This window comes from Rhodoferax sp. GW821-FHT07G04 (genome assembly GCF_059418585.1).
In genome coordinates this window covers 624,345-680,758 of sequence record NZ_JBWKQD010000002.1, presented here as the reverse complement: position 1 = coordinate 680,758, position 56,414 = coordinate 624,345, and the positions used below count along the sequence as shown (strand labels likewise).

The 56,414-nt window shown below is 61.3% G+C and carries 52 protein-coding genes (2 of these 52 cut by a window edge); 25 read left to right on the top strand and 27 right to left on the bottom strand.

Annotated features, from left to right (window positions below):
• The 6 genes from AC07OO_RS12310 to AC07OO_RS12285 all read right to left on the bottom strand — a co-directional run.
• On the bottom strand, positions 1-799 hold the 5' portion of the coding sequence (locus AC07OO_RS12310) for a glycosyltransferase (RefSeq protein ID WP_495082397.1). The gene continues 248 nt to the left of window position 1, outside the view; the window shows 799 of its 1,047 coding nt (coding positions 1-799); it begins with the start codon at positions 797-799; its stop codon lies off the left edge, out of view.
• A gap of 29 nt (positions 800-828) precedes the next feature.
• Positions 829-1,701: a FecR family protein gene (locus AC07OO_RS12305; RefSeq protein ID WP_495082396.1), complete on the bottom strand. Its 873-nt coding sequence runs from the start codon at positions 1,699-1,701 to the stop codon at positions 829-831.
• A 19-nt stretch (positions 1,702-1,720) separates the two neighbouring features.
• A complete protein-coding gene (locus AC07OO_RS12300; protein ID WP_495082395.1) occupies positions 1,721-3,106 on the bottom strand; it encodes a tetratricopeptide repeat protein in 1,386 nt (461 codons plus the stop codon).
• 115 nt (positions 3,107-3,221) lie between these two features.
• Positions 3,222-4,121 (bottom strand): SDR family oxidoreductase, encoded by a 900-nt coding sequence (locus tag AC07OO_RS12295; RefSeq protein WP_495082394.1) that lies wholly within the window; start codon positions 4,119-4,121, stop codon positions 3,222-3,224.
• The gene (locus tag AC07OO_RS12290) at positions 4,118-7,216 is read right to left on the bottom strand and encodes a tetratricopeptide repeat protein (protein ID WP_495082393.1); all 3,099 of its coding nucleotides are present in this window, start codon (positions 7,214-7,216) and stop codon (positions 4,118-4,120) included. Before AC07OO_RS12290 ends, AC07OO_RS12295 begins: the two co-directional genes overlap by 4 nt.
• A 40-nt stretch (positions 7,217-7,256) precedes the next feature.
• Entirely contained in the window at positions 7,257-7,739 is a 483-nt protein-coding gene (locus AC07OO_RS12285) for an Lrp/AsnC family transcriptional regulator (protein ID WP_495082392.1), read from the bottom strand.
• 144 nt (positions 7,740-7,883) lie between these two features.
• Here AC07OO_RS12285 and glmS point away from each other — a divergent pair, with 144 nt between their 5' ends.
• From glmS to AC07OO_RS12270, 3 genes are all read left to right on the top strand, one after another.
• On the top strand, positions 7,884-9,794 hold the full coding sequence (gene glmS, locus AC07OO_RS12280) for a glutamine--fructose-6-phosphate transaminase (isomerizing) (RefSeq protein WP_495082391.1): 1,911 nt from the start codon (positions 7,884-7,886) through the stop codon (positions 9,792-9,794).
• Positions 9,795-9,965: 171 nt separating this feature from the next.
• On the top strand, positions 9,966-10,736 hold the full coding sequence (locus tag AC07OO_RS12275) for a hypothetical protein (RefSeq protein ID WP_495082390.1): 771 nt from the start codon (positions 9,966-9,968) through the stop codon (positions 10,734-10,736).
• Between the two features lie 567 nt (positions 10,737-11,303).
• Positions 11,304-11,528: a hypothetical protein gene (locus tag AC07OO_RS12270; protein ID WP_495082389.1), complete on the top strand. Its 225-nt coding sequence runs from the start codon at positions 11,304-11,306 to the stop codon at positions 11,526-11,528.
• A gap of 312 nt (positions 11,529-11,840) precedes the next feature.
• Here the strand turns inward: AC07OO_RS12270 and AC07OO_RS12265 are convergent, their stop codons facing one another.
• Entirely contained in the window at positions 11,841-12,587 is a 747-nt protein-coding gene (locus AC07OO_RS12265) for a substrate-binding periplasmic protein (RefSeq protein WP_495082388.1), read from the bottom strand.
• A gap of 291 nt (positions 12,588-12,878) precedes the next feature.
• Between AC07OO_RS12265 and AC07OO_RS12260 the strand changes: the two genes are divergently transcribed.
• A complete protein-coding gene (locus AC07OO_RS12260) occupies positions 12,879-14,465 on the top strand; it encodes a methyl-accepting chemotaxis protein (RefSeq protein WP_495082387.1) in 1,587 nt (528 codons plus the stop codon).
• Positions 14,466-14,521: 56 nt separating this feature from the next.
• Here AC07OO_RS12260 and AC07OO_RS12255 read toward each other — a convergent pair whose 3' ends face one another.
• From AC07OO_RS12255 to AC07OO_RS12245, 3 genes are read right to left on the bottom strand one after another with little or no spacing between them, the layout of a single operon-like run.
• Entirely contained in the window at positions 14,522-14,830 is a 309-nt protein-coding gene (locus AC07OO_RS12255; protein ID WP_495082386.1) for a putative quinol monooxygenase, read from the bottom strand.
• 55 nt (positions 14,831-14,885) lie between these two features.
• Positions 14,886-16,190 (bottom strand): MFS transporter, encoded by a 1,305-nt coding sequence (locus AC07OO_RS12250; RefSeq protein ID WP_495082385.1) that lies wholly within the window; start codon positions 16,188-16,190, stop codon positions 14,886-14,888.
• 11 nt (positions 16,191-16,201) lie between these two features.
• Entirely contained in the window at positions 16,202-16,969 is a 768-nt protein-coding gene (locus AC07OO_RS12245; protein WP_495082384.1) for a substrate-binding domain-containing protein, read from the bottom strand.
• A gap of 124 nt (positions 16,970-17,093) precedes the next feature.
• Between AC07OO_RS12245 and AC07OO_RS12240 the strand changes: the two genes are divergently transcribed.
• Complete coding sequence (locus AC07OO_RS12240) at positions 17,094-17,993, top strand: LysR family transcriptional regulator (protein ID WP_495082383.1); 900 nt, start codon at positions 17,094-17,096, stop codon at positions 17,991-17,993.
• Between the two features lie 367 nt (positions 17,994-18,360).
• Here AC07OO_RS12240 and AC07OO_RS12235 read toward each other — a convergent pair whose 3' ends face one another.
• Entirely contained in the window at positions 18,361-19,338 is a 978-nt protein-coding gene (locus AC07OO_RS12235; RefSeq protein ID WP_495082382.1) for a zinc-binding dehydrogenase, read from the bottom strand.
• A gap of 87 nt (positions 19,339-19,425) precedes the next feature.
• Positions 19,426-19,593: a hypothetical protein gene (locus AC07OO_RS12230; RefSeq protein WP_495082381.1), complete on the bottom strand. Its 168-nt coding sequence runs from the start codon at positions 19,591-19,593 to the stop codon at positions 19,426-19,428.
• Positions 19,594-19,838: 245 nt separating this feature from the next.
• Between AC07OO_RS12230 and AC07OO_RS12225 the strand changes: the two genes are divergently transcribed.
• From AC07OO_RS12225 to AC07OO_RS12205, 5 genes are all read left to right on the top strand, one after another.
• Positions 19,839-20,411, top strand: a complete 573-nt coding sequence (locus AC07OO_RS12225) for a TetR/AcrR family transcriptional regulator (protein WP_495082380.1) — start codon at positions 19,839-19,841, stop codon at positions 20,409-20,411.
• 40 nt (positions 20,412-20,451) lie between these two features.
• Positions 20,452-21,279 (top strand): SDR family oxidoreductase, encoded by an 828-nt coding sequence (locus tag AC07OO_RS12220; RefSeq protein WP_495082379.1) that lies wholly within the window; start codon positions 20,452-20,454, stop codon positions 21,277-21,279.
• 235 nt (positions 21,280-21,514) lie between these two features.
• A complete protein-coding gene (locus AC07OO_RS12215; protein WP_495082378.1) occupies positions 21,515-22,996 on the top strand; it encodes a PAS domain-containing hybrid sensor histidine kinase/response regulator in 1,482 nt (493 codons plus the stop codon).
• A gap of 67 nt (positions 22,997-23,063) precedes the next feature.
• A complete protein-coding gene (locus tag AC07OO_RS12210) occupies positions 23,064-23,438 on the top strand; it encodes a VOC family protein (RefSeq protein ID WP_495082377.1) in 375 nt (124 codons plus the stop codon).
• Positions 23,439-23,669: 231 nt separating this feature from the next.
• Positions 23,670-26,975, top strand: coding sequence for a response regulator (locus AC07OO_RS12205; RefSeq protein ID WP_495082376.1), 3,306 nt, complete (start codon positions 23,670-23,672; stop codon positions 26,973-26,975).
• Positions 26,976-26,988: 13 nt separating this feature from the next.
• Here the strand turns inward: AC07OO_RS12205 and AC07OO_RS12200 are convergent, their stop codons facing one another.
• The 6 genes from AC07OO_RS12200 to AC07OO_RS12175 all read right to left on the bottom strand — a co-directional run bounded on the left by AC07OO_RS12200 (position 26,989) and on the right by AC07OO_RS12175 (position 32,078).
• Entirely contained in the window at positions 26,989-27,468 is a 480-nt protein-coding gene (locus tag AC07OO_RS12200; RefSeq protein ID WP_495082375.1) for a carboxymuconolactone decarboxylase family protein, read from the bottom strand.
• 57 nt (positions 27,469-27,525) lie between these two features.
• Positions 27,526-28,440, bottom strand: coding sequence for an RNA polymerase sigma-70 factor (locus tag AC07OO_RS12195; RefSeq protein ID WP_495082374.1), 915 nt, complete (start codon positions 28,438-28,440; stop codon positions 27,526-27,528).
• A 170-nt stretch (positions 28,441-28,610) separates the two neighbouring features.
• Positions 28,611-29,618, bottom strand: a complete 1,008-nt coding sequence (locus tag AC07OO_RS12190; protein ID WP_495082373.1) for a TRAP transporter substrate-binding protein — start codon at positions 29,616-29,618, stop codon at positions 28,611-28,613.
• 38 nt (positions 29,619-29,656) lie between these two features.
• Complete coding sequence (locus tag AC07OO_RS12185; protein ID WP_495082372.1) at positions 29,657-30,934, bottom strand: TRAP transporter large permease; 1,278 nt, start codon at positions 30,932-30,934, stop codon at positions 29,657-29,659.
• Positions 30,931-31,473: a TRAP transporter small permease gene (locus AC07OO_RS12180; protein WP_495082371.1), complete on the bottom strand. Its 543-nt coding sequence runs from the start codon at positions 31,471-31,473 to the stop codon at positions 30,931-30,933. The genes AC07OO_RS12185 and AC07OO_RS12180 overlap by 4 nt, the downstream gene beginning before the upstream one ends.
• 29 nt (positions 31,474-31,502) lie before the next feature.
• A complete protein-coding gene (locus tag AC07OO_RS12175) occupies positions 31,503-32,078 on the bottom strand; it encodes a gluconokinase (RefSeq protein WP_495082370.1) in 576 nt (191 codons plus the stop codon).
• 169 nt (positions 32,079-32,247) lie between these two features.
• On the opposite strand from AC07OO_RS12175, the gene gntR reads away from it, so the two are divergent.
• Both gntR and AC07OO_RS12165 read left to right on the top strand, forming a co-directional pair.
• Positions 32,248-33,285 carry an HTH-type transcriptional regulator GntR gene (gntR, locus tag AC07OO_RS12170; protein ID WP_495082369.1) on the top strand — a complete coding sequence of 346 codons (1,038 nt, stop codon included), beginning with the start codon at positions 32,248-32,250 and terminating at the stop codon, positions 33,283-33,285.
• 179 nt (positions 33,286-33,464) lie between these two features.
• Positions 33,465-33,977: a hypothetical protein gene (locus AC07OO_RS12165; protein ID WP_495082368.1), complete on the top strand. Its 513-nt coding sequence runs from the start codon at positions 33,465-33,467 to the stop codon at positions 33,975-33,977.
• Here the strand turns inward: AC07OO_RS12165 and AC07OO_RS12160 are convergent.
• Both AC07OO_RS12160 and AC07OO_RS12155 read right to left on the bottom strand, forming a co-directional pair.
• Positions 33,974-34,552 carry a YqiA/YcfP family alpha/beta fold hydrolase gene (locus tag AC07OO_RS12160; RefSeq protein ID WP_495082367.1) on the bottom strand — a complete coding sequence of 193 codons (579 nt, stop codon included), beginning with the start codon at positions 34,550-34,552 and terminating at the stop codon, positions 33,974-33,976. The two genes, AC07OO_RS12165 and AC07OO_RS12160, sit on opposite strands and share 4 nt — an antisense overlap.
• A gap of 15 nt (positions 34,553-34,567) precedes the next feature.
• The gene (locus AC07OO_RS12155) at positions 34,568-35,266 is read right to left on the bottom strand and encodes an NUDIX hydrolase (protein WP_495082366.1); all 699 of its coding nucleotides are present in this window, start codon (positions 35,264-35,266) and stop codon (positions 34,568-34,570) included.
• A gap of 180 nt (positions 35,267-35,446) precedes the next feature.
• Between AC07OO_RS12155 and AC07OO_RS12150 the strand changes: the two genes are divergently transcribed.
• The 5 genes from AC07OO_RS12150 to AC07OO_RS12130 all read left to right on the top strand — a co-directional run bounded on the left by AC07OO_RS12150 (position 35,447) and on the right by AC07OO_RS12130 (position 40,767).
• Positions 35,447-36,301 (top strand): cysteine hydrolase family protein, encoded by an 855-nt coding sequence (locus AC07OO_RS12150; protein WP_495082365.1) that lies wholly within the window; start codon positions 35,447-35,449, stop codon positions 36,299-36,301.
• Positions 36,302-36,336: 35 nt separating this feature from the next.
• Complete coding sequence (locus AC07OO_RS12145) at positions 36,337-37,065, top strand: vWA domain-containing protein (protein WP_495082364.1); 729 nt, start codon at positions 36,337-36,339, stop codon at positions 37,063-37,065.
• Between the two features lie 134 nt (positions 37,066-37,199).
• Entirely contained in the window at positions 37,200-38,039 is an 840-nt protein-coding gene (locus AC07OO_RS12140; protein ID WP_495082363.1) for a protein phosphatase 2C domain-containing protein, read from the top strand.
• Positions 38,036-39,874, top strand: coding sequence for a hypothetical protein (locus AC07OO_RS12135; RefSeq protein WP_495082362.1), 1,839 nt, complete (start codon positions 38,036-38,038; stop codon positions 39,872-39,874). Before AC07OO_RS12140 ends, AC07OO_RS12135 begins: the two co-directional genes overlap by 4 nt.
• Positions 39,875-40,005: 131 nt before the next feature.
• The gene (locus AC07OO_RS12130; RefSeq protein WP_495082361.1) at positions 40,006-40,767 is read left to right on the top strand and encodes a hypothetical protein; all 762 of its coding nucleotides are present in this window, start codon (positions 40,006-40,008) and stop codon (positions 40,765-40,767) included.
• Between the two features lie 36 nt (positions 40,768-40,803).
• On the opposite strand, the gene AC07OO_RS12125 is transcribed toward AC07OO_RS12130, so the two are convergent.
• A complete protein-coding gene (locus tag AC07OO_RS12125) occupies positions 40,804-41,595 on the bottom strand; it encodes a sterol desaturase family protein (protein ID WP_495082360.1) in 792 nt (263 codons plus the stop codon).
• 43 nt (positions 41,596-41,638) lie between these two features.
• Positions 41,639-42,223, bottom strand: coding sequence for a hypothetical protein (locus AC07OO_RS12120; protein ID WP_495082359.1), 585 nt, complete (start codon positions 42,221-42,223; stop codon positions 41,639-41,641).
• A 121-nt stretch (positions 42,224-42,344) separates the two neighbouring features.
• Between AC07OO_RS12120 and AC07OO_RS12115 the strand changes: the two genes are divergently transcribed.
• From AC07OO_RS12115 to AC07OO_RS12105, 3 genes are all read left to right on the top strand, one after another.
• The gene (locus AC07OO_RS12115; protein ID WP_495082358.1) at positions 42,345-42,998 is read left to right on the top strand and encodes a GDSL-type esterase/lipase family protein; all 654 of its coding nucleotides are present in this window, start codon (positions 42,345-42,347) and stop codon (positions 42,996-42,998) included.
• A 114-nt stretch (positions 42,999-43,112) separates the two neighbouring features.
• A complete protein-coding gene (locus AC07OO_RS12110) occupies positions 43,113-44,030 on the top strand; it encodes an alpha/beta hydrolase (RefSeq protein ID WP_495082357.1) in 918 nt (305 codons plus the stop codon).
• A 10-nt stretch (positions 44,031-44,040) separates the two neighbouring features.
• Positions 44,041-45,090: an alpha/beta fold hydrolase gene (locus AC07OO_RS12105; protein WP_495082356.1), complete on the top strand. Its 1,050-nt coding sequence runs from the start codon at positions 44,041-44,043 to the stop codon at positions 45,088-45,090.
• Positions 45,091-45,180: 90 nt separating this feature from the next.
• On the opposite strand, the gene AC07OO_RS12100 is transcribed toward AC07OO_RS12105, so the two are convergent.
• Positions 45,181-45,777, bottom strand: coding sequence for a hypothetical protein (locus tag AC07OO_RS12100; protein WP_495082355.1), 597 nt, complete (start codon positions 45,775-45,777; stop codon positions 45,181-45,183).
• A 252-nt stretch (positions 45,778-46,029) separates the two neighbouring features.
• Between AC07OO_RS12100 and AC07OO_RS12095 the strand changes: the two genes are divergently transcribed.
• Positions 46,030-46,764: a hypothetical protein gene (locus AC07OO_RS12095; RefSeq protein ID WP_495082354.1), complete on the top strand. Its 735-nt coding sequence runs from the start codon at positions 46,030-46,032 to the stop codon at positions 46,762-46,764.
• Positions 46,765-46,801: 37 nt separating this feature from the next.
• Here AC07OO_RS12095 and AC07OO_RS12090 read toward each other — a convergent pair whose 3' ends face one another.
• The 3 genes from AC07OO_RS12090 to AC07OO_RS12080 are packed head-to-tail and all read right to left on the bottom strand — an operon-like array spanning position 46,802 to position 51,964.
• A complete protein-coding gene (locus AC07OO_RS12090) occupies positions 46,802-48,064 on the bottom strand; it encodes an FAD-dependent oxidoreductase (RefSeq protein ID WP_495082353.1) in 1,263 nt (420 codons plus the stop codon).
• A complete protein-coding gene (locus AC07OO_RS12085; protein ID WP_495082352.1) occupies positions 48,064-50,592 on the bottom strand; it encodes a DUF6493 family protein in 2,529 nt (842 codons plus the stop codon). The genes AC07OO_RS12090 and AC07OO_RS12085 overlap by 1 nt, the downstream gene beginning before the upstream one ends.
• Positions 50,593-50,608: 16 nt before the next feature.
• Complete coding sequence (locus AC07OO_RS12080; protein WP_495082351.1) at positions 50,609-51,964, bottom strand: SWIM zinc finger family protein; 1,356 nt, start codon at positions 51,962-51,964, stop codon at positions 50,609-50,611.
• A gap of 218 nt (positions 51,965-52,182) precedes the next feature.
• Here AC07OO_RS12080 and AC07OO_RS12075 point away from each other — a divergent pair, with 218 nt between their 5' ends.
• The 4 genes from AC07OO_RS12075 (at position 52,183) to cuyB (ending at position 56,069) form a co-directional block, all read left to right on the top strand.
• Complete coding sequence (locus AC07OO_RS12075; protein WP_495082350.1) at positions 52,183-53,160, top strand: OmpA family protein; 978 nt, start codon at positions 52,183-52,185, stop codon at positions 53,158-53,160.
• A gap of 85 nt (positions 53,161-53,245) precedes the next feature.
• Entirely contained in the window at positions 53,246-54,256 is a 1,011-nt protein-coding gene (locus AC07OO_RS12070; protein ID WP_495082349.1) for a 2-dehydropantoate 2-reductase, read from the top strand.
• Positions 54,257-54,290: 34 nt separating this feature from the next.
• Positions 54,291-55,301 (top strand): D-cysteate sulfo-lyase, encoded by a 1,011-nt coding sequence (gene cuyA / locus AC07OO_RS12065; RefSeq protein ID WP_495082348.1) that lies wholly within the window; start codon positions 54,291-54,293, stop codon positions 55,299-55,301.
• 3 nt (positions 55,302-55,304) lie between these two features.
• Positions 55,305-56,069 (top strand): cysteate racemase, encoded by a 765-nt coding sequence (gene cuyB / locus AC07OO_RS12060; RefSeq protein ID WP_495082347.1) that lies wholly within the window; start codon positions 55,305-55,307, stop codon positions 56,067-56,069.
• Here the strand turns inward: cuyB and AC07OO_RS12055 are convergent.
• On the bottom strand, positions 56,034-56,414 hold the 3' portion of the coding sequence (locus AC07OO_RS12055; protein ID WP_495082346.1) for a YidB family protein. 30 nt of this gene lie beyond the right edge of the window; 381 of the gene's 411 nt are visible here — the last part of the coding sequence; its start codon lies beyond the right edge, outside the window — the gene reads right to left on this strand; its stop codon occupies positions 56,034-56,036. The genes cuyB and AC07OO_RS12055 overlap by 36 nt on opposite strands.

Genomic DNA, 56,414 nt, shown 5'->3' with positions numbered 1-56,414 from the left:
TGATCTGGGCTTCCACCACGGTGCGGCCATAGGCCTCTTCCCATAGGCTGGGCATCAGCAGCGTGCGGGAGCGCGCGTACACAGCGCGCATGTCGCTGGTGGGGGCGCACCAATCGATGTTGGGCAGTGTGGCGGCGCGCTGCAGGCAGTAGGCGCGCCACTGCGGGTCCAGCCCCCAGCTCTCTGAGACCAGGAAGGGAATGTCGGGGCAGGCAGCGGCCAGCGCAAACAGGATCTCCACGCCCTTGATCGGTGTGGGGTTGACAAACAGCACCCGGTCGCCGGGGGTATGTTTGTTGGCGACGAAGTAGCGTTCGGGCAGCACCAGCGGCGGCACCACGGTGCTGGTGATGCCGCACAGCGCGTGCCAGCGTTGTGCCGTGAATTCGGAGTTGCTCAGGTACAGCACGGCGGGGTCTGGTACCAGCGTGCCGCCTAATTGGTGGGTCTCCACATTGTGCAAATACACCGCGGTGGGTTTTCCCGTCTCCAGCGCGGCCACCACCATGGGCAACAGCGTGGTGCCGCTTTGTACGACGATGATGGATGGGTTCCAACTGGCGGCTACCAGGGCCAGGTCCTGGATCGGATGGGCCACACGAAACACCGGGTAGCCCAGGTGCTCATCACATTGGGGTCGTGTGGATTGGCCCGGCGCTGCATGCTCGCGCAAACCGCACAGCACAGCGACCTGGGCGCCCATGCCGGCCAGGGCCGTGCACAGGTCGTCGGTGGTGGTTTGCAGCCCGCCTATGACGTCGGGAAGGTGTGGATAGAGCGATGCAAAAAGTACCCGCATGCAGTGGTGGTCGTCGTGGCTGTTTGGCGTCAGGATTGGACCTGGACTGCGTTGTTGCCCAGCATGGTGCGCAAGCCACTGCCAGGATTGTTGGTGTTGGTGTCGGTATTGACCACTTGCGTGCGGTCCGGCGCAAGCGTCGTGCCCGAGGATTTCTCTCCGGTTGGGCGGTCATTGGTGCTGACCAGCGGTGATGTACCGTTACCGTTACCGATGCCAGAGCCTGCGGTGGGGCTGGGGGTGAATACGCCGCCCAGTCCGCTGAAGTGGGAAGGAGGGAAAACGCCGATCAAACCCTGCGAGCTGCTCGCCGCGCCGTAGCCGGGCCGTGTGATGACCTCCATCTTTGGGTCATTGACTGCGGTAAATTGCATGTTCTCACCGAAGAGAAACTGTGCTGAGGTCTTGTCTGGTTCACTCATGACCTGGGTGATGCCGCCGCGTATGCCAATGGTCGCCGTGGGGGTCCGTATGGCTACAGCGTTCTTGCCGGTTGATGTCGTGAATTTGCTGATGAACCCACCCACGGCTCGTAACGAACCCTTGAGCAGGCTGATGGCGATATTGCCGCGTTGAACCTCGGGTTGGAAGACAAATTCGTCAATGACGACTTCCGAGTTGGGGCCCAATGTCATCGATGATCGGTCCATGAACAGGATGTGGACCACCCCCGTGCTGTCGGTGCGGAACCGCTCGCCAAAGGCAATGCCATTGCCCACATAAACAATCCGTTCGTTGCTGACCGACAGCGCGCCGGCCCGTACCCCGGACGCGATACCTACCTGCCCCGCTGGCGCGGCGGCATGGGCTGCGGGTGCCAGCAGGCCGGTTGCGGTGGCTGCAGCGGCAGCCACCCACCAGTCGTTGATATCCAGGGGTGGTGGAGGGGGTGGTGGGGGCATAGCGTTCTCCTGCCGAGTATCAATACTTCCAAACCACACCCACCGTGCCGGCGGTGTTGGTATTGGTGTAGTTGGGAATATTGGAGGGTGTGTTGAGGTAGTCCAACTGCACCTGTATGGATACATCACGCGAGACGGGCATGACCTGAACCACAGACCAGCGCCACTCGGTGTCTTTGCGAACCGTGCGCGCATCCACATTGGGGTCGGCGCCACGGTAGTCCCGCTGCTGCGCGTTGACGGACAGCGTGGTCGTCCATGAAAACTCTTTGGTGGCGGTAGGCGCCGGGTAGATCATCGTGTAAGCCGCCTTGGCCAATGGGCCCTTGTAGGCGGTGTATGGCGCATTGCCATCGAAGTCGACATAACCCAACTCTGCCGAGAAGAAGCGGCCAGCGGCGACTTCTACCGTGGTGAATAGCTTCAGCGCCTGGCGGGAGCCGCCCAGCACCGCGGACGTTGCAATGTCATTGCGAGAGTTAAACGACTGGCGGCTGTTTTCATAGTTGCCGCCCCACAGCACCCTTTCGGAGGCCTGGTAGTTGCCATCGAGGCCCCATCCCCCTGCGTTGTAATAGGAGTTGCCATTGGCGGACGCACTGCCAAAGATCACATGGGGGCGCAGCGTCAAGCCCGGTGTGGTCAGGCGCATGGGTTTGAAACGCAGCCCCGTGCTGCCGGCGATGAGCGCCATGTCAAAGGGCTTGGAGGAGCCCGCTGCCTCGGTGTTGTAGCTTCCGACCGAGCTGTAGTGGTTGGCAAAGGCCACCAGCGATGTGACCAGGGATGCCTCGTTCTGCCGCTCAAAATCCAGCACATGGTTCAGTGTGGCCCAGACGTGCATGTCCGTGTCCGCCTTGGGACCAGCCTCTTTGCCACGTGCCACCAGAGTGCCTTGGTAGTACACCGGGTCATTGTCTGATGCCAGTGTGGGATTGCTCTGCGCGCGCAGGCCCAGCATGACGCTGCCGGACAGCTGTGACACTTGGTTGCGCTTTTGTACATCGCGCAACAAAGATTCTGCATAGCGCTTCTGCTGCGCATCGAGCCGCGGGTCTGCGATGGCAGCGCGCACATAGCCTTCTGACGCGGCGTAGGAACCCAGCCGGTAGTACAAAACGGCCAACTCCAGATTGATGTTGGGCGGCGGATCAGGCGCGATCAACAGGCTCTCCAGTGCCGCGATGCCGCCTTCGAAATTGCCGGACCGTACCAAGAGACTGGCGTATTTGGTATGCACGTCCACAGCACCGGGCTTGGCCAGCACTTCCTGGAAGGCCTGCTCCAACTCTTGCGGAGTGGGTGTCGTGGCATTCTGTGCCAACGCTGGCACCGTGATTGCCGACAGACAAAACGCAATCGGCGCGAAGCGTTTGGCCAAAAGGGATGTCTTTTTGTCAATCATGGTGTGAATTCCGGAAAGAATTGCCGCGGCGCTGGGCGGGAGTGTGCTCCCAGCACGGCGGATTTGTCCAGTGCCGTTGCAATATAGCAGTTCCATCTTTTTGTCCACGGGCAGTTCACACCGCAGGGTAGTAATCTTGCAGGTAGGCTTGAAGTGCGAGTTTCCAGTGCCGCATGCGGTTGAGCTGGCGCAGCGTGAGCTGGGCGTTGACCAGGCACTCGTACGGCGGGCGCACGGCGAAATAGGCCTCGCTGAAATGGCTGGACGGCACTTCGGTGATGGATACGGTATCTGCCAGGCCCCTGAACTCCAATATGGCACGGGCCACTTCGACCCGGCTGGTCGGTCCTTCGCAGGCCATGTTGTAGACGCCCCAGTATTGGCTCTCCAGCAAGGCCTTTACGTTGTGGGCAAAGTCCCGGGTGTAGGTGGGTGAGCCGAACTTGTCATTGACCACCTTCAGTTCGGTGGCGCCGTCCGCCAACTGCTGCATGATTTTTTGCACGAACTTCTTGTCCTTGGCTGGACCGCCGCCCATCATCCAGCCGCCACGGCATACCAGATGCTGGGGCACGTTTTCGCGTACGAACAGTTCGCCTGCGTATTTGGAGCGGGCGTAGCAACTCTGGGGGTTGGGCGTGTCCCAGTCGTCGAATGCTTCCTTGTGTCCGTCGAAGATGCCTGCTGTGCTGATATAGAGCAGCGGGATGCCTAGTGTGTTGGCGATATGGGCCGCATTTTCTGTGCCCACGGCATTGGTTCGCCAGGCGTTGTCGGGGTTGCGCTCGCAATCCTCCATGTCCGTACAGGCGGCCAGGTGGAACAGGTAGTCGGGGCGGAACTCGGCAACGTCTTGGTGGTAGGCCTTTTGGTCGCGCACATCCGCGTAGCTCAGCCAGGGGGCATTGACGTCGATGTCGGTGCCACGCACCACGTGGTCGGGGCTGAAGACATGGTGAAACGCCTCACCCAGCATGCCGCCACAACCCGAAATGTAGATTCGTTTGCCCGTCATGCCGGTTGCTGTCGGTTGGCCAGGACCTCCTGCGCATACCGATGCAGGAAACGGCCCAGTACCGAGTCGCTTGTCTTGGCGTTGGGCAGGTAGTTGGTCAACCGGTCCGGTTGCTTGGGGTTGAAGCGGCTCACGTGCATCAGCTTAACAGGCGATCCACAGAAATGCAGTTGGCCGGAGGGCCCCTCTTCGGTGAAGTCGTGCTCGGAGCGTATCCGCCACGGTCCGACGTTCAGCCCCCAGTCTCGGCTGGTTTGCACGTTCTGGAAGAAGGACGGCGCCAGATCTATCCATTTTTGGTCCGTGAACACGCCATGCTCTGGCGCGTCATAGGCGTAGTGGCTGGCGCGATCGGCCCACCAGTCCAGAAAGCGCAATGCGTCGCCATGGGTGCCCACGCCCACCAGACCGGCGTTGTAGACGCCGACGCGCAGCATGCCCAGTTCTTCGACGGAGCGTCCCCCGTCAAAAGGGTGCAGCAGATGGGGGGTCAGGAATACGGAAAAGTCCGGGTCTACCGGCAGCGCGGGACTGAGCGCGCCCATGAGGTAGGTATCGGCGTCGAGGTAAATGACCGGGCGGCCTGTGGCACGCGCCACGTAGCGCATCAGAAAGGGCTTGAGAGTGCAGCACAGCTCCAGGATGTTGTAGCGATCCACCATGTCCTGCCAAGCTGCGGGGTCGATGACATCGCCAATCCGCACGGGAATGGTGCCGGGCGGGAGCAGCGTGGTGTCGTCCGAATCGATCAGCAGCAGATATACGGCGCCGGAAAAATGCCGGTGTGCTGACGCCGCCAAGGTCCGCAAGATCGGGAGATGGCTTTTGGTGGAAAAGCTGCACAGGGCGTAGTCGTACTGGGCACCGGGGCTTGGAGCGGGTTGGGGCTCGACGTGGGTCACCGGTGCGGTGGCCGGCTGCTGGCTCGGTGGTCGGAAATCCAGCAGATACTCTTTCATCCGCCAATTGATTTGCTCACCCACAATGCGCCTGCGCAGGTAGACCGCTTCGGGCCATTCGCGGCGCAGCTTCAGGGCCTCGCGGATGGCGTGCAAGGCCTCGGTGAAATGCTCGGCGCTGCGCAGGGCCTCGGCCAGCCCGTACCAGGCGGCTGCATCCTGCGCACCATTGCGTGTGGCAGCGGTGAAGGCCTGTATGGCATCGTCCTTGCGGTCATCTGCAATACAGACCCAGCCCAGTTGGCGGTAGGCGCCACCAGTGTTTTCAGGGTCAAGATCCAGCGCTTTCTGCAATGCCGCTCGGGCTTCCTGCAGGCGGTCCTGGCGAGCGCGCACTTGGGCCAGGGCGCGCCAGGCCGCGGCAGATTGCGGGCTGCGGTCAATGGCCTTTTGCGCATGCTCGGCCGCTGCCTGCAAGTCACCACAGCTTTCGCATACGAGCGCGGCCAGAATGTCACTGCTGGCAGCCACGGGTGCCAACTCCAGCACGCGTGCGGCGGCGTTCCTTGCGGTGCGTAGGTCCCCCGTCTCCAGCGCCAGCCAACCGGTCTGTTGCCACACCTCGGGCAGCGCCGGTGCCAGACGTCGCGCCCGGGCCAGTGCGCGCAGGGCCATGCCGGGCTTTTTCTGCTGGTTGAAGACCAATGCCAGCAGATGCCAGTGAGCACCTGATGCGGGTTGCCGCTTGAGTAGGCGATGGCAGGCCGCATGGGCTTCGTCCACGCGGCGCAGATCCAGCAGCAGCAGGACTTGCAGACGCAGCAGATCGACGGTATCGGGCGAGCGCTTCAGGCCGTCTTCCAGTACCTGGAGTGCTTCTGTGTACTGCCTCTGTCTTTGCAAAGCAGTCACCAGCAGGCTGCGCACCTCGGTGTGCTCAGGGTGCAGCGCCAGCGCGTCCTGGAGTTGTGCAACCGCCGCGTCCCGCGAGGTGGGTTCCTGGTCCAAACGGATGCGGGCCTGCAGCAGCTGCGCATCCAGCCAGTCGCTGCGCAACTGCACCGCATGCTGGATGGACGTCAGCGCCGCGCCGAATTGTTCGGCGGCATGCTGCGCCTGGGCCAAGCCGTACCAGGCCGAGGCGTCGTTCGCGTTGGTCTCGATAGCGGCGGTGAAGGCTGTTGCGGCCGCACCGAAGCGGTGTTCGGCGATATGGATCCAGCCCAGCTCTCTCTGCGTGTCGCCGCTGTGGTGTGGATCCAGGTCGAGCACGGTCTGCAGGGCCTGTGCCGCCTCCGTCGTGCGCCCCTGTTTCAGGCGCACCTGTGCAAAGGCCCGCCAAGCCTCGGTCGACTGCGGGGCCAGCGCGATGGCCTTTTCTGCATGACTGTCTGCGGCCGGTAGGTTGCCGTTCTGCGCGTGCACCAAGGCCGCCAAGCTATGGCTGGCTGCGTCGTCGGCTGCCCGCTCCAGCAAGTGCTCCATGGTTTTGCGTGCCGCATCCATGCGGTTCAGTTCGAGCAATAGACGGACCCGCTGTTGCAACAGCGTTGGGGCATGCGGTGACAGTGCCAAACCATCAGACACCAGTGCCAGCGCTTCGTCTTTTCGATTGAGCTGCTGAAGCACGGTCGCCAGATGGCAGCGGGCTTCAGTGTTCTCAGGCTGCAGGGCCAGGGCTTCTGCCAGCGGCACGGCCGCCTCTTGCCACTTCTTTTGCGCCAGCAAGATCCAGCCCAGTTGGGCCAGGCGATTCGGCTGCGTCTTGATAGCCAATGCTTGGCGGGCATAGCGTGCGGCTTCTTCCAGGCGCCCCTGGTCGCTCAGTACCCAGGCCAGCGATACCGCAGCCTCGTCTAGCGTGGGGTCGAACGTGACCGCCGTCAACAGAGCCAAGCTGGCTTGGTCTGTGCGGTGCTCGTGTTGATGGACCAGACCGAGGTACCAATGCAAAGGCGCATATTCAGGGTGGCGCCCAATGGCCGACACCAGCAGAGCCTCCGCGTCGGCAATGGAACCGGCCGACAGCAAAAACCACCCTAGCGCCGCATGGGCGTTGGGATGGCTATGGGAAGCATGCTCGATGATGTGGCGCGTGATCCGTATCGCATCGTCCAGGCGGCCTTGGTCGAAGCAAGTCCAGGCACTTGCGAGGCTGGTGTCTGCTGCTGCATCAAGGGGCTGGGTCGCTGGCATCACAGGCCAGTGTAAATTAACTCAGCTGAGTTGCGCGGGCCTACGCCAGCGGCAACTCCGCGCCAAATTTGCTGCGCTTGATACTGAAGAAAGCCTTGATGTTGCGCACATTGGCGTCACTGGTAAACAGCCGTTGTGTCAGCGTCTGGTAGGCGGGCATATTGGCGGCGTGGACCACCAGCACAAAGTCCGGCCCGGGTGATACGCGGTAGCACTGCTGTACTGCGACGTCCTCGGCCACGCGCATTTCAAATTGCTCCAGCGCCTGGGTGTCTTGCCGGTCCAGCGTGATCTCCACAATGGCGGTCAGGCCGAAACCTATCGTGGCGGCCATTTTTTCCGGGTTCAGGATGGCGATCTGGCGTTCGATCAGCCCCGCATCGTTCAGGCGTTTGATGCGCCGCAGGCAGGTGGGCGGTGAGATACGGGCTTGCTCGGCGAGGGCTTGGTTGCTCTGGCTGGCGTCGCTTTGCAGCAGTGCCAGCAAGTGTTTGTCCACTTCATCTATGGCGATTGATTTCATAATTATATCTATTTTGGAAATAAACTCCATTAAAAGAAAATAATGAAATTATCAATCAATATTAACTGAGTATTGGTTATTTAATTTCTTTTGCTCGGCACTACGATTCGCCATCTTCAAATTTTTACTGGGAGTGATGAGCGTATGTGTGGAATCGTTGGTGCGGTATCAACCCGCAATATTGTTCCGGTCTTGGTCCAGGGGCTGGAGCGCCTGGAGTACCGGGGTTATGACTCCTGCGGCGTGGCCGTCTACGCGCAAGATGCAGAACACGCCGGTCTGCGCCGCGCCCGCAGCACCTCACGCGTCGCGGAGCTAGCGGCACAGGTTGCGGCTGGCGCTAATCAACCGGGTCTGACCGGCAGTCTTGGCATCGCCCACACCCGCTGGGCCACGCACGGTGCGCCCTCGGTCAGCAATGCCCACCCCCACTTCAGCCACGGCGCGGGCGCCGATGCCCACCAGCGCCCCGGCCGCATCGCGCTGGTCCACAACGGCATCATTGAAAACCACGACGAACTGCGCGCGCTGCTCAAGGCCAAGGGTTATGTCTTTGTCAGCCAGACCGACACCGAAGTCATCGCCCACCTGGTGGACAGCCTCTACAACGGCGACCTGTTCGAAGCGGTGCAGGCGGCGGTCAGCCAACTGCACGGCGCCTATGCCATCGCCGTATTCTGCAAAGACGAGCCGCACCGTCTGGTCGGCGCGCGTGCCGGGTCCCCGTTGATCCTGGGTGTGGGCAAGGACGGCCAGGAACACTTTCTGGCCAGCGACGCAATGGCGCTGGCGGGGGTGACCGACCAGATCGTCTACCTGGACGAAGGCGACATGGTGGACGTGCAACTGGGCAAATACTGGCTGGTCGACAAGGCCCGCAAGGCGGTTGCGCCCGCGCAGCGCCCGGTCAAGACCGTACTGGCCCACAGCGGCGCGGCCGAGCTGGGGCCCTACCGCCACTATATGCAGAAGGAAATTTTCGAGCAGCCCCGCGCCATTGCCGACACACTGGAAGGCGTGGAGGGCATAGTGCCCGAGTTGTTTGACCTGCAGATGAACCACAAGCCCGGTGCCAACGCGGCCCGTGTGTTTGCCGAGATCGACTCGGTGCTGATACTGGCCTGTGGCACCAGCTACTACAGCGGCTGCACGGCCAAGTATTGGCTGGAAAGCATCGCCAAGGTGCCGACCCAGGTGGAAGTGGCCAGCGAATACCGCTACCGCGAGTCCGTGCCAAACCCCAAGACGCTGGTGGTCACCATCACGCAAAGCGGCGAGACCGCCGACACACTGGCTGCACTGCGCCATGCCCAAAGCCTGGGCATGAAGCACACGCTGACCGTCTGCAACGTGGCCACCAGCGCCATGGTGCGCGAATGCAGTCTGGCCTACGTGACCCGCGCCGGCGTCGAGATCGGCGTGGCCTCCACCAAGGCCTTCACGACGCAGTTGGCCGGGTTGTTCCTGCTGACGCTGGCCCTGGCCCAGGCCAAGGGCCGCCTGCCCGAGAGCGAAGAGCAGCGCCACCTGAAGGCCATGCGTCACCTGCCCGCCGCGTTGCAGGCCGTGCTGGCGCTGGAGCCGCAGATCATCAGCTGGTCCGAAGACTTTGCGAAGAAGGAAAACGCGCTGTTCCTGGGCCGCGGCCTGCACTACCCGATTGCGATGGAGGGCGCGCTCAAGCTCAAGGAGATCACCTACATCCACGCCGAGGCTTACGCAGCGGGCGAACTCAAGCACGGTCCGCTGGCGCTGGTGACCAGCGAGATGCCGGTGGTCACCGTGGCGCCAAACGACGCGCTGCTGGAAAAGTTGAAGAGCAACCTGCACGAGGTGCGCGCCCGCGGCGGAGTCTTGTATGTGCTGGCCGATGCCGACACCCGCATCGAGAGCGGTGAAGGCATGCACGTGATCCGTATGCCGGAACACTATGGTGAGCTATCACCGCTGCTGCACGTGGTGCCACTGCAATTACTGGCTTACCACGCAGCCTGTGCGCGGGGGACCGACGTCGATAAGCCACGCAACCTGGCCAAATCGGTGACAGTTGAATGAACCTATTTTGGGTTTTTGACTGTTTTCGACTTTATTTGGCATGAATAGCGCCCCAGCATCCATGCCGCCATAGAGTTCTGTATTGGCCAAAGATCGCTAAGGCCAAATAGGGCTCTTTCCAATAGATGGGTTGCGCTGGCGACTTGCTGGCAAGTGGATCGCTGGAGTACCATGCCCCGCATGTCTTTTTGTCGATTTCTCTCACTGACTCTGTGCGGAATTTTGCTTTGTGCGCCGGTTGGCGCCCGCACGTTTTCCGTGTGTGTTCCGTCCAATCCCTTCCCGCCGCTAACATTTCCAGACCACGAAGGTCAGGGGCAGTGGTTGCTGCGCACGGCGCTCGAACGCCAGGGGGACACGGTTCAATTCGAGGCGGTGCCTTGGCCCCGTTGCACCCGGGGTGTACTCCAAGGCAGCTACGACGCAGCCATCCCCGTTGCCACGACTCGCATCGGAAGCATGGCCTTTCCGTTGGATGGGCACGATATCGACGCCAACAAGGCACTGGGTAACACCGTCATGGTGGTGCTGCGCAGGGTCGATTCGCGAGCAGGTTGGGATGGGAAGAATTTCACAAACCTGAGCACGCCGGTCATGTTCAACCGCGGCATCGTTACTGTGAGGGATAAGTTGACCAAGTTGGGGGTGCCTGGAGACGAGGGCGCACAAGCCAATAAGGCGCTGCTCAAAAAACTCCTGCAGAAGCGCAATGAACTGCTGATCATGAACGCGCAGGCTGCGGCAGTGGAACTGGCGAGTGAAGAGTATGCGGGCAAGCTGGAAATCCTCAAGCAACCTTTCCTAACCATGTCTTTGCACCTTGCGTTCAACCTGGACTATTACGAAAACAACCGCGCCGTTGTTGAAGCGATCTGGACGCGGATGGCCGAATTACGCGCCACTCCGGAATGGGCTAAGTTGGCGCCGATTCTGGGCAAGTAACGCATGCTGCAGGCAGACAGTCGCCAGCGTCAGAGTCTTGTCGGGTGTGTTTACGACTTTAGCTCGGCGTGTCGCAAAATCGAAACGGTGCAAGCTTGCATGAATGCGTGAGAGCTGTTTGCGACTTTAATTGGCGTGAACAGTTTTGATATTTTGAATAAAGACAGCCGTGGATTAATGTAGTCAGTCGTCAATGACTTGCTCTGCAATACTTGTATTGATTTCTGCCGAGACCTGACCCACGGTTGCAATTTCGGCGGAAATTGACAATCTGCGATCCCCAAAAAGACCCATTCAAGAGCAGCGAGAGCTTGAGCAGCCTCAAGCCGCCACCGAACACCATGCATAAAGTCGGGCACGCACTACTGCGCTGCATCTATCGCGATGACATACGTGATGAGCTGGGCAGCAAATCATCCGCCTAGGGGTGGTAAGCCAGTGAGGCCGCCCAAATGCCGCCAAGCGGGCCACTGGTCCTCTCATCCTTCTGCGCGATCGGCTCCGTCATCCTGTTTTTGGACATGCTAATCATCCAGATGAAGGCTGGAACTACTTCGGGACTAAGAAGTGTTCAACGCCACATCCGTGCCATCGAATGCAATAGCCACCATGCAGGCTCAGAGCGCGACCATCTTCATCGGTCGGGAATTACGCGTCGCTATCAAGATCGCCCACCTGCAGGTGGATGACCCGTGCACACTCTGGATGCCAGTTGTGTTCGGTGGGAAAGCGCTGGTTGGAAATGGGTTGCAGTTCTCTCGCGATCGAGAGCCGCAACTTGATACGCTGTAGCGCAACTTTGCGAACAGGGCCTGTAGCTGTTCGACCTAATTGACCAGAGTAGCTCCTCTGAGTGCGCCACAAACTCAGTCAACCTAAAAACTTCAAATTCAGCGGTGAATCTGGGGGGATGCCGAGCTGACTCTTTTCGGTTGAAAAGGACTTGTACAGACCTATAGCCGCGGCGGGCGAGCGCGGTTGTCAGAAACGAGTTCAATTTCTCGCTGAGGTGGTGGACGGGATGCCTTGAAATTCAAGTCATAAACGTACACCAGACCCGCAGAGCCAAGCACGAGCTCCTGCAAGTAGATGGCTTGTCCCTTTTCACTCCAGCACGTATTTACTGGCGATCTTCTTCAACTCACCCTTGGCCGCCAACTCTCGCAGCGCAGCCTCTACTTTTTCCACGACCTCGGGCGGAGTCTTCTTGGAGAAGAAAAAATACCTTCCCATGGTGCGAACCGGTGTGGGCAACACGCGAAACCTTCCTGCAAACCTGGGCTGCCGCATCACGTTGGCGCTGATCGCTTCGCCTGCAAACACAAAACGTCCGCGCTTGGACTCCAACTTCTGGAAGTTCGCCTCGGGAGTGGGTGCCGCCATGTCCAATACAAGACCCGTCTGCTCGGACAACCACGTGAACTGCCCGGACCCAGCGTAGCCCAAGATCACGTTATCGCTTGCAAGCTTGCGAACATCGTCCAGTGTGGCGTCCCGAATGGGATCGTCGGCGCGGACTATCAACACATCCCGTACCTCATAGACTGGCACATCGACCATTTTCAATTGCGTGACACGGGCGCGGGTTGGTGTTGCGCACAGTAGCAGGTCATAGCTTCCGTCGCGGGTGCCTATCTCGACACGCTTCAATGGCACTCCACCGGACAGAACAAATCGGATGTCTGGCGCGATTCTTTCAATGGCCTTCAGAACGTCAATGCACAGGCCTTTGATTTCACCGTCGGCCACGAAGAACTTGGGGCGGGACTCATACGTAGGAGTCGCGACGTCCGCCGCGTGGGCAGAAAGAACGGCCGTCAACACAGCCAGGGCTGATAGGCGATTCTTCAAGACGTCTCCCTGAACTTTAAATGTAGGAGCGAAATCACCCCCCCCTTCAGACTAGCATACTCAGACTGCAAGTGCACATCTTCGACACTGTCACATTCAAACACACACGGATGCATCAAGGATATCCAGTGACGCTAAGTACCGCCTTCAACACCCAATCCGGGATGAACCCTGTTGCACTTTAGTAAGTCGATCGCGGGAAGACAAATGCTCGAAGCCGAGCCTCCTTTTTGCGGTTGACGGAATACGCGCCGGGGCCTACGATTTATTTTCAAACTGTGGGACTCGGCGATGCGCATATCATTTCTTGTCAACCTTTCAGTCGCCAAACGTATGGCCCTGGGTTTTGCTTTGCTCTTGGTGTTGTCGCTCATCGCGATCATCATCGGAATATCACGCCTCAGTGCTGTGGCGCAAGCGACCGCATCAATGGTCGCTGTTCCAATCAAGACCGAGCGCATCATCAGTGACTGGTCGCGCAACATCCACGCCGGAGTTCGACGCACTTCCGCGATCGCCAAGAGCAATGACCCTTCTTTGGCCGCCTTTTTTGAGGAGGATCAAGCAGAGTCATCCAAGCGCTCGACTGCCTATCAGAATGCGCTTGGGCCGTTGATGACGACGGATAGCGAAAAGGCGCTCTTCACAGAAATTGCCGATCAACGCAAGATCTATATTGCCGCGCGCGACAAGATTTGGGCTCTCAAAAAGGAAGGCAAGGCAGATGAGGCCGAACAGATTTTGAATCAGCAGTTCGTCCCAGCTGGCAAAACTTACCTTGCAAAGATGGATGCCTTAATGACCAGCCAGCGTCGAGATATCGACAATACCGCCCAACGGATTCAAGAGAATTACGAGGTTAGCCGCAATCTGATGATTGCTCTTGGCATGCTCAGCTTGTTGCTCAGTGCTCTCATCGCGTGGCTTTTGTCGGCTTCCGTGACAAAGCCGCTGGTCGAAGCAGTGGCATTAGCCCAACAGGTGGCCGCAGGCGACCTCAGAGGACACCGCAGCGCCCCGCGCAACGATGAGCTTGGCCAGTTGCTCGCCAGCTTGCAAGACATGAAGACCGGTCTGGCCACGGTGGTTAACAATGTACGACAGGGTTCGCACGGGGTAGCTACGGCAAGCGCCGAAATCGCGCAGGGGAACCACGACTTGAGCGCACGCACTGAACAACAAGCCAGTGCATTGCAAGAAACTGCCGCCTCCATGGAAGAACTAAGCGCTACGGTCAAACAAAATGCCGACAGCGCCAGGCAGGCTGACCAATTGGCTAAGAGTGCCTCCAGCATTGCCATTCAGGGTGGTGAAGTGGTTGGCCAGGTCGTTGAAACCATGAAGGGTATTAACGAATCGTCGCGCAAGATATCCGACATCATCAGCGTGATAGACGGCATCGCTTTCCAGACCAATATCCTGGCGCTCAACGCCGCAGTAGAGGCCGCTCGCGCCGGGGAGCAAGGACGCGGCTTCGCTGTGGTGGCCTCCGAGGTGCGCAGTCTGGCTGGCCGCTCGGCCGAAGCCGCCAAAGAGATCAAATCCTTGATAGGAACCAGTGTAGAGCGGGTGGAACAGGGCACTGCGCTAGTGGACCGTGCCGGTGTCACCATGACCGAAGTAGTCGCCAGCATTCGACGTGTGACAGACATCATGGGTGAGATCAGTGCAGCCAGTTCCGAGCAGAGCACCGGCGTCTCCCAGGTGGGCGAGGCCGTAGCGCAGATGGATCAGACCACCCAGCAAAATGCCGCACTCGTCGAGGAAATGGCTGCCGCGGCCAGCAGCCTCAAGACGCAGGCGCAAGATCTCGTCCAGTCGGTTTCTGTCTTCCAGCTTCAGAACGAGCGCTCTCAGGTTGCCTTCGATGCGCGGTAGCGCTCCAACCCAAGCAGGCCAAATCGCGTAGCGCACCCAGGCGCCGGTCTCTTCCGCTAATGCGAGGACGGAGACCGAACTTTCTCTGCGTGGTAGATCTCCATCTGCGGCGACTGCGCGGCACACTCCGACAAAGCGACCACAAATTGCCGGGAAGCGGGGACTTTGAAGTGTGCCTGGAGCGAAGCTTGGTCCGCCCACTCTTCTAAAAAGACGAGCCTGTTGGGGTTCTCCACGTCTACGTGCACGGCGTGAGAAATGCACCCCGGCTCTGTCCGAGAACGGTGGACATGTTCGAGGCTCAACTTCTCCGCCTGTGCCATTCGGCCTTCCAGAACCAACACGCTACCGACAATGACGATCATGAACACCCCCCAATCAGGTTCTCTGAATCTACAGTGTAAAGACAATCACCGTCTATCACGTTGCTGCCTGCGCGAGGGCGTACTTTCCGGAGAAGCGGCCGCGACCGTATAGCAGGAATACCGAGGCAAGCCCACACACGGCGGCAAAAGTCATCCAGTATCCAGGAGCGGCCTTGTCGCCAGTAACCTCAATCAGCCAAGTCGACAACATGGGAGTAAACCCGCCAAAGATCGCGGTTGCCAGGCTGTAGGCCAGCGAAAAGCCGACTGTACGCACATGGGCGGGCATGACTTCCGTCAGCGCAACCACCGCCGCCCCGTTGTAGCTGGCGTACATGAAGGAAAGCCACAACTCCGTAACGAGCAGGTTCTCAAAACTGATGTTCGACACCAGCCATGACATGATGGGATAGGCGGTCAAGATGGGAAGCGCCGTAAAGGTGATCAAGACCTTGACTCGCCCCACTTTGTCAGACAGAGCACCCATGACGGGAAGCCAAAAGAAGTTCGACATGCCTACGCAGAATGTTGTCAGCAGACTATCGGCTGTACTGAGTTTCAGCACGCTCTTTCCGAACGTGGGTGTGTAGACCGTAATCAAATAGAACGAAACGGTTGTCATCACCACCATCATCATTCCGGCCAGCACGACGCGCCAGTTGGCACCGATGGACTTGAGGATTTCGCGGAACGTCGGATGGCTTTTGCGGGCCAGGAACTCTTCGGTTTCCTGCAAGGACCGGCGGATGACAAAGATCACCGGGACGATCATGCAGCCAATGAAGAAGGGGATTCTCCAACCCCAGGAGCTGATTTGCTCCGGCGACAGCCACTGGCTCAGCAGATACCCGATGATGGCCGACGCCATGATCGCGACCTGTTGGCTCGCGGACTGCCAACTGACATAGAAACCCTTGTTGCCAGGTGTGGCCATCTCCGACAGGTAAACCGATACGCCACCGAGCTCAACACCCGCCGAGAATCCTTGCAGCAGTCTACCGATCAGCACCAAAATAGGCGCGGCAATGCCGATGGCAGCATATCCGGGGACGAAAGCAATCAGGACCGTACCGACTGCCATGATCCCAAGGGTGACTATCAGTCCTTTGCGGCGGCCAATTTGGTCAATGTAGCTACCCAGGATGACCGCCCCCAGCGGCCGCATCAGGAAGCCCGCCCCAAACGTGGCGAACGTCAGGATCAGCGAGGCATACTCGTTGTCGCTCGGGAAGAACGTCTTCGATATATAGGTGGCATAGAACCCATACAAGAAGAAGTCGAACATTTCCAAAAAATTGCCGCTGGTTACCCGCAGGACGGTCGACAACTTGGATGGGGCTGCTTGCGAAGTCTTGTTCATAGGTCAATCTTTCAGAGGCTACCGGGTGTAACGGGGGCTAGGCCGGTTCTTCGTATGGCGGGAACGGCTTCCTTGGACGCCAGGAAATCAATCAGTGATTTCGCAGCCGTCTGCTCTTTAGCGCCAACCACGACGCCAGCGGAAAAGGGAGTGACTTGTTGCGCTTCATCCGGAAGCTCACCAACGAAGTCGATGCCCTGCACCGGGAGCAATTCACTGACCTGCTGGAAACCGAGGTCTGCGTCCCCGCGGGCTACCACTTCGGCCACCGGCTCAGCCGGGACCATGCGACTCTTGCCCTTCAATGTCTCCGCCAGCCCCAGGCGGGGGAACAACACCTTGGATAAGAACTCACCGCTGGCGCTGTCTGAATAGACGATGGACCTGGCATTGGAAAGTGCCTGTTTGAGGCCGTCCATGGTTGATACATCGGGCTTTGCGGCCCCAGACTTCACAGCTGCCCCAATCTTGGAGTTGGCCAAAAGTCTATGGCTTGCGTCTTCCACTTTGCCCTGGGAAATGAGCTTGTCCAAGGCGCTACCCACCATGATCACAACATCTATGGGCTCTCCGCGCTCCAAGCGCTTTGGAATGGCTCCGAACGTCTCTCCCATGGAGGGGCCCCAGACGGCTATGAGCTTGTGGCCTGTGCGTGTTTCAAACTCGGGAGCCAACGCCCGATAGGCGGCGGCGAAGCCTCCAGAGCTTGCTACATGAATTTCACTCGCCACCGCAGCCGTTGCCAATATCGGCGCAATCGCCAGGGCGGCGAGACGCAAGGTGCGTCCAATGACAGATCTACGTTTCACTTCATCTCCTCATGTACTTATGGGTAACCGAGAAGCGATGATGTGACTCAGTCATTGAAAACACAATTGATTAGTTTTGATATATTGATGCACCATGCGTATCAATACAGATATTGGGGAGCTACAGGCATTCATCGCTGTAGCGCAGAAGCTGAGCTTCAGAGCGGCAGCCGAGAGCCTTTTCATCACCCAACCTGCACTGAGCAGGCGCATAGACAAGCTAGAGCGCGACGTGAAGAGCCAGTTGATCGAGAGGACTACGCGACGGGTTTCTCTCACTGCCGCTGGCAGGCAGTTCCTGGAACATGCTAGTGCGGTCATGGATGAGTTGGAACTCGCATACAAAGGACTTGAAGCCAGAGCCACCGCGCGAACAGGGAAAGTCACTGTTGCGTGTGTTCCGTCTGTGGCAAATCACTTGCTTCCATCCGTACTCAAAGACTTTGCTCAAGTCATGCCTGCCGTTCGTGTAAAGGTGATAGACGAGAGTGCGCGAATCGTGCTGGACAGCGTTATCGGAGGCTTTGCCGATTTCGGCCTGAATTTCCTGGGGAGCCAAGAGGCGGAACTGGAATTTACGCCCATTCGGGCAGAGCGGTATGTCGTTGTTGTTCCCGCGGAGCATCCGCTCGCGCGCCGAAGGTCAGTCACATGGCGTGCGCTGGAAAAAGAAACCCTTGTGTCCGTTTCGAGTACGAGTGGAAATCGGTTACTGATAGATAGTGCCTTTGCGAAGGTTTCAAAGAAGCCTGTCGTTCAGTACGAAGTCAACCATGTGACAGGGGCTATCAATTTGATTTCGGCAGGATTAGGGATCGCCATCATTCCAAGCTTGGCTCTTGACGTCTCCCAGCACCCGGGATTGGTCGGAGTGCCTTTAGTGGATCCCGCAATTTCCCGCACATTAGGCCTCATTGTTCGAAAGGGCTACAGGTTGCATAGCGCGGCGCAGTCTCTTGCAGACATGCTGGTAGCTACCGTACGTGCAACTTAGCCGATGTTGACGCGATCAGTGGAGGCAACGATATAACAAATGGTGAGCAACGGCAGAAGATGCCAGTTCAACTTGGAGAACAGTGCGCTGCTGTCGGCATTCGCAGCGCCGTTGCTTGGTTGGGGAGGCTCAATTCGGGGCATCGGTTGTTCTTTGTCAAATAGCTCTCCAATCGCCTATTTGATATCGGGGTAGACGCCCATGAAAGGTGCGAATTGCCCACCCGGTGGGTTAATTTGTGCGCCTGATTCGGCGTCCCAAAGCGGCTGCGGTCGCCCAGGCACTGCTTTGGGCAGTCCCCCGTGTTGAGGGTAAGAAAGTCTTGTCGTGTGGGGACCTAAGCCGCGGTGACGTGGGTGTGAGCGGCTCAAGGCTTTAGCAGAACCTTGCCCTTGCGCCCAGGGTGAAGACTGGCCGCTGCGGCTTTGGCGGCATCGGCCAAGCTGTATGTCGCCTCAACCGGCAATTGCAACTCGCCGGACATGGCGCGCTTGAAGAGTTCGCCGATCAGGCGCTGCTTGTTTTCCACGCTCGTGCCCTGGCTGACCTTGCTGCCCCAGAATCCCTTCACGGTGGCCTGCTTGAAAATCAGGTCACCCGGAGATATCTGCATGGGCTCGGCACTCATGGCACCAAAGGAGACCAGGGTGCCACCTTCACCCAGCAATGCCAGCAGTTCACCGCTGGCTCGGCCTCCGACGGAGTCGACCGCAGCGCTGATCGGCGTGCCGTCCGTGATGGCCTGGACCTTTTTTTGCCAGCCTTCGCTGGCGGTAGAAACGGCATGGGTGATACCAAATTCAGCTAACTCCCCCACACCGGCGTCACGGCGCACCAGGTTGATGGTGTGCACCCCGCGCGCCGAGGCCAGCATGGCCAGCGCCTTGCCCACCGCACCATTGGCGGTGTTTTGAACGATCCACTGCCCAGCTTTAACGTCGAGGAACTCCAGTAGCATCAGCGCGCTTAAGGGCATGGCGATCAGTTGCGCGGCGGTCTCGTCGCTGAGGGCGTCAGGCATGGGGATCAGCAACATGGCGGGCGCGATAAAGAACTCGGCCCAGGTGCCATGCACGCCGGCCACCGCGACCCGCTGGCCGATGGCCAGGCCGGTGACGCCTTCGCCCAGGGCGTCAATAGTGCCTACGGCCTCGCTGCCGCCAATCGCCGGCAGCGTAGGTTTATAGCCATATTGGCCGCGAATGGTCGAGAGGTCGTGGTTGTGGATGGGCGACAGCAGCATACGGATTCTGACCTCGCCGGGGCCGGGTTTGGGTACCGGGCTGTCGCCCAGGGTGAGGACTTCCGACGGTTCGCCGAACGTGGGGTGGAGTGCGCTACGCATAGTGGTTTCCTTTGTGGTGTGGTGGGTGTAATTTCAAAAACCGGTTCTTTCCTGAATGCCCTATGGCATCACCCCGCTTACGCGAAGTCAATGAACTTGCTGAATGGCATCTCGCGGTTCATCGCATGACCCGCCAGGCCCCAGGCCGCCGCATTTGGGGTTGGCAATGTGCAACTCATCCCGCAATACCCATAGCAAAGGCATCTCAGGTTCGACGTTGACCTCGTGGTCACGCCCATTGACGTTCAGCTTCATCAGGAGCTCCTCGCGCTAGCTGAGTGAATGGCGTAAGGGAATATTTATTCCCTTAAAAGCACTATATAGCATCCAACTCCGATACTTTCGACAAAAAACCTTAGACACCTATTCTTGGTGCTCGGCCTATAAAAATAAGCGAGATACATCTGCTTGCGGTGATGAATCACGATGATAGGCCTGTAAGTCTAAAGTGCCAAGCAGACCCTTGTAAGCGAATATTAATTCGTTTATTATTCGATGCTATGAAATTAAAAGACGACAAAAAGCTGGACGCCGTGGTCGCTGCGACCTGCCGCATGGCGGCCGAGCGGGGTCTGCTGGGCCTGACCCTGAGCGAGATTGCCAAGACCGCCGGGATCGGCACGAGCACGCTGTACGTCTACTTCGCCGACAAAGAGGCGCTGTTCAACGAGGTCTACCGCCGGGCCAAGCGCGAGGCGATGGACTTCTACGGCGGAGAGATAGACCCTGCGGCACCCATCAAGAGCCGGGTGCGCAATGTATGGAACCGGATGCTGGACCACAGGCTGCGGCGGCACGACGCGGTCAGCTTCATGGAGCAATTCACCGGCTCCGCATATATGACCGACGAGAGCCGCGACTACACCGCCAAGCTTGGCGAAGGATTGCTGCAAATCGTTGCCGAGGGACAGGAGCAGGAGATCCTGAAGACCATCCCGGTAGCCTATTTGGCTTCTTTCTTCATCGGATCGGTTCGTGAAACCGCGCGGCTGTTCCGTGCCGGTGCGATTACCGACAGCGAAGAGAGTCGTGCGGTCGCGTTCCAGCTGTGCTGGGATGCCATCCGCAGCTGATTTTATTGTTTAACGTTCTTTCCCCGAAAGGTGCAACACCATGTCTACTGAATCGTCCCCTGTCGTCCTCATCACCGGCGCGTCCTCTGGAATTGGATTGGCCGCAGCCAAGCTATTCTCCGAGCGCGGTTGGCGCGTTGCGGCGACGATGCGAAAACCCGCGGATGGCGCCGAACTGGCCAAACTGCCCGGTGTCGCTGTGTTGCCGCTCGACGTTACCGACAGCGATTCGGTTACCACTGCGGTTGCTGCAACCTTGGAACGCTTCGACAGGATTGATGTGCTCCTCAACAATGCAGGCTATGGCCTTCTCGGACCCTTCGAAACAGCGACCGATGAACAGATTCGTCGCCAGTTCGCCACCAACGTCGATGGCGTGTTCTCGATGACACGTGCCGTTCTGCCGACCATGCGGCAGCAAGGCAAAGGCACCATCATCAATGTCGCCTCGCTCGGCGGCCTGATCAGCCTGCCTTTCTTCTCTCTGTACAACGCGACGAAGTACGCCGTGGTAGGCTTTACCGAGTCGTTGTCCTACGAGCTGGCGCCGCTGGGCATCCGTGCCAAGTTCATCGCACCAGGAGGTGTAGCGACCGAGTTCGGTAGCCGATCGCAAGTGCGTACGTTCACGGAAGAGCGAAGTGCCTATAGCGACACCCTCTCCAAGGCCATGTCCGCACTCGCTGCGCGGCGCGGCAACTATTCCAGCGCCGCGTCGATTGCAGATGTCATTTTCACCGCTGCGACCGATGACACCGGTCAGGTGATGTACCTCGCCGGCAAGGATGCTGAGCAAATTTACACGCTGCAAAGAAGTCTTTCAGAAGCGCAGAAACTGGAGGTGGTGCGCCAGCACTCGGGGCTGTAAGCGCGCCCTGGGCGTGCTGCGCGCACTGATCGACCACGTCCGAGCCAGCTTGGGCTGACACCACACCATTGAGTTACGGTTGGCGGGCATATGTCTGCTACCACACAGATCAGTCCGCTCGGCCCAGCTAGCATCGTGCAATGGATCGAGGGGATGCCAACCCCTTGCAAACTGCGTCGTAGCTCGGCGTCTATCGCTGCAAGAAAACCTAGCTTCCAAAATGCAAAGTGGAGACATGAAAACTGGCATGGGCACAGATCGTTTTCAGCTACTGGTAGAGGCCGTGCAGGACTACGCCATCTATATGCTCAGTCCGCAGGGTGCGATTGAAAGCTGGAACAGCGGAGCGGAAGTGATCACCGGCTATTCCGCTGATCAGGTGATAGGCAAACATTTCCGCATGTTTTCCCGACCAGAAGAGCAGAGCAGCGGCGCACCGGAACAAGAGCTCCGGCTGGCGGCTGAAGCAGGGAGGATCGAACAGGAGGGTTGGCGGATGCGGCGTGACGGCTCGGTATTCTGGGCCAATGTGGTGTTGACCCCCGTCTACGACAATGAGCATCGCTTGCAAGGCTATGCCAAGATCACACGTGACATGACCGAACGCCGTCAACTGGAAGATTTGGAGAGGTCTGGTCGGCGCATGAGCGAGTTTCTGGCCATGCTGGCGCACGAGCTGCGCAACCCGTTGGCACCCATGCGCAATGCGGTCAGCATCTTGCAATTGGAGCCTGCGCCCTCCACCATCGTGAAGACCGGTCGCGACATGCTGGACCGCCAGCTCTCGCATCTGACGCGCTTGGTTGATGACCTGCTGGACGCGGGCCGGCTCAATACAGGAAAGATAACGCTCAAGGCCGAGCAGATCGACTACTCCGAGTTGGTGACAAAGTGCGCCGAGGCGGTGCGCCCGATGTTGGATGCGCGCCATCACCGCCTCTTGGTGGATATGCCGTCGAGCCGGGTGTGGGTGGAAGGTGACCCCGTCCGCATGACGCAAGTACTGCAAAACTTACTGATCAATGCGGGAAAATTCACACCCGAATGCGGGGAGATTCGTGTTGCGGTGTGGATGGACGGCGCACACCTCTACACTTCTGTTTCGGACAATGGCGTGGGCATGGCCTCTGATTCCCTGGGGTCCATCTTTACGCTGTTCGCCCAGGTGGAAGGCGCGGCAGTTGGGCAAAGTGGCCTGGGCATCGGCCTCACACTGGCCAAATCATTGGTGGAACTGCACGGGGGCACATTGCATGCCGACAGTGCGGGACTTGGGCTTGGCAGCACCTTCACCTTCGTTCTGCCCGGCGCGCACCAGGAAGACCCGGAAGGTCAGGCAAGCGCAGATGCCAAAAAGGTCTTGTTGGTGTGCGATGACAACCGTGACGCTGCGGACAGTTTGGCTGCGGTTTTGCGCATGCTGGGCTTCCAGGTCGTGACGGCCTACGACGGTACCGGCGCACAAGAGGCGGTTCGTACCATTGGGCCCAGTGCTGTGTTTCTGGATTTGTCGATGCCGGATACCACGGGATTTGATTTGCTCGAAAAACTCCGGGCCATCCCGGGTCGGCAACCCGTGCATGCGTTCGCGGTTACGGGCAACGGGAACGAGGAAGACAAGCGCCGCTCGACGGCCGCGGGGTTTTTGGGCCACTTGATCAAGCCGGTGGGATTGGATCGCCTGCGCCAGGCCCTGTCAGAGGCGCATCTGGCTTGACCTTGCGGCACATGCTCCTGTAATTGGGGCACACTGCGGGCCTGACAATTTTCAGGAAGGTGCGTTCATGTTTGATCACGTCAAATTCGGCGTCAGCGACTATGCTGCCAGCAAGGCGTTTTACCTCAAGGCGCTGGAGCCGCTGGGAGTGGTTGTAGTTTCGGAGGGTGAGCCAGCCTACGGTGTGGAGCTGTGCCAAACCGAGGGCAAGGTTTCACTGTGCCTGTTCCAAACGGACGAGAAGCCTGCGCATTTGCACATCGCGTTCGTGGCCGAAAGCCGCCAGCAGGTCGACGCTTTCCACCGCGCAGCGTTGCAGGCCGGGGGCAAAGACCATGGTGCGCCCGGCCTGCGCCCGCGCTACCACGCAAACTACTACGCGGCCTTCATCATCGGCCCGGACGGGCACAACATCGAAGCGGTCTGCCACGCACCCATGTGAACCGCGCTTGAGAAGGGTTCCACACGGCAAACGTTCACAGCGGTTGCAGTCATTGGGGCAAAAGGGGTGTGCAAATAACTTCCACGACGGACCTTGGCGGCTTATAGTCTGGCGCTATAGGCTTCTGGCTGGGTAGCGGGCATTCAGACCTGTCGTGCATGCACGCGTCCATGCCGTGCCGAGCCAGCGCCTCCACCTCCACCATTTGCCACCACGCATTGAGCTGCCGCAATGAATGTGAACGACGCCAGTCAAAAGCCAGAAGCCCGCATACTGAATCGCTTTTACATGGTGTTTGCCATCTTCGGCCTGCTGCTGCTGGGGGTGGGCGTTCCTTTTATTTTTGTCCGAAAGCTGGTTGCCGCAGTGTGTCTGCTGGTCTTGCTGGCCGGCATTCTGACCGCATGGTATTTCAGCCGCCGTGGCCACGCCCGAGGGGCCTTGCTCACGTTTTCCGGGTTCATCTGGGTGCTGATGGTGGGTCTGCTGTATGCCGGCCTGTCCACCAACGGGGCGGCAGTCGCGCTGGCGGTAGCCATCATGGTGTCGGTGGCAGTGTCCCACCGCGCGGGGCTGATCTATGCGGGCTCCTATTTCCTGGCTTGGCTGCTGTACATCGTGCTGGGCTTCTATGGGCTGGCACCCAAGCCCTTCTTCGTCGGGGTACCGCTGACCGGCTGGATCATCGCCGCCGGCGCATGTTGGCTGCTGCTGATCCCCGTGCCGGAGCTGGTCAGGAGCATGCACCATGGTGCGGCCATGCAGCGCTCCGTCTTCGAGGCCACCTCCGATGCCATCCTGGTGGTGGACCGCGCGGGCCAGACCGAGAGTTGCAACCAGCGGTTCATCGACCTGTGGGGCATACCCGCCGCACTGATAGCAACGCGCAACGACGCGGCGATGCTGGAGTTTGTGATGGGCAAGGTTGTTGCGCCCGACGCATTCCGGCAAAGGGTGGGTGAGATCTACGCCCAGCCGGAGGAGACGAGCTTTGACACGCTGTTCTTCCAGGATGGCCGGGTCATAGAACGGTATTCGCAGCCCAATTCGGTGGGAGACCAGGTGGTGGGCCGGGTGTGGAGCTTTCGCGACATCACGGCCAGCCACCGCTCGCAAAGCGAGCTGCTGGCCAGTCAAAGCAAGCTGCAAGGCTTGTTCGATCTGTCCCCGCTGGGCATGGCCCGCAACGGCATGGATGGCCGGTTCTTTGAAGTGAATGCGGCATTCAAGCGGCTGTTTGGCTACCCCATGCAAGAGCTTGGTGCCATGAGCTATTGGGACATCACACCGCAACGCTACGCGGCGCAGGAAGAAGCCCAGTTGGAAAGCCTGCGCACCCGCGGCACCTATGGCCCGTACGAGAAGGAATACATCCACAAATCCGGTCACACCATCCCAGTGCGATTGAACGGCATGCTGATACGCGGATCAGATGGTCAGCCCTTCATATGGTCCATCGTCGAAGACATCTCCGAGCAAAAGGCCCATGAGCGCACGCTGACCCAGGCCCGCAAGAACGCAGAGGATGCGGCCATCGCCAAGGGCGAATTCCTGGCCAATATGAGCCACGAAATCCGCACCCCGATGAACGCCATCCTGGGCATGCTCAAGCTGCTGGGCAACACGCCGCTCAACACCAACCAGCAGGACTATCTGAACAAGACTGAAGGCGCGGCCAAGTCGCTGCTCAGCCTGCTCAATGACATTCTCGACCTGGCCAAGGTGGATTCCCGCAAGATGGAACTGGAGGCACAGGCATTCGAGGTCGAGCAATTGATGCGCGACCTGTCGGTGGTGCTTTCCGCCAATGTGGGCGGCAAACCCATCGAGGTCTTGTACGACATCGATCCCCATGTGCCCCAGCAATTGCTGGGCGACTCGCTGCGGCTGCAGCAGGTGCTGATCAACCTGGGCGGCAATGCGGTCAAGTTCACCCACGTCGGGCAGGTGGTCATGGGGCTCCGTGTAGATGGCAGCACCCCGGCTCCGAAGGGCCAGGTGGCGCTGGAGTTTTGGGTGGAAGACACCGGTATCGGCATCGCTCCTGAAAACCACGCGCGCATCTTTGCCGAGTTCTCACAAGCTGAGTCCACGACCACGCGCCGCTTTGGCGGCAGCGGTTTGGGTCTGGCCATCAGCAAACGCATCATCGAGCTGATGGGCGGCAGCCTCACACTGCAGAGCGAGCTGGGTGTGGGGAGCCGTTTCAGCTTCACACTGTGCCTGCCCACGGTGGCGCCCGATGCCAAAGCCGCCCTGCAGTTCGCTCCCCAGAGTGCGCTGGTGGTGGATGACAACCCGCGGGCCGCCCAACTGCTGGCCGGCATGTTGCGGGCGCGCGGCTGGGCTGTGGATGTGGCCAACAGTGGCACCGCGGGGCTAGACGCCGTGCGTGCCAAGATCCAGACGCGGCATCCAGGCTCCCCTTACGACTGCGTGTTTGTGGATTGGCAAATGCCGCAGATGGATGGTTGGGCGTTTGCGCAGCACCTGCAAGCCTTGGTTCGGGCGACGGCGGGGCCTGCTCCCAAGCTGGTCATGCTGTCGGCCAATAGCCGCGACAACCTGCTGCAGCGTACGGAGCAAGAGCAGCAGCTAGTCAGTGGCTTCCTGGTCAAGCCCATTACCGCGGCCATGCTGCTGGAGGCTGCGCAAAGCCAGCCCAGCGCAGCCGACGACAGCAACCACCGCCCCGCCGCCCGCAGCAGCAAGCGCCAACTGGCCGGTATGCGGATACTGGTGGTCGAAGACAACGCCATCAACCAGCAGGTGGCCGAGGAGTTGCTCGGCTTTGAGGGCGCGTTGGTGTCGATTGCATCCGACGGCCAAAAGGGCGTGCGGGCCGTGGCCTCGGCCGCGGTGCAGTTTGATGCGGTATTGATGGATGTGCAAATGCCGGTGATGGACGGCTATATGGCCACCCTGGCCATACGCCAGGAACTGGGGCTGACCACCTTGCCCATCATTGGCTTGACGGCCAATGCCATGGCCGCCGACCGCGACGCCTGCCTGCGTGCCGGCATGGACGAGCACATGGGCAAACCCTTTGACATGACGCAGCTGGTCCCCTTGCTGCTGGCGCTGACAGCGCACAGGGCGGGCGGGCCTTCCTCGTCCGCACAGGCACCCACCACACTGCACGATTCTGCTGCCGCGGCCGATCTGGACTTGCCCACCGCCTTGGCCCGGTTGGGGGGTATGCAGGACGTGTATGTGCGTGCTGCCGAACAGTTCCAAAGCATGCTGGCCGCCATGCCGGCCGAGCTGGACCAGAAGCTGGATGCAGGCGATTTCAAGGGCGCCAACTTTTTGCTGCATACATTCATGGGCAATGCGGCAACCCTGGGGCTGGACGGCTTGGCGGCTGCGCTGCGCACGCTGGAGCGCCTTTGCAAGGCGCAGGTCAACGCAAGTGGCCCCATCGCAGCAGAAGCCATTGCCTCGGTGCAGGAATCCAGGGCGGCGCTCGACGCCGCCATTGCATCGGCTCAGCACGCGCTGCAGCAGGCCTGCGCCACGCTGGCATCCCGGGCCTAGGGCCCTTGCGCACTTACTCCAGGGGCTTTTCGGCCACCGGCATCTGCATGCCAATGGCCATGCGGTTCCAGGTGTTGATCTGCGCTACCACCCAGCTCAGTTCGACAATTTCCTGGTCGCTGAATTGGTCTTTGAGCGCTTCAAAATCAGCGTCGCGGCTGCCATGGTGGTCGGTCAGGCGCGTCATGGTCTCGGCCCAGTTCAGTGCAGCGCGTTCACGTGCGCTGTACAGCCCGGTCTCTCGCCAGGTGGGCAGGCTGTTGATGCGTTGCCAACCTTCGCCGGCCTTGCGCAAATCGCGCACATGCATGTCCAGGCAGAAGGCGCAGCCATTGAGCTGTGACACCCGGGCCTGCATCAGTTCGACCAGCACCGGGCCTAAAGACGACTTGGCGGTACTGGCGCTCACGGCGGCCATGGCTTGGTAGGTTTTAGGGGCGAGCTCCGTCCAGGGTAGGCGGGGTTGGTGCGGTCGTTGTTGTGGTTGGTTCATGTCCATCAAAGCCTTCATTCGTTTATTGAGGTTGCGGTGCGGATTGCACACACAGACTCAAGACGTTGGGGCCGTGCCGTTTGTGACAGACAGGTCGCGCCCCAGTGTGGCGGCGATGCGGGCCAGCTTGTCCGGGTTGCGCTGGGAGTGGATGCGCACGATGCGCTGGCCGTCGGTTTCCAGCGATTGTGCGGATTCCAGCACGCCGTCCAGCCAGCGCAGCAAACCCCATTGGCCATTGAGTACCACCACCTCGATGCGCAGCGCGCCGCGGGCGCGCAAGTAGGTGGCCAGGTACAACTGGGCAATGCGCTGCCCGCCCAGCAGCGGCACGCCAAAGCTGGGTACCTTGCCGCCGCCATCGCCTATCAGCTCGGCATCGTCGGCCAGCATGGCTTTGAGCGCCTGGAAGTCGCCGCGCATGGCGGCATCGGCAAAGCCGCGCAACAGCCGCAACTGGGTCTCGCGCGCCACCGTATAGCGCGGCCGCTGGTCGCGAAGCTGTGTCTTGGCCCGGTGTACCAACTGGCGGCAGGCCTGCTCGGTCTTACCCAGAGCTTCTGCGACTTCGCCATAGTCTGCGTCAAACACCTCGCGCAGCAGGTAGGCGGCGCGGGCCTCGGGCGCCAGGCGCTCCAGCAGCGCCATGAAGGCCACCGACACATCGTCTGCCCGCTCCAGCACCTGCTCGGGCGAAGGCGGGTGGTCAGACAGCAGGGGCTCGGGCAGCCAGGTGCCCACATAGTGCTCGCGTTGCACCTTGGCCGTGCGCAGCCGGTCGATGGCGATGCGGGTGGTGACGGAGACCAGCCAGGCCTCGCTGCTCTCCAGCGTGGTGGTGTCGGTTGCGTGCCAGCGCAGCCAGGCGTCCTGGACGATGTCTTCGGCCTCGGCCGAGGAGCCCAGCATGCGGTAGGCAATGCCCTGCAGCCGGGGGCGCAGGCGGTTGAAGGTTTCGGTAGCGGTGTTCATCAGGCTCTAGACGTTTGGCCGCCCCGGTTTGTGACAGCCAGGTGCGGTTATACGCCGTATGGCCGTGGCCGCCCGCGCGTGCGGTTGCCCCTGGGCCGGAATCGCTTATGAAAAAATAGCCGCTAGCCCTCGTCGAATATGGCTATGCTGCTACCAAATTGGTAGTAAACCTATTTACGCACCTTGGCCAGCTCAGTCTGCAGAGACTTCACCAGCTCCGCATGGCCGTTGGCCGAGAATTTGGCGATGGCCGGGCGGGCGGCGTCCTGCATGCGGTCCAGCTCCTTGGGGCTCAGGATGGTGACTTGCATACCCTTTTGCTTGAGTACGTCCAGCGCCTTGGCGCCGGAATCGCGGCTGTCCTTGCGCTCGAAGTCGCGCGAGGCCGCGGCAGACTCCTGGATCGCCTTCTTCTCATCGGCATTCAGGTTGTCCCACCACTTCTTGCTGGCCAGCACGATCCAGGGGCTGTAGACGTGCTTGGTGATGGACAAATACTTCTGCACCTCGTAGAACTTGCTGGACTGTATGGTGTTGATCGGGTTCTCCTGCCCATCCACGGTGTGCGACTCCAGCGCCGTGAACAGCTCGGCAAAGGCCAGCGGTATGGCGTTGGCGCCAAAGCCGTTGAACATGTCGATGTAGACCGGGTTCTGCATCACGCGCAGCTTCACGCCTTGCATGTCTTCCATCTTGGTGATGGCGCGCTTGGAGTTGGTCAGGTTGCGAAAACCGTTCTCCCAATAGACCAGGCCGACCAAACCCTTGGCCTGCAGCTTGTCGGTCAGCATCTTGCCGAAGCTGCCGTCCAGGATGGCATCTGCTTCTTGTTCGGAGCGGAACACAAAGGGCAGATCGTAGATGCCAAAGGAGTCTTCAATGCCAACCAGCGTGGCGGTGGAGACCACGGTCATCTCCTGTGCGCCACCGATCAGCGCGTTTTGCATCTGGTTGTCGTTGCCCAGGCTGGCGCTGGCAAAGCCCTTGGCTCGCAGCTTGCCGCCGGTGCGTTTGGCCAGGTCATCCGAGAAGAACTTGGCGGCGCGGCCCTGGTTGCTGTCTTCGGCCAGGCCATAGCCGAAGCGGATGATGCGGGTCTGGTATTCGGCGGCCAGTGCGCCGCAGGCCAGCGTACTGGTAACAGCGGCTGCGATCAGGAGTCGGGTGAGCTTTTTCATGGTCTATGTCTCCGGTTGGGTTTTGGGGCAGGGGGCGGTTAATGGAACCAGGTCATCGGCACCGTGATGAACCCGGGGAAGAAAACAAACAGGAACACGAGCACGGCCTCTGCCAGCAGGAAGGGCCAGACACCGCGCGTGGCACTCTCCAGCGAGATCTTTGCCACGCCGCAGACCACGTTGAGCACCGTGCACACGGGCGGGTGGATCAGCCCCAGCGTGCCCACCAGGATGAACATCACACCGAAGTAGGTGGGGTCAATGCCGGCCTTCATCACAATGGGCATCAGCACCGGGCCCATGACCAAAATGGTGGGTGTCAGGTCCATGACATTGCCAATGGCCAGCAACAGCAGCATCACCGCGCCCATCAGCAGGCGGGGGTGTTCGATCATCGGGCCTAGGAAGTCGGTCACCTGGGCTGGCAGGTCGGCCAGCGTCACCATGTAAGACGACACAAAGGCCGCCGCGCACAAGAACATCACGGTGCTGGTGGTGCGACCGGCGCTCACCACCAGGTCCAGCAACTGCGAGACTTTGACCTCGCGGTAGATGAACAGGCTGACGATAAGCGCATACACCGCTGCCACGGCCGCGGCCTCGGTCGGCGTGAACACGCCACCGCGCAAGCCGCCCACGATGATGACGGGCAGCACCAGCGCCCACAGCGCATCGGTCAAGGCATGCAGGCGCTCGGACCAGCTGCGCTTGGGCTGCAGCGTCACCTCCATGTTGCGGGCCAGCGCGGCCCACACCACGACCAGGCCCAAGGCCCGCAGGAGCGCGGGCACAATGCCCGCCACAAACAGCGCGCTGACCGAGGTATTGGTTGTCACGCCAAAGATGATGAAGGGCATGGACGGCGGCACGATGGGCGCGATGACACCGCCCGCCGCAATCAGGCCCGCGGAGCGCGGCACCGGGTAGCCGTTGTTGCGCATCATGGGTATCAGCAAGGTGGCTACTGCCGCTGTATCGGCCAACGCCGAGCCCGAGAAACAACCCAGCAACAGTGTGGCGGCGATCGCCACATAACCCAGGCCGCCCTTGATGTGGCCCACCATGGCCACGGCCAGGTTGATGATGCGCTTGGAGATGCCACCGGCATTCATCAGCTCACCGGCCAGGATGAAACAGGGCACGGCCATCAGCGGGTAGATGTCGGCGCCGGCCACCATGTTCTGCGCCACCAGTTGGGCGTCGAAGAAGTTGAGCTGCACCATCAGCGCAATGCCGGTCAGCATCAGCGCAAACGCGATAGGCATGCCCATCACCATCAGCACGATGAGCGTGGAGAGAAAGACAAGGATGCTCATGGTGCGGTTCCTGCGGCTGTGGGGGCGGGTGCGTTGGCGGGGCGCGGCGGGTCACCGGGCATGGTGGCGTCGGGGTGGTTGGTGACGATGCGCAGCAGGTTGTTGGCAACGATCAGCATCATCGAAGCCGCGCATACCAGGCCGGCGGATGCGACCAGCGCGTTGGGGAAGTGCAGCACCGTGGAATACACGTTCATGCCAATCTGCGTCTGCGTCCAGCTACCGGCCAGAAACAGCCACAGCGCATACAGGCTCAGCACATGGGTGATGACCGCACAGGCCTTGCGCGCCCAGCGCGGCAGGCGTGCCTGTACCAGCTCCACACCCAGGTGCGCGCGCCGGCGCAGCGCCAAAATGGCACCCAGAAACACCAGCCACACGAACAGCAGGCGCGACAGCTCCTCGGCGCCCGCAAAGCTGGTGCCCAGCACATAGCGGCCCACCACGTTGGAAAAAATCAGCACCACGATCAGCGTCAGCGCTACGGCCATCAGCTTCTCTACGATGCGCTCGATGCCGAGCATGATGGGTATCTTCATTGCGATCTCCTTGTCTTCCTGGTCGTGTATCAATGGCTTGGGGTGCGGACGTGCTGGGTGGTGCTCGCAATCCACTGCAGGGCTTGTTCGGTGACGACCGAGGGCGCCAGCGCGCCGTCGAGTTGCAGTACACCGTCTTCGCCCTGTGGGTTTTCCAGCGCAGCGAACTGGCTGGCCACCAGGCTGGCAGGAAACAGGTGTTGGTTGGAACGGGCATCCACCCGCGCATTGGCCAACGTATGGTCTATCTGCAGGTGCACAAAGCGCAGGCCCGCTACGGCGTGGCGCAGGCGGTCGCGGTAGCTGCGTTTGAGCGCGGAGCATGACAACACGGCCCCTTGCGGATGGGCCTGCAGCTCGCGGCCCAGGCGGTCCAGCCAACCCTGGCGGTCGGCATCGTCCAGGGCTATGCCTTCGGTCATCTTGCGTATGTTGTCTGCGGGGTGGAACTGGTCGCCCTCCACAAAGGTCAGGCCCAGTGCGTCTGCCAGACGCTGCGCGATGGTGGACTTGCCGCAACCGGCCACACCCATGACGACAAGCCACACCGGGCCGGCAAGGGGATTGCCAGACGGTGCTGCGGTTAAGGGTGGCTTGGATGTCATGCGGGGTGTTTTGAATTTGGGATAGCGCTATCTTAAGAGTGATTGATTCATGATTGATACAGGGTTTACCCGATGATTTATCTGGAAAATCTATTGGGCTTCATAAAAGGGAAGTCCATCGCAGCTCTGGCCATACCGTTTGGATAGCGATATCTGCTAGCATGCCGCCATGGTGAACGGCAAACGCGAGAGAAAGGGTTCAGGGCGGGTCACGCTGGACGATGTGGCGCTAGCGGCAGGGGTCAGTCGCATCACGGTGTCGCGCGCGCTGCGGGGTGACCGCAAGGTGGCGCCCGAACTGGCCGAGCGGGCCATGCAAGCGGCCAACCGCTTGGGCTACGTGCCCGACCCGGCGGCACGCGCACTGGCTTCCAGCAAGAGTTCACATGTAGCGATTCTGATACCGCTGTTGTCCAACCAGTTGTTTGTGGATTTGTTGGAAGGGGTGCAGCGTACGTTGCTGCCGGCCGGCTACCAGACGCTGATCGGCGTGACCCACTACGACGCATCGGAAGAAGAGCAATTGCTCAGGGGGCACTTGTTGCACCGCCCCGCAGGTCTGCTGGTGACGGGGCTGGAGCGCTCCGAGACCACGCGCCAATTGATCAGCGCCAGTGGCATCCCCTGCGTGCACCTGATGGAAGTGGCTGCCCAAGATGGCATCTACAGCGTAGGCTTTTCGCAGCGCGAAGCGGCGCGCACCATTACCCAGCATTTGATCGACACAGGCCGCAGGCGCATTGCCTTTGCGGCCGCCCAGTTGGACCCGCGCACCTTGCAACGCGCCCAGGGCTACCGCGACTGTTTGCAACAGGCCGGTCTGTACGACCCCACATTGGAGTGGCAAAACCCGGCACCCTCATCCATGCGGGTGGGCGGAGCCATGTTCGAGCAGATCATGAGCGTGCGACCGAAGGTGGACGCCATCTTCTTCTGCAATGACGACCTGGCCCATGGCGGTTTGCTGGCCGCGCTGCGGCTGGGAATCAAGGTGCCGCGCCAGGTGGCCATTGCGGGGTTCAACGATTTGCCAGGCAGCACCGAGTTTGTGCCCACGTTGACCTCGATCAAAACCCCGCGCTACCAGATTGGCGTGCACGCTGCCGACATGCTGCTGCAGCTGATGCGCAAAGAGCCCGTGCAGCGGTCCAGTGTGGATCTGGGCTTTGAACTGGTGGTGCGCCAAAGCACCATGAACGCCGCCTGAGGCGAAGCGCGTTCGTCCTCTTACATGGCGTAACGGTGTGTCGGCGCGGTGTAAACAAAGGTAAACGCGGTCAACAGCGCCGCACAGGCTGCGTTGTAAGCTCAGGCCCTGGTGCAAACCGGGGTCTGCTCAAAACAATCGGAGCCTATGCGATTGTTGTTTGATGAGTGAGAGTATCCATGTTGAATACCACCAAGTCCCTCCTTGCCGCTGCCGCGCTGACCGTGGGCATGGCGGGCGCTGCCCACGCGCAGGCCTATGCCAATGTGACGGTTGGCGGTGCATTTGCGCCTGGTGTGTACGGCCAGATTTCCATTGGCAACAACCCCCCACCGCCCGTAATCAACGTGCAACCTGTGGTTGTGGGTGCCCCGGTTTATGGAGCCGCCCCCATGTACCTGCATGTGGCGCCGGTCGAATACCGCGAATGGGGACGCTACTGCGGGCGCTACCACGCTTGTGGCCACCCCGTGCATTTTGTGCAGGTCGAGCAGAACAACCCGTGGTGGGAACGCCATGGCCAATACCTGCGTGGCCCCGGCTACTACAACATGGAAGAAGCACGCCGCATTGAGGAGCGCCGCCGCCGTGAGTACGAGCGCTACGAGCGGCATGAACGCCACGAACGGCGCGAACGTGAGCGTGAGTTCAACCAAGACCCGCGTTTTGAAGCCGCACGCGGCCAGCGTTAAACCAGAAAATCCAGCACCGCATCCAGGTGCTGGTCGTAGTCACTCAATGCGTGGTCGCCGCCCGGCAGCAGCTTGACGGCGGCACCCGCATAGTGGCCCGTCATCTCGCGCCAGTCCAGCACTTCATCCCCCTTGGCTATCACCGCAAAGTAGCGCTCAGGCCTACTGATGCGCGCAATCTCCTGCGCACGCAGCTCATCCACATACTCGGCCTCAAATACAAAATGCGTTTCGGGGTCTTGCCACACCGTCTGGTCACCCAGGTGGGCCGCCAGGTCACGCGCCGGGTGCACGGCGGGGTTCAACAACGCCGCCCTGCAACCCCAGCGCTCTGCCAACCAGGTGGCATAGAACCCGCCCAACGACGAGCCTATGACTGCAGTAGTAGCCAGTGGCCAATCCGCCGTGGCTCGCAACACATCTGCCATGGCTTGTTTGGGGGAGGGCGGCAGCGCGAGGCATAGCCATGTGACGCTGGGGAAGCGCCTTGCCACCGCCGCGGCCGTCATGCGTGCCTTGGTCGATGCTGGAGAGGAGCGAAAGCCGTGCAGGTAGAGTAAGTGGGTGGTGGGCATATTCGAGGTTCTCATTCAGGCCAGAGGGCGTTCCAATAGGCGCAGCCGATTGGCCACCGCCGCTTTCACCTTGAACAACTGCGCCGGCCGGTGGGCGCCGCCCACGCGTTGGCCCTTGCATTCCTCCAGCACGTCCATATCGGTCAGCTTGCGGCGGAAGGCGCTCTTGTCCAGCGCGATGCCCATCACATGCTCGTAGGTCTCATGCACCTGGGCAAAGGTGAATTGCTCGGGCAGCAGATAGCAGGGCAGGGTGGAGTACGAACTCTTGTCGCGCAGGCGCTTGAGGGCCATGTCAAAGATGCGGTTGTGGTCGAACGACAGGCGCGGCACTGCATTCACATCCACCAAGTCAAAGCCACCAAAGCCAGGCGCTGCCGCCTGCGCACTGGCCAGCACGGCTTGGTCCACCAGCGCAAAGTAGCTCAGGCTGACCGACCAGCCACGCGGGTCGCGTGCGCCATCGGCAAAGCTGTAGAGCTGCTCCAGGTAGGGCGGTGCAATGCCGGTCTTGCTGCGCAGCACGCGCAACGCGGCGGCCAGGCTGTCGGCGTCTTCCTGCTTGTGCACGTAGCCGCCGGGCAGCGCCCACTGGCCGGCAAAGGGTTCGTTGGGGCGGCGGCTCAGCACCACGTGCAGGCGCTTGTCCTGCAGTGCGAACAGCACCACGTCCACGGTGACGATGATGGTCCAGTCGGGGTCAGTCTTTGGCATGGTTTTTTCATTTTAGCCATTAACAGAGGATCCGCCAGCCTGCTGGGTTCCGTTGTATAGCCTATCTACCAATAAAAATCCTGAAATAGCCCCAATTCCATGGGCGTGAAATAGTTAATTGCAAAATGCAAATAAGTGGTCTATACTGAAGCCATTCACACACCGAAAGGGGTATTCACCATGAAGACATCGACCAAAGTTCACTTGCTTGTCATTGATCCGCAAAACGACTTTTGCGACATCCCGGTGGCCGAGCAACCCGCAGACCCGCTGGCGGCCGGCCGCAAACTGCCACCCGCCTTGCCTGTGGCCGGTGCGGACCAGGACATGAAGCGCCTGGCCGCTTTCATAGACCGGGTGGGCAACAAGCTGTTTGACATCCACGTCACGCTGGACTCGCACAACCCCATTGACATTGCCCATCCCACTTGGTGGACCAATGACAAGGGCCAGGCGCCCGCGCCCTTCACCGTCATCACCTCCCAAGACATTGCGGCCGGCCTGTGGCGCTCGCGCAATCCGCTCTTGCAAGAGCGCAGCCGCCAGTACGTGGAGCAGTTGGAATCGGCCCAACGCTACGCCCTGGTGGTGTGGCCCGAGCACTGCCTGATCGGCCACTGGGGCCACAACGTGCACGCTGCCGTCGCGCAGTCGCTGGACGCATGGGCACGCAAGAAGCTGGATGTGGTGGACTATGTGACCAAGGGCTCCAACCCCTTTACCGAGCACTACTCCGCCGTGCAGGCCGAGGTGCCAGACCCATCCGACCCCGGCACGCTGCTCAACAGCCGGTTGATTCGCACGTTGTCGGATGCCGATGTGGTCATCGTCGCCGGCGAGGCCCTGTCGCACTGCGTGGCCAATACCGTGCGCGACATTGCCAGCAATTTCGGTGAAGACAACATCAAGAAGCTGGTGCTGCTGACCGACTGCAGCAGCAGCGTGGGCGGCTTCGAGCAACTGGGCACCGATTTTGTGGCCGAGATGCAAGCCCGCGGCATGAAGACCGTGCGCTCTACCGACTACATGCTCTGAGCCAACCCACTCACCCAACCTGAAGGAGAACGACCATGAAACTGATGGATGCCAACAGCATGCAGACCACGCAGATCGCCAACTTCGCGTTCTCGGGCGTGCGGCCCGAAAAATTGGGCTCAACCGAATACACACTGGTAAGCCTGGTCATCGACAAGACCGGCAGCGTCTGCGGCTTTACCCAACAACTGCTGGCCATGAAGCAAGCCGTGGTCGAAGCCTGCCACCGCAGCCCGCGCGCTGACTACCTGATGCTGCGCAGCACCGAGTTCAACGAACGCGTGGACGAGGAACACGGCTTCACTGAGCTGACCCGCGTGGACCCTAGCCTCTACCAGGCGCCACGCTGCAGCGGCTCTACCGCGCTGTTCGACGCTACCCGCAACGCCGTCATGGCCACCAACGCCTACGCCCGCATGCTCAGCGACCAGGATTTCAGCGTCAACGGCTTGGTCGTGGTGGTGACCGATGGCGATGACAACTGCTCGCACTACACCACCAGCGATGTAGCCGCCGAGGTGGTCAATGGTGTGCAGCAGGAGTGGCTGGAATCCCTGAACGTGATTTTGGTGGGCGTCAACGCCAGCATCTACAGCCGGCAGCTGCAAGCCTTCAAGGACGACGCGGGCCTCACCCAGTACGTAGATGTGGGCGACGCCACACCCGCCAAGCTGGCCCAACTCGCCCAATTCGTCTCCCGCAGCATCTCCGCCCAATCCCAAAGCCTGGGCACCGGCGGCGCCAGTCAGGCGCTGGTCTTCTAAAGCGAAGGGGTGTTGCCATGAAGCGTTGGCGGTCCGATCACCTAGCCGATTTGGGGTCAGATCACCGCCCGCGCAGCGGGCGTGTGATCTGACCCCAAATCGGCGTACGAATACCAACCAAGCAGGCCCCAACCATGCAAGCCCTAAACGTAGACCACTACTTCACCATAGGCAGCGCCCACGCCCGCGCCGGCGAACCCTGCCAGGACTACGCCCTCTCCGGCACGCTGCAGGATGGCCGCGCCTACGGCATCGTCACCGACGGCTGCTCCGGCGCCAACGCCCGCACCGACCTTGGCGCCCGCGTGCTGGCCCTGGTCATGGAAGCCGAGATTCAGAATTCCCAGTCGCTCGAAGACTGCTTCACCCCCGAGTCCATCGAACGCGTTCGCACCCGCCTGCAGTCCATGCCCCTGGGCGGAACGCCCCAAGACTACTTGGCCAGCGTCGTCGCCTTCTGCGCCACAACCACAACCGCCAAGCTATTCATGGTCGGCGACGGTGCCATCGCTACACGCCACACCAACGGCAACGTGCAGATCACCGAAGCCTCATGGCCCGACAACGCTCCCTACTATTTGGGCTACTGCTTGCAACCCACCGTGGCCGCGCTGTTCTCCGCATCCGCAGCCAATGGCGCGCTGGATGTGCGACTGAACACCCACACCACAAATGCTGATGCCATTGCGCTGGACATACCGGCCCAAGACTTCTTGCAAGGTTGGACCACCGAAATAGACCTGAGCAATATCACCGCCCTGGCCATCTGCAGTGACGGTGTCAGCCAGATCAGCGCACTGGAGCCGATAGAAACCGTCACCGCCTGCCTGGCCTTCAAAAACTACGAAGGCAGTTTCGTCAAACGCCGCGCCATGAGGGCCATGGCACAGTGGGAGAAAAGTGGCCACCTCCCGCAAGACGACTTTTCTATTGCCGCACTGGCCCGCGTGCAGGAAAAAGAGGGCGCATCGTGACCACGACCAGTCTGAACCTAAGCGGCCAGTCTCCCACGCGCGTATTCCTCCCCGGCAAAGGCGAAGTGGCCCTCACGCAAACCGACTACCTGGCCACCGGCGGCGAGGGCGTGGTCTATACCAAGGGCGGCTATGTCTACAAGCTATACCTGGACCCAGCCGGCGCCCGCGCCCGTGGCATAGAGGACAAGCTCAAGCTGTTGCGGAGCATTCGGCACCCGCATATCATCGCCCCCACCGACGTGCTGCTCAACGCCCAGCACGAGATCGTAGGCTTCTACATGCCCCAGGCCAGCGGCGTGCCCTTGGTCAAGACATTCACCAACGCCTGGCGCGACCCCAACAACTTTGGCGTCAAAGAATCCCTGGCGCTGGTAGAAAACATGCGCCTCGCCGTGGAAGCTGCCCACCAGGCCGGCGCCGTGCTGGTGGACGCCAACGAGATGAACTACCTGGCCGACGGCACCGCCCCACGCCTGCTGGACGTGGACAGTTGGCAGATCGGCCCGCACAAGGCCAGCGCCATCATGCCCTCCATACGCGACCTGCACAGCGCCACCTTCACGCCGCTGACAGACTGGTTTGCCTGGGCCGTCGTCAGTTTCCAGGTGTTGGCCGGCATACACCCCTACAAGGGCGTGCACCCCGACTTCAAGCGCGGCGATCTGCACGCGCGTATGCTGGCCAACGCATCGGTGTTCGACCCGCGCGTGTCGGTCAACGCCGGCGTGCGCGACTACACCACCACGCTGCCGGGCGCATTGCTGGACTGGTACCGCGACGTCTTCCAGCGCGGCCTGCGCAGCGCGCCACCCGGCGTGCACGCGGCTCGCGTAGTAGCCGCGCCCAAGCCCGCTCCAACGCGCATCCCCACCAGCCAGACCGTCAGCCACGATGTGCTGGTGCATCTGGAGGGCGATGTGGTCGACGTGCTGGGTTGCGGTGTAGCCCTGTGGCGCGAGCGCGGTGGCGCGGGCAATCTGCGCGCATACGACCTGCAACGCAAACAAAACCTGCCCGGCCTGACGCCACCACAGTTGGAGGCGCTGCACCACGGCCTAGCCGCATTGGTGCGTTGCGCGGGGGGCTTGTTCTATGCATATCTGCACAACACCGGCAATCCGCTGACAAGCGGCATCGCCGGCCGCTTGGTACTCGCGGAGCGCGACCCTGCACCGCTGACCCCAGCCCAAGACGCGAAGCTGTTGCCCAGCCTGGCCCAGCGCTTGGTCGCGTTTGGCAACCGCCTCTTTGCCGTCAATGCCAACAGTGACCGCGGCTTGACCGAAATCGCGGTGGACCAGATGGGTGCCCACACCGTCTTGTCGGTGCGCGCCAGCTGGCCCTTCCTGGCCCAAGCCGCCACCGTGTTTGCCACCGTAGCGGTGTTCGATGCGTTGGGCACGCCGTTCTTGGTTCTGCCGGTGGGCGACAGTGTGCGCGTGGACAAAGTCGCTGGCCTGGCCGCCTATAGGTTGGTGGACGCATTCATGGTGTCACCCGACTACGTGCTGGCGTTGGCCTATGGCCGCAAGGATGGCCAGATCTATCGCCTGACTTTGGCTAGGGGCGGCACTCAGCAAGGCTTTGAAGTCTCAGTCGCAGAACCCACGGACGAGCTGGCGTTGAATGTGGCCGTCAACGAGCAGGGCGTGGGCGTGGAGGTGCTGGCCAATGGTGAGCTGGCCGTGTTCAGTGCCAAGCAGGCTGTTACCGGCAATAGCAAGTTGGTCCGCAATACGGGATTGACGCAGGAGCATCGGGTGTTTGCGCTACCTGCGGGGCTGAACTACAGCTATGGGCGGGTGGTGGTGCGGATTTCGATGCGGGCTTGACTGGGGCAGGCACCACTCCAAGAATCTTCTAGGACGATCTAGGCCCCCGATAATCGGGGACTACCAAATCTGCAGCGATATTGCCGATGAATATGCGAATCTTTCTAGGATGGCTGTGTGCACTTGCCACAATGACGACAACTCACGTCACCTTGGCCGCGACCGCTGTCGAGCGATATTTCACCGCTGCTGCGCAACTAGAGTTGCGCGCGGAGGAGTCTTTGCTAGATAAGCGGATGCCCCGCCTGATAGAAGATGGAGTTCGGGCTCTGTTTGACGATCTTGTTGATTTGCGCGTTTTGCGTGAGGTGGTAGTCGAGCACAAGGACGTGAACCAGATAACAGCGGTGTGCGCAAAGGCCACCATGCTTTGGATAAAGTATTCGACGGCAAATGTTAAACACGCGGAAAGCGAACTTCCTGCTGACGTGTCACCAGACATTCGATATCTGTATCTGATGGTGAAGAATTCTGTTTTCTTTCAAGACGAGTTGTCGGAGTTGCAACCGTTCATGATTCGTTGCTTCGCGACTGAAATTCCCGTATTGGAAACCTTTTGGCGCGACTTAAAGCCAGAGGAAAGGACCTATGTGAGGAAGCAGGGCCTGCGCCAAATGGTGGGGGGCATTATCCAGACGCACCAGGGCTTCTTAGGGGTTGGGGCTGAACAAGAGCTAAGTGAAGCCAATCGACACAAATTGATTGGGTCAATTGCCGATACTGCCGACGTTATGACTTCCACTCTACCTCTAGAGGTGCGAAAAAATTTTGTGGCTCAAATTGATCAATTGAATTCAGTGGTCCCTGAGTTCGCAAGGCCATATCTAGCCAAAATAAGGAGCGAAATGCTCAATCAGAGTTGCAAAGCATTTTGCGAAATCCTCGGCGACTGAGCATCCGCAGCATCCTAAGTTGCCAGGTGGTGAAATTTAATTGGGTTGATGTTCCGTCACCTTCTCAAACCGCGCATGGTAATCCCCACGCTCCGTCCCCATCCACCGATCCCACCACGTAAACCACAAGCCATAGTTCCCCTGCGCCGTCTCATGGTGCAAGTGGTGGTGCGTGGTCGTTGTAAACCGCCCACCCAACCAATGCCGCGCAAAGCCGCGCGGCAAGGTTTCGATCGATAGGTGCCCATGGGCATTGCGGGTGATCTGGTGGATGGCAAAGGCAAATAGCACCAGGCCATGTAGCGGCACCACACACAGTGCCAGCGGTGTCACCAGGCTGTTGATGAAAGCCTCTACCGGGTGAAACGCATACGCGGCCCAGGGCGATGGGTTGCGTGAGCGGTGGTGGACACCATGCACGCGGCGAAACAGCCATCTACTGTGCAGCGCGCGGTGGGTCCAATAGAAGTAGAAGTCGTGCCACAGCAGCATGGCCGGGAAGCTGAGCACCAGCCACAGGTAGCCGTACTGGCTGGGCTTGAAGTAGACGACCATGTCGCCGCGCAAGATGCCGGCAAACACCACCAGGCCCTGGGCCGAAAAGATCAGCAGTGTGGACAGCGAATACGCCATCTCGCGCCGCACATCGGCCTTGCTGGGCCAGCCGGCAATCACTCGGTGGGCCAGGCGCTTGTGCAGCCATTGGTGCACCACCAGCCACAGCAGCAATGCGGCTAACAGGTAGTACAGGCCTTCGCGTACAAAGTTGGCGGTGAAGGCTCTACCGAGCCAATGCCATGCGTTGGGGTCTGTCCAGATGTTCGTCATGGCCTGATTATGCGCAAGCCAAGATCGATAGAAAACTGAATGGTCAGGATGGCTTGCGCGTGAACTGCATGATCCAATTGACCTCCCAGGTTGTTCCGCCGTCGGGTGAAAACGCTTGTTCCCAGCGCGCGCTGGTGGCGGTGATGTGCGACCATGTGTAGCGCACGCGGATGGCTTGGCCTTTGTAGTCGTCGTCTGCCTCGAATACCCCCACGCCGTTCTCAAACCTGCCAACCACGGGCGCTGCCAGCGCGCCGGTTTTGGTGTCTATGCCACCGTCCCGGTTGTTGAGCCAGTAGATGGCCCACAGCCCGGTCGTGGGGTTGAAGACCCGAAACGACAGGCCCACAAAGCCTGGCCGCCAGCCGTCGTGGGGTACAAAGTCGTCGTAGTTCCCGATATCGGCGGGGAGCTTTTGTGCATGCTGTGTGGCGGTAAAGGTCTCCCATTCGTCGCTACCGCTTAAAGCCCTTGGCAGTCTGCGGTTCTCTACATGCCAGTGCCCCATCAAGAAGTCGAAGTCGCGCGCGCCACTGTGGGTTGGGGCTGCGTTGCTCGCGACGCCAGACTGGCCTGCCACCAAGAGGGATGACAGTGCGACGGTGCGTGCCAGGGTTTGGGGTTTCATAGTGATAGGTCCTTCTCGTAAATGTGTTTGTTGGTTGGTGCACTGTAGAGACGATGTAGGGCGGTATCGGCCCTATATCGACGCGCTACAGTGGAAGGTCTACACACCCACGCGCCACGCCATGCCATCAACCCCTCGCCCCATCCAACGCAGAGCCCTCATTGCAGGCTTCGTCGTAGCTACCCTGCCAGTAGTGGGTTGCAGCAAGAAGGCCAAGCTGTCCGCGGTTCTGGCGGGGCAGACGGTTCTCGCATTTGGCGATAGCGTTACCGCTGGCGTGGGTGCTGCGGGTGGTGAAGACTGGCCCAGCCTGATGGCGCTGAGAACCGGCTGGAAGGTGGTGAACGCGGGCATTTCGGGAGACACGGCCAGCAATGGCAAGACCCGCATACAAGCCCTGCTGGATGAGCACCATCCGGCTTTGGTGATCATCGAGATCGGGGGCAACGACTTCTTGCGCCGTCAAGAACCCAAGGTCGTGAAGGAAGACATTCGCAGCCTCGTCAAGGCGGCCCGGCAGTCGGGGGCACAGGTCGTGTTGGTCGCGGTGCCGGAGTTGTCGGTGCTGGGTATCGTTGCCGGCAAGCCTAGTGACTCTCCTATCTATGAAGACCTGGCGCAAGAAGAGCGTGTGTCCTTGGTGCCCGGCGTGTTTTCTGAAACTCTGTCACGCCCGGAACTCTGTGCCGACAGAATCCACCCCAATGCGAAGGGCTACCAGCATATGGCCACCGGCATACATGCGCGCCTCAAGGAGCTTGGGCTGGCCTTGTGATGCGGGTCTTGGTGGCGACGGGCGCCAGGACTTAGATGCGCTGGCCACAGCAGCGGTTTCAATGGGGTACGCGGGCGGCATAGAATCAAAAATCCCCATCCACCGCTACTACCGATGAAAACAAAAGTGCTGAAGCGGCTAGCTTTGCTTTTCTTGACCTGGGCCCTCCTGGCTTGTGGTGGAGGCGGCGGCGGTAGCAATAGCGATGTCGGGGCCTCGTCCATGGGAGTTTCATACTCGCGGAAGGACGGTGTGGGGGTGGTCGATACCTATGTCGGCGTACCGTCGCTCAACACGGGTGCAATCACCCAGGAGGGGCGTGTTATCAGCACCACCACCATCCTGTCGAAGCAAACCGCCCTGAGCCCAGCCACATATTCAGTCGATATCTACCTGCCCAAGGGATATGCGCCGGGCGGCTCCCCGTTATCCATCATCTATGCGGCTGACTCCCAATACCTGTTTCAGAACATCGTCAAGACGGTTCAGCAATATGGTCTGAATGCGATCGTGGTGGCGGTCAATTATGTCGACGCAAACGAGCGCGCGGTGGATTACAAGCTGCCGGGCGCGCAACAGTACTTCCAGTTTCTGACGCAAGAGTTGATACCGATGGTCGAAGCGCAGTACAGCGTCGACCCCAAACGCCGCACTTTCGTCGGCTACTCGTACAGCGGCGTTCTTGCAATTCTGGTGATGCTCTTTGACAACCCGGCCGACCGCCTTTTTTCTTCCATCGTGTCCATTGATGCTTCACTCTTCGTGGACCCAGCCGCGCAAAATGCCCTCGAAGCGCAAATGTTCAAAGCCTCGCGTCAGCTGCCTATCAATTTGTTCATGACCTGCTCAGGCAGCAATATTGCCGTCGGCAATTGCGTCGAAGCGCTCGCAATGTTCAGTCTGGTCACAAACCAGGGCTTTCTGGGCATGCTGAAGGCGAACTTCACACACTACATGGGGACTGACCACGGCACGGTGGTAGTCCCCTCCATCAAACGGTCGCTGACCGCTATCTATGGCGTACCGGAGTAAAGAATATCCCATGGCGTTTCGAACCCCTCTCGCATTCTTGTCGGCGCTGTGCGCCATCGCCGTATCCCTCAGTGCCCAGGCACAGATCGCACCGGCCGCAGCGCCCCAACAGTTTGCGCAGATGGGCAACCTGCAGTTGGAGAGCAAGGCCATCATCCGCAACTGCGCCCTTGGCTACCGCACGCTGGGCACGCTCAATGCCGAGCGCTCCAACGCGGTGGTGTTCCTGACCTGGCACACAGGCAAGAGCGAAGAGGCGCTGTCCATGCTGGGCGGCGCCAAGGGCATGTTTGACCCCACGCCGTATTACGTGGTCATCATCGACGCCATTGGCAACGGCGTGTCGTGCTCGCCGTCCAACAGCAAGACGCAGTATGGCACGGCCTTCCCGCGCTTCACGGTGCGCGACATGGTGGCATCGCAACACCGGCTGCTGACCGAGAAGCTGGGCCTGCAGCATGTGCATGCGGTCATGGGTTATTCCATGGGTGGCATGCAGACCTTTCAGTGGATGGTGAGCCACCCCAACTTCATGGACGTGGCCATCCCCATTGCCGGTACGCCCCGCCAGTCCAGTTATGACATGCTGTTCTGGCGCAGCCTGGAGCTGACGTTGTTGAACGAGCCCAGCTATGCCAACGGCCGCTACAAGAAGCAGCCATCCATGGCTGCGTTGCAAACGGTATTCACGATGAACGCCACTACGCCCGAATACCGAGTGGCGCACACCGCACCGCAAGACTTCGAGAAATTCTTCAAAGAAACCGCCGCACTGGACCCCGACGTGGGCGATGCCAACAATTGGCGCTGGCAGACCCATGCCATGCTGGCGCAGGATGTGGGGGATCTGACTGCCGCCGCGGCCAAGGTCAAGGCCCGCGTGCACGTCATCAGCCCTCGCCAGGACCATATCGTCAACCCGCTGGCGGCGCTGGAGTTTGCGCAGTTGCTGAAGGCGGACACCACCGTGCTGGAAGGCAGCTGCGGTCATTTCGCGGTGAATTGCGAAATGGCCAAGGTGCGGCCGGCGGTAGAGGCCGCGTTGCAGGCTGGGCGCTAAGCCTCTTTTATCAAATTGGCCTCTAGCCCTCGTACGTATTAGTTATGCCGCTACTATTTCAGGAGCATTAATCGGCGAGCAAGAGTTGGACTAGGCGACGCGCGTCCAGTCCATCAGCCAATTCTCCACCCAGGTTTTGCCTCCGTCGCGCGACACGGCTTGGTACCAGCGGCAACTGCTGGGGGTGATGCGGTCCCACACGCCGCGCACGGTGATGGGCTGGCCGTCGCCATCTTTCTCATCCGAATCCCAGGTGCCCACGCCGTTGACGAAACTGCCCCAGGCCGGCGGGGGCGACAGCACGCCGCTCTTGCTGTTGACCCAATGGTCCGCCCACAGCTTGTTCTCCACATCCAGCAGGCGCAAGCCCATGCCGCTGAAGTTGCGCATGGGTATGCGCAGCTCTTCTACGCTGCCAATGCCAGCCAGGATGCCATGCACTGTAGCCTCGCCGTCGAAGCTTTCCCAGGCGCCGCTCTTGTGCTGGCGGTTCTTGATCTTCCACTGGCCGGTCAAAAAGTCGAAGTCACCCGGCCTGCCGGTGGCGAGTGGCTTGGCAGCCATCGCGCTGGCGGTAGCATGCCGGCCCAGAGAGCCTACGGCCGCCAGCCCGGCTGCAGCCTGAAGCAGGGCTCTGCGCTGGGGTTCTGTTGCGGTAATAGGCGTTGTCGCGTAGTCGTCGGACATGGTGGCTGGCTCCTCCGGTGTGATGGTGGTTGCGGTTGTTTGCAGTGCCGGCCAATGTAGGGCTGATGTAGGTCAATCTGCGTCCTGTATCGAGCGGGAATCCCGTGGCGCCCGGACACCTCGCTGCATGCACATTTGCTTACATTTGCCGAAGCCGTGTCCGCCCGTCGACCATCAGACCGGGCACTAAACTCGTTGGGCTCTGGTTGGCAGGGCACGCAATAATTCTGAATTCACAGGGAGTAAACAAGGATGATGGTTAGCAAAGCTATTGCATTGGCTGGTTTCTTGGTGGCCGCTTGCGCCGTACACGTGGCTGAGGCGGCACCGGTGGCCGATATCTCCGGCATCAAGGTCGGTCTGCCCTTGGCAACGCAGAAGGCTGCGATCGAAAAGGTCAACCCCCAGTACAAGATCAACGAGGTCAAGACCACCGAGGGCAAGGTCGTGGGCCTGGAGGGGGTCGCGACGACTGGCAAGTACAACAAGGTCGTGGACCACTTCGTAGCGCTGCAAGACGATACGGGCAATGTGTGGTACCTGGCGCGGGCCCAACGCTACGAGCCCGAGGCCTATATCCCCAAGGCCAACTTCGTGGGCGCGCTGAAAGACAAGTACGGTGTGCCGACGTCGCAAGTCATGGAGGGTTCGCACAGCCAATGGGCCTATGACCGCAACGGCGCAGCCCAAGCGCCCAAGACGCCTGCAGTGTGCCCCTCCACCGGTGGCCCCAGCGGCATAACCGAGATCAGCAAGATGCGGGAAGACGGTGTGTCCGTAGCCGTTCCCGCGCGCTTTGACCCCACCTGCGGCATCGTGATCACTGCGTCGCTGATCGGCAATGGCCAAGAGCAGGTCCGGGCTTCCAGCATCGTGATTGCGGACCACAGGCCCCGTTACGACGAGCTGGTCAAGCTCAAAGCCCAGGCCGAGGTGGCCAAGCAGAAGAATGCGGAGGCGCTGAAGGACAACAAGCCCAAGCTGTGATGGCGCGGCCCGGAAAGCCCGTCCGCTTGCGATCTGGCTAGGCTTGCAACCTAGCAGCTTCTAACCGCTGCGCCAGCCGCTTGGCCGAAGCCACGGCACTCTCCAGCAGCGGTATGCCCAGCGCCGCATACGAGCCGCAGAAGAACACGCGGCGCCCAGCCTCTGCATGCAGGGCCTCCAACTGCTGCAGGTTGGCCTGCGTGGCCAGGTCGACGATGGGGCGTTGCAGCACGCAGTCTTGCAGCACCTGACCCGCGGCAGGCTCCCGCATGGGATTCAGCGTCTGGAACAGCGGGCGTGCATCCTTGTAGGCCGGTAGCAGGCGGTTGACCCAGATGCTGACCATGGGTCTGTCGTGCTGGGGTGACATCACATAGTTGACCGGCCCCCAGTCGGCGCGTGCTTTAGGCATCAGGCTCGCATCGTGGTGCATGAGCACGCGCACCGTGCCATAGCGCACGGCCTGCAGCACGGCGCGCTCTGCGGGGCTGGCATCCGCCAACAGCGCAATCGCCTGGTTAGCCTGCGTGGCAAAGACCACGCTGTCAAAGTCTTCGGTGCCGCCGTCTTCCATCGTGATGCGCATGCCCTTGACCTGCCGCTGCACGCAGCGGATGCGCGCATCCAGCCGCAACTGCGCCACGCGCGCCGACAAGGCTTGCGCAATGGCTTGCGCGCCACCCACCGCGCGGTAGACGCTGGAGACGACGAAGTCGCGGTTGAAATACCGGGCAATCACATCGGCCGGGTAGTCGCGTACCTCTTGGCAACTCACCGTGTTGATGCCGGCAAAGGCGGGCACCAGAAAGCGGTCTGTGAAGTCGCGGGAATACTTTTGCAAATCCAGGTAGTCACCAATCGTGCGGTCCTGCAGCGCGCCTGCGGTCAGGGCCTTGGGGGCCTCCCACAGAAAGCGGCCCAGGTCGAACACAATCTTGCGCGGCGCGCTGCGCAACCAGGTGGTGGGCGTGATCCAGGGCAGGCTCTTGCCCAAAGCCCGTAGGTTGCTGTAGCGGAAATACGTGTCACCACCCAGGTCGCTAAAGCCTAGCGACGCATCCAGCGGCTCCACCGCCACACCGGTCTGCGCCAACAGCGCAAACAGCTCGGGGTAGTAACCGGGGTAGATGACCCGCAGCGGCACATCGACCACACCGCCCGGTGCCTGCATACTGTGTGCGCCTATGCCCATGCGGGGCTGGCGCTCGAACAGCGTGACCTGGTCGCGCTCGCCCAAGAACCATGCGGCGGCCAGGCCTGCCATGCCGCTGCCGATGATTGCGATTTTTTTCTGCGCCATTACGCCAGCATATCCTTGAGCACAGCCTTGCCCTTGCCGCCCAGACGCATGCTGCCCAGGGCCGTGCGCGTGCTGGCGGGCAGGGCTAGGTGGTGCGCCAGCTTCAACTCCAGAGCCAGCTCCAGCAACGGTGCCAGGTCTTTGCGTGGCGCATCGGGTTGCACCTGCACCATGGTGCACAGCAGGCCAAAGACGACCGTGGGCATGGACGCATGGGCCTGCGCGGCTGCTGCCAGGCTCTTGGCATAGCGCGGGCCTTTGACCAGCGGTGTGGCCCACAGGCGGGCCAATGTGCTACCCAGGGCCACAGCGTCCAGACGCCCGTCTTGCACGCTCTGCACCAGCGCATCCACCGCCAGCGCGGTCTGGCCCGGCTCTTTGCCGGCCAGGGCCACAGCCAGCGTCAGCACCGCCATGGGCGTCATCGGGGTGGTGGGCTGCAGCAGCACATCCAGGTAGGCGCGGTTTTGCCATTGGGCTTCCCACCAGTCGATGTTGTTGCCTATTGCCTTTACGGCTTCCGCAAAAAAGGGCTCCAGATCGGTGGGCAGCAGGCTGGCCGCAAAGCGGATGTGGGAGGCCGCGTGCTCAGCCGCACCCCAGCTCTCCCGCGCTTTCACATGCTTGGCGCACAGCAGCGCGGTGTAGTCGTGGTCGTGCGTGGGCGGTTGTGGCTTGGGCGTGCAGGTGACATGCAGGGTGTGGAACACATAACAGCCTTCATTCGGCTCCGTGCTGGTCACATGCCAGTCCATCTGCAGGCGCGCGCGCACCGGTGCCAAGCGCATCTGCGCAAAGGCCTGCTCGGCCGCCGGCAGGCGCGCACCTGCGCGTTGGTAGGCGGCGGTGCGCTCGGCAAACAGCGCAGGGTCTATGAAGCCGCCGTGGTGGGTGGGAGACGACAAGGGCGGCAGGCCCAGGCCCTTGGTGGCCTGGTCGATGAGGCTGTAGGTGCGCCAGGCGATGAAGTTTTCGGTGTTGACGGCTTCGTCGGGCTGCAGGCGCATTACGCCCTCTGCCGTGTCTTCACCGTCCACAGCGCAGGCCATCAGGCGGGCCAGCGCAAAGCCTAGGGGCTTTTCGCTCCAGGTCAAGCGTTTGGCGCGCTTGTGCAGCGCCGCGAAGGCTGGGCGGTCTGCTGCCGGCAGGGGGGCCATGCGGACCAGGGCTTCGGCGGCCCGCTCCCAGGTGTCTATGTCTTCGGGGTTCTCCAGTGCATGGGCAATGGCCTCCACCAGATCGGGGATCTGGGTCAAGGGCTGCAGGGCGCGGCTGGGGTCTAGCGGAGATAGTTTCTCTGCGGCGGGCGTGGTTGACGTCGGTGCCGCTGCGGGGGACGGCTGAGGCTGGATCGGGGTTGTCGCGCCCACCAATTTGGCCAATGCGGCCCGGTTGGCTGCGGCCACGAAGGGCATATAGCCCTGTGCGGCATCTAGGCCTGCAGCGTCCAGTCCCCAGGTCTGCAAACAGGCAATAGTCTTCTTCTGCACGTCCGCGGCCGTGTGAGCCAGCGCGTGCACGGCGATGGCGCTGACTGCGTGGGCCTGCTGGGGGGACCGCTTGACCACTTGGCCCAGCAGATCCAAAGCCGCCAGCACCCGGCCCTTGACCGCCGAGGAGATGACCGGTTGCAGAGCCTCACACAGCGACTCGTCACCCACTTGGCCCGCCTTGTAGAGCAGCGCCAGCGCATCGGTGGCGAGGCTCACAGTGGGCGCAATGCGGCTGTGGCACAGCGCCAGGTAGCGGTCGGCAAAGGGTGACATCTCATCGACGGTGGGCGCCAGGATGTCGTGGAAGCGCGAGAACCAGCCCGACTTGAACTGCGGCCAATCGCAGGCCAATGCGCCCAGGGTCTTGTCCAGCAGTTGCGCACGGGTGTAGACGCCACGTGCGCACAGCGTCAGAAAGGCGTGGCTCCAGTACAGCTCGGGGTCGTGGCAGTATTTCTCGACCGCCGCAAAGCTGCCGTCAGACGTGCCTTCGCGCTCAAACAGGCGCAGCAGCACGGGCGCCAGGCCAGGATCAGCCTCCACGTGCGCGAGCACGATGTTGGTTTCCTTGCGCAGGTCGCCGAAGAACAGCGCGTCCAGGTATTCGTCGGTCTGCGGGCGCTCCACCAGGCCGGCGATGATGGCACGGTGGATGTAGTGCCGGTAGTGCCAGTGGTGCTCGCCGCGCAATTGCTTGTCCACCGGCTGCGCCGAGGGCGCGGGCTGGTAGCGTTGCCGGTAGGTGGTGATATCTTGTATGCCGATGTGCTTCCAGTAGTCGGACGGCGGGTGCTCGGCCGAGCACATAAAGCGGGCCAGTTCAATGGCGCGGAAGACACGGTTCAACTGGGCCTTATCCAGGTTCTTGCGCATGGTCCAGCGGTTGAAGACCAGGCGCTCCATGGCCGGGCGGTTGGCGGCGCGTTCAGCGGCGTCCATGGTGTCGACCAGGTCCATGACACCGGTGATGTCGCCGGCCAGTATGCGCTTTTCCAATGGCGAGTCGTAGGTGGGTTCTGCTTCGGCGTTTGGCATGCGGGAGTCGGTATGTTCAAGAAGGGGAAGCGGTGGCCGCGGCCTGGGCGGCCAGCACATGCTTGCAGGGGCCACGCTCGCCCTGGTGCTTGGCAAACCAGGGGCAGGTGCAGCGCAGCTGACCATCGCGCTCGCGCACGTGGTAGTGCACGTCGGCACTGCGCACCTGGGCCTCCAGCGGTGTGGTGGACAGCAACTGCACGGCACCCTCGCGCAGAAGTGCGCGCGCATCAGCCAGCCGGGGGTGCATGTCTTCCAGCGGGCCCAAGTCAAAGGGCAAGACGCGGTGGAAATAGGCTTTGTGTTCCAGGTCAAAGCCCAGCAGGCCGCAGATGCCCAGCACATGCAGGGCGTGGTCTACATCGGCCTGCGGCCATTGCAGTTGTGCTGCCAGAGCATCGGCGCGTAACGCATCTTGCCAGTGGAGTTGGGCGCGCAGGGCCGACACGGGGCGGCTGTCGTCCTCCAGCACCAGCGTGTGCAGGCCCTGGCCTTCGCCTGAGAAGCCGCGCCAGACTTCGGCGCTGAGCACCAGCGTCAGCCGCATGGTGCCAAAGTCCAGGCACCAGGCGCTAGCCTGTTGCTGCGGGTCGGCATACAGGCTCAGTGTTTTGGCTTTGGGCAGCAGGTTCTCCAGCAGGCGCAGGCGGCTGCTGTCGGTGAAGCGCACGCTGTTGCTGCCATCGCCCTGTGTGGTGGTGCGCAGGCCCAGCGGACCCATCGTCACCCATAGCGGCGTCTTGCTGGTCGACGCCTTGGGCAGGCTGCGCACAAAGCGCAGTGCGGGGACGGCGTCCACTTCAAAGACCTTGTGCATGGCCGCCTGGTAAGACTGCACGGCCACCATGCCGCGCAGCCAGCGCAGCGGCAGCTCTACTTTCTTCTCCACCACCGAGGCGCCGGCCGTGTGCAGTGCAAAGGCGGCCTGGCCGACCGACAGGGCCAGGCCATCGGCGTCGCGCACTTTGGCCAGCGCAGCGCGCATGGGGGCGTTGAAGTCGATATTGGTTGTGCCCTTGCCGACGATGTCGCCCGCATAGGACTGGGGTTCCAGGTCCACGCGGATGTAGGTGCTGCAGCAAGCCGAGAAGCCCTCCAGCCGCAGCATGCCGCCGCCGGCTGTGACCACCGGGTCGGCCAGCGCAATCGCCAGGCCCACGCTGTTGGCCGGCGTGAAGAAGCGCGAACCCACCAGCAGGTGCACGGCACTGAGCAACTGCGCTGCCAGTTGGGGCTGGTGCAGTGTGCCTTCAAAGAAATGCGGGTTGGCCAGCGTGCCGGGCGATGAGGTGGCTAGCCGGACGTGCGGCCCCCCCTCAAAGGCCAGCGACGAGGGCTCTGCATAGCGGTAGGTGTGGGCGAAGTGGGCCATGGGCGCAGATGTTAACGAGGCCTCAATATACCCATTTTGGGTTATGTGGGCGTTGCAAATGGCCTCTTCTGAGGTGTTTTCAGCAAAATATGCCACTAGCCCTCGTCAGGTGGACCTGAGGTGCTATGAAAAATGTAACAAGCCGTATGCGGCAGCCGTACAGACGGCGAAGCCCGCTAAGCTTTATCTTCTTCCCATCACTTGGAGAGTCTGGTTCCATGCAAAACCTTGTCCTGCGTTGGCTGTGCACTCTGTTCTTTAGCACCATGCTCCCTGCCGTGGCCGCACCCACCTATGGCGAGGCCCCCGGCGCCACCGACCACCCGCTGGTCGGGCGCTTCAACGGCGCCGTGCTGCACAAGGCTGGCGTCATCAGTTTCGAGCATGTGGACGTCAAGCTGTCCGACAAGCGTACCGAATCGGCCGAGGGCAAGGTCTTCAACTACTACTACCTGGGCCCCAAGGGGCATTCGGACCTGGAGGTATTCCGCAACTACCAGCAGTCGCTGGAGAAGCAGGGCTTCAAGTTCCTGGCCCTCTGTGACGATGCCCCGGCCTGTGCCAAGCAAAATTTGTCGGCCCATGCGCTGAAGTGGACCGACGACGCACGCGCCTTTGTCGGTGGCAGCTTCTTCATGAACAACCTGAGCGGCGGGCGGCCCTTTCGCTTCCTGATGGCGCGCCTGACCCGGCCCACCGGCGATGTGACCGTGGTGCTGACGATACGCGGTGGCTACTGGGCGGACCGCGGCTTTGACACCGACTACTTCGTGCAGGTCATCGAGGCCCAGCCGCTGCAGGGCGACCAGGTGAGTGTGGTCAAGGCCGACACGCTGGGCAAGGGTTTGGCAGCGGAAGGCCGAGTCGCGCTGTATGGCATCTTCTTCGACACGGCCAAGGCCGACATCAAGTCCGAGTCCACACCGCAGTTGGAAGAGATGGCCAAGCTGCTGGCCCAGTCGCCCAAGTTGCAGGTCTTCATCGTGGGCCATACCGACAACCAGGGCGGTGTGGATGTCAACCTGGCGCTGTCGCAGCGGCGCGCTCAGGCAGTGGCGGCGGCACTGGCCAAGGACTACAAGGTGGACGCCGGCCGCCTGTCGGCCCGCGGCGTAGCCAACTTCGCCCCCATGGCCAGCAACGAGACCGAGGCCGGACGCGCCAAGAATCGGCGTGTGGAGTTGGTGCTGCAGTAAGGGCCGGCGCAATAAAACGGCGGGCCCTAGGCGATACTGTGCGCTCCAACCCTATTCACATCCTCGTTAGCGAAAGCCGCTTGATATGCATTTCATTGTTGTAGGCGCCGGTGCCATTGGCTGCTATGTAGGAGGCCGGCTGGCGCTGGCCGGGCAGCAGGTCACGCTGGTGGGGCGGCCCGGCATTCTGGGGGAGATTGCCATCCATGGGCTGAACGTATCCGACATGGACGGCTTCAACGCCCGCGTGCCCGCCGACAGGCTGCGCTTTGCAGTGGCCTCGACCGATGTAGACCGCGGCGGCAGCCAAACGCCGGTCGTGCTGCTGTGTGTGAAGGGCGGCGCCACGGCCCAGGCTGCCGCCGAGGTGGGCGCGGTGTTTGGCCCCGGCACGCTGGTGGTCTCGCTGCAAAACGGCGTGGACAACGTGCAGCGCATCCGCGAGGCCGCGCCGCATCTGGAGGTGGTGGCCGGCATGGTGCCCTACAACGTGGTGCTCAACAGCCCGGCCAAGGTCCACCGCGCCACCACGGGCCATTTGCAGATTGGGCAGTCTGCCCTCAGTGCCGAAGTGGCCGCCTGCTGCAATGCCGCGGGCCTGCCCATGGAGGTGATGGCCGACATGCAGGCCGTGCAATGGGGCAAGCTGCTGCTGAACCTGAACAACCCGGTCAACGCGCTGTCGGACCTGCCGCTGCGCGAGGAGCTGATGGACCGCAATTACCGCATCGTGCTGGCCGCGCTGCAGACCGAGGCCCTGCGCGCCATGGATGCGGCGGGCATTGTGCCGGCCAAGGTGGCCAGTGCACCGCCGCGCCTGCTGCCCAAGATTCTGAGCCTGCCGGATTGGCTGTTCAATCTGGTGGCCGCACGCATGCTGCGCATAGACCCCACGGCCCGGTCTTCGATGTGGGACGACTTGCAAAAAGGCCGCACCACCGAGATCGACGACCTGTGCGGTGCCGTGGTACGCCTAGCCCAGCAGCACGGCACAGCCGCACCGGTGAACGCGCAACTGCTGCAACAGGTGCAAGCCCACCGTGCTGGTGATCGGCTCAGCGGTGCGGCGATGCGCAGCCTGCTCAAGCTGTCATGAATACATAACGGAATTGACTGCGGAGACTATTGCGATGAATCTTTCTTCCTTTGCGCGCGTGCGCCTGACCCAGGCACCCACACCGTTCGAGTTTTTGCCCAACATCACCAAGGCCTTGGGCGGCCCCAATATCTACATCAAGCGCGATGACAACACCGGCTTGGCAACCGGCGGCAACAAGACGCGCAAGCTCGAATTCCTGATCGGCGAAGCCCTGGCGCAGGGCGCCACGCATGTGGTCACGCAGGGGGCCACCCAGTCCAACCACGTACGCCAGACCATAGCCGCTGCCAACAAACACGGCATGAAAACCACGGCCCTGTTGGAGGAGCGCGTCAGCGGCGCGCATGCCGATTACTACAGCAGTGGCAATGTGCTGCTGGACCAGATTTTTGGCGCCACGCTGGAGACACGGCCTGGTGGAGTGGACATGAACCACGAGCTGATCGCCGTGGGCGAGCGGCTGCGCGCCGCGGGCGAGAAGCCCTATTTGATCCCCGGTGGCGGCTCCAACCCCATTGGTGCCTTGGGCTATGTGGTGGCCGCACAGGAAATCATCAACCAGACCAATGAACTGGGCCTGCGGGTGGACTGCGTGGTGCATGCCACCGGCAGCACCGGCACCCAGGCCGGCCTGGTGGTGGGCCTGCAAGGCGCCAACAGCCGCATACCCGTGTTGGGCATCAGCGTGCGCGCGCCGAAGGAGCGGCAGGAAGACAATGTGCGCAAACTCGCCCGCCAAACCTGGGAGCTATTGGGCATGCGCGGCGCCTTCCCCGATGACACCGTGGCAGCCAATGCCGACTACGTGGGCGGCGGCTATGGCGTGCCCACCGACGGCATGGTCGAGGCGGTGCAACTGCTGGCCCGCCACGAAGGCATCCTGCTGGACCCGGTCTATAGCGGCAAGGGCTTTGCCGGCTTGGTGGATCTGGTGCGCAAGGGCCACTTCACCAAAAGGCAGAACATCGTCTTCCTGCACACGGGCGGCGCGGTCGGCCTGTTTGGCTACCGCAGTGTGCTGGCGCCGCAAGCCGCGTTCTAGCCAATGGCTGCTACAGAGCCACTGATCGGCGTGTTGGGTGGCATGGGGCCGCTGGCCACGCTGGACTTTTTGCAAAAGCTGATCGCCGCCACACCCGCGCGGTGCGACCAGGAGCATGTGCCCACCGTGGTCTGGAATGTGCCGCAGATACCCGACCGGCAGAAGGCACTGGCCGGTACCGGCGAATCGCCCTTGCCCGCCATGCTGCACGGTATTGCACAGCTCAACGCAGCGGGCGCGACCCGCATCGTCATTCCTTGCAACACGGCGCACGCGTGGTTCGATGCGCTGGCCAGTGCCAGCCAGGCACCGCTGATCCATATCGTGCAGGCCAGTCTGGATGCCTTGGATGCAGCAGGTGGTTTGCCTGCCGGTGCCGCGGTGGGACTGGTTGCCACGCGTGGCACGCTGGATGCGAGGCTGTACCAAGCACACCTGGAGGCGCGGGGCATCCCATGTGTGGTCAATACGTCGGAGGAGTTGGATGCCTTGTTCACGCCCGGCTGCTATGCCATCAAACAAGGTGAATTGCAGCGGGGTGGTCAACTGCTGGAGCAGGCCGCGCAGCGGTTGGCGGCGCGGGGCGCCCAGCGCCTGATGTTGGCCTGCACCGAGGTGCCAGTGGGCCTGGCCCATATTGCGTCGGATCTGCTGACGATCAGCATCGACCCGACACAGGCCCTGGCCGACGCCTGCCTGGCCTATTGGCGCCAGGCCACGCAGGCACCGCGGTCAGCCCTTGAGCAAACCGCCCAGCAGGCTGGTTAGATCGCTGGCATGGCCCAGCCCGCCCTCGGGCACGGCGCCGTGGGGTGTCAACTGGTCGATCAGGCCGGGCAGCATCTGCGCCAATTGCCCCGATACCTGAGAGGGGTCCAGGCCCAACTGGCTGGCGATATTGCCCAGCGTGCCGCTACCAAAGGCGCTGGCGATCTGGTCGGCCGAGACGGGCAGATTGGTGCCATGGCCGATCCACGAATTCACGATATCGCCCATGCCGTTTTGGTGGAACTTGTCTACCAGGCCGCTCAAACCACCCAGCTCCGAGTTATTGGCCAGCAGGCCGCCCAATACGCTGCTGAGGCCGCCGTTCTGTTGCATTTGACCGGCCAC

Excerpts from the sequence above, each read along its gene's own strand:
- AC07OO_RS12225 (WP_495082380.1), top strand. The coding sequence starts at position 19,839 with ATGAAATTAAAAGACGACAAAAAGCTGGACGCCGTGGTCGCTGCGACC.
- AC07OO_RS12085 (WP_495082352.1), bottom strand. The coding sequence starts at position 50,592 with ATGCCAAACGCCGAAGCAGAACCCACCTACGACTCGCCATTGGAAAAG.
- AC07OO_RS12140 (WP_495082363.1), top strand. The coding sequence starts at position 37,200 with ATGCAAGCCCTAAACGTAGACCACTACTTCACCATAGGCAGCGCCCAC.
- cuyA (WP_495082348.1), top strand. The coding sequence starts at position 54,291 with ATGAATCTTTCTTCCTTTGCGCGCGTGCGCCTGACCCAGGCACCCACA.
- AC07OO_RS12255 (WP_495082386.1), bottom strand. The coding sequence starts at position 14,830 with ATGATCGTCATTGTCGGTAGCGTGTTGGTTCTGGAAGGCCGAATGGCA.
- AC07OO_RS12295 (WP_495082394.1), bottom strand. The coding sequence starts at position 4,121 with ATGACGGGCAAACGAATCTACATTTCGGGTTGTGGCGGCATGCTGGGT.
- cuyB (WP_495082347.1), top strand. The coding sequence starts at position 55,305 with ATGGCTGCTACAGAGCCACTGATCGGCGTGTTGGGTGGCATGGGGCCG.
- AC07OO_RS12230 (WP_495082381.1), bottom strand. The coding sequence starts at position 19,593 with ATGAAGCTGAACGTCAATGGGCGTGACCACGAGGTCAACGTCGAACCT.
- AC07OO_RS12120 (WP_495082359.1), bottom strand. The coding sequence starts at position 42,223 with ATGAAACCCCAAACCCTGGCACGCACCGTCGCACTGTCATCCCTCTTG.
- AC07OO_RS12205 (WP_495082376.1), top strand. The coding sequence starts at position 23,670 with ATGAATGTGAACGACGCCAGTCAAAAGCCAGAAGCCCGCATACTGAAT.
- AC07OO_RS12165 (WP_495082368.1), top strand. The coding sequence starts at position 33,465 with ATGTTGAATACCACCAAGTCCCTCCTTGCCGCTGCCGCGCTGACCGTG.
- AC07OO_RS12095 (WP_495082354.1), top strand. The coding sequence starts at position 46,030 with ATGATGGTTAGCAAAGCTATTGCATTGGCTGGTTTCTTGGTGGCCGCT.
- AC07OO_RS12285 (WP_495082392.1), bottom strand. The coding sequence starts at position 7,739 with ATGAAATCAATCGCCATAGATGAAGTGGACAAACACTTGCTGGCACTG.
- AC07OO_RS12250 (WP_495082385.1), bottom strand. The coding sequence starts at position 16,190 with ATGAACAAGACTTCGCAAGCAGCCCCATCCAAGTTGTCGACCGTCCTG.
- AC07OO_RS12110 (WP_495082357.1), top strand. The coding sequence starts at position 43,113 with ATGAAAACAAAAGTGCTGAAGCGGCTAGCTTTGCTTTTCTTGACCTGG.
- AC07OO_RS12240 (WP_495082383.1), top strand. The coding sequence starts at position 17,094 with ATGCGTATCAATACAGATATTGGGGAGCTACAGGCATTCATCGCTGTA.
- AC07OO_RS12090 (WP_495082353.1), bottom strand. The coding sequence starts at position 48,064 with ATGGCGCAGAAAAAAATCGCAATCATCGGCAGCGGCATGGCAGGCCTG.
- AC07OO_RS12275 (WP_495082390.1), top strand. The coding sequence starts at position 9,966 with ATGCCCCGCATGTCTTTTTGTCGATTTCTCTCACTGACTCTGTGCGGA.
- AC07OO_RS12180 (WP_495082371.1), bottom strand. The coding sequence starts at position 31,473 with ATGAAGATACCCATCATGCTCGGCATCGAGCGCATCGTAGAGAAGCTG.
- AC07OO_RS12220 (WP_495082379.1), top strand. The coding sequence starts at position 20,452 with ATGTCTACTGAATCGTCCCCTGTCGTCCTCATCACCGGCGCGTCCTCT.
- AC07OO_RS12215 (WP_495082378.1), top strand. The coding sequence starts at position 21,515 with ATGAAAACTGGCATGGGCACAGATCGTTTTCAGCTACTGGTAGAGGCC.
- AC07OO_RS12195 (WP_495082374.1), bottom strand. The coding sequence starts at position 28,440 with ATGAACACCGCTACCGAAACCTTCAACCGCCTGCGCCCCCGGCTGCAG.
- AC07OO_RS12155 (WP_495082366.1), bottom strand. The coding sequence starts at position 35,266 with ATGCCAAAGACTGACCCCGACTGGACCATCATCGTCACCGTGGACGTG.
- AC07OO_RS12160 (WP_495082367.1), bottom strand. The coding sequence starts at position 34,552 with ATGCCCACCACCCACTTACTCTACCTGCACGGCTTTCGCTCCTCTCCA.
- AC07OO_RS12115 (WP_495082358.1), top strand. The coding sequence starts at position 42,345 with ATGCCATCAACCCCTCGCCCCATCCAACGCAGAGCCCTCATTGCAGGC.
- AC07OO_RS12100 (WP_495082355.1), bottom strand. The coding sequence starts at position 45,777 with ATGTCCGACGACTACGCGACAACGCCTATTACCGCAACAGAACCCCAG.
- AC07OO_RS12175 (WP_495082370.1), bottom strand. The coding sequence starts at position 32,078 with ATGACATCCAAGCCACCCTTAACCGCAGCACCGTCTGGCAATCCCCTT.
- AC07OO_RS12070 (WP_495082349.1), top strand. The coding sequence starts at position 53,246 with ATGCATTTCATTGTTGTAGGCGCCGGTGCCATTGGCTGCTATGTAGGA.
- AC07OO_RS12075 (WP_495082350.1), top strand. The coding sequence starts at position 52,183 with ATGCAAAACCTTGTCCTGCGTTGGCTGTGCACTCTGTTCTTTAGCACC.
- AC07OO_RS12200 (WP_495082375.1), bottom strand. The coding sequence starts at position 27,468 with ATGAACCAACCACAACAACGACCGCACCAACCCCGCCTACCCTGGACG.
- AC07OO_RS12290 (WP_495082393.1), bottom strand. The coding sequence starts at position 7,216 with ATGCCAGCGACCCAGCCCCTTGATGCAGCAGCAGACACCAGCCTCGCA.
- AC07OO_RS12080 (WP_495082351.1), bottom strand. The coding sequence starts at position 51,964 with ATGGCCCACTTCGCCCACACCTACCGCTATGCAGAGCCCTCGTCGCTG.
- AC07OO_RS12145 (WP_495082364.1), top strand. The coding sequence starts at position 36,337 with ATGAAACTGATGGATGCCAACAGCATGCAGACCACGCAGATCGCCAAC.
- AC07OO_RS12150 (WP_495082365.1), top strand. The coding sequence starts at position 35,447 with ATGAAGACATCGACCAAAGTTCACTTGCTTGTCATTGATCCGCAAAAC.
- AC07OO_RS12125 (WP_495082360.1), bottom strand. The coding sequence starts at position 41,595 with ATGACGAACATCTGGACAGACCCCAACGCATGGCATTGGCTCGGTAGA.
- AC07OO_RS12185 (WP_495082372.1), bottom strand. The coding sequence starts at position 30,934 with ATGAGCATCCTTGTCTTTCTCTCCACGCTCATCGTGCTGATGGTGATG.
- AC07OO_RS12190 (WP_495082373.1), bottom strand. The coding sequence starts at position 29,618 with ATGAAAAAGCTCACCCGACTCCTGATCGCAGCCGCTGTTACCAGTACG.
- gntR (WP_495082369.1), top strand. The coding sequence starts at position 32,248 with ATGGTGAACGGCAAACGCGAGAGAAAGGGTTCAGGGCGGGTCACGCTG.
- AC07OO_RS12105 (WP_495082356.1), top strand. The coding sequence starts at position 44,041 with ATGGCGTTTCGAACCCCTCTCGCATTCTTGTCGGCGCTGTGCGCCATC.
- AC07OO_RS12210 (WP_495082377.1), top strand. The coding sequence starts at position 23,064 with ATGTTTGATCACGTCAAATTCGGCGTCAGCGACTATGCTGCCAGCAAG.
- AC07OO_RS12305 (WP_495082396.1), bottom strand. The coding sequence starts at position 1,701 with ATGCCCCCACCACCCCCTCCACCACCCCTGGATATCAACGACTGGTGG.
- glmS (WP_495082391.1), top strand. The coding sequence starts at position 7,884 with ATGTGTGGAATCGTTGGTGCGGTATCAACCCGCAATATTGTTCCGGTC.
- AC07OO_RS12300 (WP_495082395.1), bottom strand. The coding sequence starts at position 3,106 with ATGATTGACAAAAAGACATCCCTTTTGGCCAAACGCTTCGCGCCGATT.
- AC07OO_RS12130 (WP_495082361.1), top strand. The coding sequence starts at position 40,006 with ATGACGACAACTCACGTCACCTTGGCCGCGACCGCTGTCGAGCGATAT.
- AC07OO_RS12235 (WP_495082382.1), bottom strand. The coding sequence starts at position 19,338 with ATGCGTAGCGCACTCCACCCCACGTTCGGCGAACCGTCGGAAGTCCTC.
- AC07OO_RS12260 (WP_495082387.1), top strand. The coding sequence starts at position 12,879 with ATGCGCATATCATTTCTTGTCAACCTTTCAGTCGCCAAACGTATGGCC.